This window comes from Microbispora sp. H10830, assembly GCF_014161375.1.
Classification (GTDB): domain Bacteria; phylum Actinomycetota; class Actinomycetes; order Streptosporangiales; family Streptosporangiaceae; genus Microbispora; species Microbispora catharanthi.
In genome coordinates, this window is sequence record NZ_JABBWX010000007.1 from 1 (window position 1) to 57149 (window position 57149).

The window sequence follows — 57149 nt, forward strand, 5'->3', positions numbered from 1 at the left end:
AGAAGGTCCCACGCTCCGGGGCGTTTCACCGTTTGTTTTTCTTTTGTCTTGCTGTTCTTAATTCTTCCCGACCGGCTCTTCCGTGTCAAATCCGCCCCACCGGGACTTATTTGACCCGAAACCCGCCAACCGACAGGAATTCGACCACCCCGTTTCCGGGGCAACCCCTCTAACTTACCTGATTCCCGAAAGCCCGTCGAATCGTGACGAGACATCCCGAGATCGGGTCCGATGTAAGGGAGTCACTGAGAGCCTAACAGCCGATCCCCCGAGGGGGGTTCAGGCTCGCCGGTCCTCAGCGCGTGCAGAAAGACTAGCACCCGTCGAGAGGTGCTGCGCACAACTTGGGCAACTTTAGAGTCCTGCCCTGTCTCCGTGCACTTCAAACCTCTGCCGCCACAAAGCTGGGAGAGCCTGTGCGCCCTCGCGGCGGCGAGGGCGCACAGGACGACGGCCTAAGCCGGCAGGGCGGCGAGCTGGGCCTCGAGGCGGGAGATGTCCTCGGCGGCCTGCTCGGCCCGCCGGCGCACCTTCGCCACGACATCCTCTGGCGCCTTGGCCATGAACTGCTCGTTGCCGAGCTTCGCCGTGACCTGCGCCTGCTCCTTGCGTGCCACGGCCAGGTCCTTCTCCAGCCGCTTCCGCTCGGCGACGACGTCGATGGCTCCGGCCGTGTCGATCTCCACGAGCACCGTGCCGACGGTGAGCCGGGCTGTCGGGTTGAAGGTGTCCGCAGGTTCGTCCAGACGCAGCAGGACGCGGATCGCACCCTCATGGGCGGCGAGAGCCGTACCGGACAGGGACAGTCGCGCGGCCACCCGCTGGCCGGGCTTCAGGCCCTGGTCCGAGCGGAACCTGCGCACCTCCGTCACGAGGTTCTGCAGTGAGGAGATCTCCTGCTCGGCCGTGGGGTCGAGCAGCCCGGGCGAGGCCGAGGGCCAGGGAGCGACCACGATCGACTCTCCGCCGGTCAAAGCCCGCCACAGCTCCTCCGTCACGAACGGCACGAGCGGGTGGAGCAACCGGAGCAGCGCGTCGAGGACATGCCCCAGCACCCGCTTGGTGTTCTCGGCGACCGCGCCGCCCTCGGCGAACTGGACCTTGGCCAGCTCGACGTACCAGTCGAAGACCTCGTCCCAGGCGAAGTGGTAGAGGGCGTCGGAGGCCTTGGCGAACTCGAACTCCTCGAAGGCCGCGTCGACACTCGTGACGACCTCCTGCAGGCGCGACAGGATCCACCGGTCGGCCGCCGTGAGGTCTTCGGGCAGACCGTCGGAGACAGCGCCGTTCATCAAGGCGAAGCGGGTGGCGTTCCAGATCTTGTTGCAGAAGTTGCGGGATCCGGCCGCCCAGTCCTCGCTGATCGCCACGTCGGAGCCGGGGTTGGCACCGCGCAGGAGCGTGAAGCGCGTGGCGTCCGCGCCGTACCGCTCGATCCAGTCGAGCGGGTCGACGACGTTGCCGAACGACTTCGACATCTTCTTGCCGAACTGGTCGCGCACCATGCCGTGCAGCGCCACGGTGCGGAACGGCGGCTGGCCGTCCATCGCGTACAACCCGAACATCATCATCCGGGCGACCCAGAAGAACAGGATGTCGTAACCGGTGACGAGCACGGTCGTCGGATAGAAGCGGGCCAGATCGGGCGTGGCGTCGGGCCAGCCCAGCGTGGAGAACGGCCACAGCCCGGAGGAGAACCACGTGTCGAGGACGTCCTGGTCCTGCTCGTAACCGGCCGGCGGCTCCTCATCGGGCCCCACACAGACCATGTCGCCGTCCGGGCCATACCAGACGGGGATCCGGTGTCCCCACCACAGCTGGCGCGAGATGCACCAGTCGTGCATGTCGTCGACCCAGTCGAAGTAGCGCTTGGCCAGCTCCGGCGGGTGGATGCGGGTGCGGCCGTCACGCACGGCGTCACCGGCGGCCTTGGCCAGCGGTGTGACGTTGACGAACCACTGCAGCGACAATCGCGGCTCGACCACGGTCTTGCAGCGGGAGCAGTGGCCGACGGAGTGCACGTACGGCCGCTTCTCGGCGACGATGCGGCCCTGCTCGCGCAGCGCCGCGACCACGGCGGGCCGCGCCTCGAACCGGTCGAGGCCCTGGAAGGGCCCGTGGGCGGTGATGACGCCGCGCTCGTCCATGATGACGAGCGACTCCAGCGAGTGGCGGCGCCCGATCTCGAAGTCGTTCGGGTCGTGCGCGGGGGTGACCTTGACCGCGCCGGTGCCGAAGGAGGGGTCCACGTGCTCGTCCGCGACGATCGGGATGCGCCGCCCGGTGAGCGGCACCTCGACGTACTTGCCGACCAGGTGCGCGTAGCGCTCGTCGGCGGGGTGGACGGCGACCGCGGTGTCGCCCAGCATGGTCTCGGCGCGGGTGGTGGCGACGACGATCTCCTCGTCGCCCGAGCCGTACCGGATCGAGACGAGCTCGCCGTCGTCGTCGCTGTGCTCGACCTCGATGTCGGACAGGGCGGTCAGGCAGCGGGGGCACCAGTTGATGATCCGCTCGGCGCGGTAGATGAGGCCGTCGTCGAACAGCTTCTTGAAGATCGTCTGGACGGCCCGGGAGAGCCCCTCGTCCATCGTGAAGCGCTCACGCGACCAGTCCACGCCGTCGCCGAGCTTCTTCATCTGGCCGAGGATCCGGCCGCCGGACTCCTCCTTCCACTGCCAGACGCGCTCGACGAACGCCTCACGGCCGAAGTCGTGGCGAGACAGGCCCTCCTTGGCGATCTCGCGCTCCACGACGTTCTGCGTGGCGATGCCGGCGTGGTCCATGCCGGGGAGCCACAGCGTCTCCATACCCCGCATCCGGGCTCGCCGGGTGAGCGCGTCCTGGATCGAGTGGTCGAGGGCGTGGCCCACGTGGAGCGACCCGGTCACGTTCGGCGGGGGAAGCACGATGCTGTACGGCTCGCGCCCGCTGCCCGGGTCCGCGGTGAAGTAGCCCGCCGATACCCAGCGCTCGTAGCTCCGGATCTCGACATCGGCGGGGGCGTACTGGGTGGGCAGCTCAGACGTAGTCACGGTGCCCAATTCTAGGGACGTCCGGACGCCGCCCGAGCCGTCGCCGCACGCCCTGTGGACAACGCGCCGGCGAAGGCCCGCGTCAGGCCGACTTCTCCCTCGGGGTCCGCTGCTGCTTGGCCTGCAGCTGGTCGCGTGGCACCAGGGTCGGATTCACGTGCTCCAGCACGGCCTCGCGGGTGATGACGACGCGGGCCACGTCCTGGCGGGAAGGCACCTCGTACATCACGGACTGGAGGACTTCCTCCATGATGGCGCGCAGCCCGCGGGCGCCGGTGCCGCGCAGGATCGCCTGGTCGGCGATGGCCTCCAGCGCGTCGTCGGAGAACTCCAGCTCGACGTTGTCGAGTTCGAGCAGGCGCCGGTACTGCTTCACGAGCGCGTTGCGCGGCTCGGTGAGGATCTGGATCAGCGCGTCCCTGTCAAGGTTGTGCACCGACGTGATCACCGGGAGCCGGCCGACGAACTCGGGGATCATGCCGAACTTCAGGAGATCTTCCGGCATGACGTCCGAGAAGATGTCGGAGGAGTCCATCTCCTCCTTCGAGTGGATGATCGCGTTGAAGCCGATGCCCTTCCTGCCGACCCTCGACTCGATGATCTTCTCGAGACCGGCGAAGGCGCCACCGCAGATGAACAGCACGTTCGTGGTGTCGATCTGGATGAACTCCTGGTGGGGGTGCTTGCGCCCGCCCTGCGGGGGCACGCTCGCCGTGGTCCCCTCAAGGATCTTCAGCAGGGCCTGCTGCACGCCCTCGCCCGACACGTCCCGCGTGATCGACGGGTTCTCGCTCTTACGGGCGATCTTGTCGACCTCGTCGATGTAGATGATGCCGGTCTCGGCCTTCTTGACGTCGTAGTCGGCGGCCTGGATCAGCTTGAGGAGGATGTTCTCCACGTCCTCGCCGACGTAGCCGGCCTCGGTCAGCGCGGTCGCGTCCGCGATGGCGAACGGCACGTTGAGCATCTTGGCGAGGGTCTGCGCGAGCAGGGTCTTGCCCGATCCGGTCGGGCCGAGCAGCAGGATGTTGGACTTGGCCAGCTCCAGGCCGTCGTCACGGCCCCGCTCCCCGGACTGGACGCGCTTGTAGTGGTTGTAGACCGCTACCGACAGGGCCTTCTTCGCCTTGTCCTGCCCGATGACGTACGCGTCGAGAAACTCGTAGATCTCGCGCGGCTTGGGGAGGTTGTCCCACTTGAGCTCGGAGGACTCGGACAGCTCCTCCTCGATGATCTCGTTGCAGAGATCGATGCACTCATCGCAGATGTAGACGCCTGGTCCGGCGATGAGCTTCTTGACCTGCTTCTGGCTCTTGCCGCAGAACGAGCACTTCAGCAGGTCTCCCCCGTCGCCGATGCGTGCCACCCCAGATACTCCTTTGCGTGGGACCGCCCCTGCCGCCGCGGTCGCTTCCGTCCGCACCTGCTCACGATCCGGGCTCATGATCCTGGATCATGAGCCAGCGATCGCGATCCGGTGCGAAAACGTCATCCCGCTCAGGTTTCGACGTTACCGTCTCTCGGGCCCTCAGTGAGCCCCCTAGCGGTGAGTCGCACCGGAACGTGCCCAAATGGGCACCGTTCCGGTGCGGCAACTCCCTCAGGAAGCGGCGACCGCCGCCGCGCGCTTCTTCCGCGACGGGATGATGTCGTCCACCAGCCCGTACGCCTTCGCCTCCTCGGCGCTGAGGATCTTGTCACGCTCGATGTCCTTGCGGACCTCGTCGGGCGCCTTGCCCGAGTGCTTCGCCACGATCTCCTCGAGCAGCGACCTCATCCGCAGGATCTCACGAGCCTGGATCTCGATGTCACTGCCCTGGCCGCCGCCCTCGGTGTAGGGCTGGTGGATCAGCACGCGGGCGTTGGGCAGCGCGAACCGCTTGCCCGGCGTGCCGCCGGCCAGCAGGACCGCTGCGGCCGAGGCCGCCTGCCCAAGGCAGACCGTCTGGATCTCGGGCCGGACGAACTGCATGGTGTCGTAGATCGCGGTCATCGCGGTGAACGAGCCGCCCGGCGAGTTGATGTACATGCTGATGTCGCGGTCCGGGTCCAGCGACTCCAGCGTCAGCAGCTGCGCCATCACGTCGTTCGCCGAAGCGTCGTCGATCTGGACGCCGAGGAAGATGATGCGGTCCTCGAACAGCTTGTTGTAGGGGTTCATCTCCTTGACGCCGTACGACGTGCGCTCGACGAAGGAGGGAAGAACATAGCGGCCGTTGATGTCACCCGGCCGGATCAGCTCACTCATCTGGGAAGCTCCAGTCACGAGACGGCGCCCTCGGAGGGCACCTGGCGGGCGCTGCGCACCACGTGGTCGATGAAGCCGTAGTCCTTGGCCTCCTCGGCCGTGAACCAGCGGTCCCGGTCGGAGTCGCGCTCGATCTGATCGAGCGGCTGGCCGGTGTGGAAAGCGATCCGCTCCGCGAGCGTCTTCTTCACGTAGAGCATCTGCTCGGCCTGGATCGCGATGTCGGCCGCGGTGCCGCCGATGCCGCCCGACGGCTGGTGCATCATGATCCGGGCGTGCGGAAGCGCGTACCGCTTGCCGCGGGCGCCGGCACAGAGCAGGAACTGCCCCATGGAGGCGGCCAGGCCCATGGCGACCGTGCAGACGTCGTTCGGCACGTACTCCATCATGTCGTAAATCGCCATGCCGGCGGTCACCGAGCCACCGGGGGAGTTGATGTACATCCAGATGTCGCGGTCCGGGTCATCGGCGGCGAGGAGCAGGAGCTCAGCGGCCAGCCGGTTGGCCACCTCGTCGTTGACCTGGGTGCCGAGCACCACGATCCGCTCGCGCAGCAGGCGCTGGTAGAGCTGGTCCTCGAGGCGGGAGGGGCCACCCTCCGGGCTCCGGGCCTCGAAGCCGGAACCACCGGTCGGGAAGAAGGTCGGCGGGCTGGTCACAGCGTCACCTTCCGATGCGTCGTAATCGATTGGCTTTGCTTGTGACCTTAACGCGCGACGCAGACAGGTCATGCCCGTGCGCCGTACTGTTCGCTGACGGCGCATGCCCGGCCCGCCACGGGGCCCCCGCGCCGCATCGCCCGTGTTTCCCGCCGTGGCCGCACGGCAGGGGGCGCAGGGATCTCAGCCCTACGATTACTCCCCGACACGCGGTAAGAAACAAATTTGCAGGGATTTGCCCGAACATAACCGGAAACCCCCGGCGCACCCGAGTGCGACGGGGGTTTCACCGTTACCGCCACACCGACCGGCCTCCCGGCCGGTCGGTGGCAGAAGTCAGGCGAGAGCCTGGGAAATCAGCTTTCCTCGGCCTCGTCGGCGGGCTCCCCGGCACCCGCCTCCTCCACGCCCACGGCCTCCTGCTCGGGGTTGAGCTCGGCGTAGATGGCCTTGACGTCCACCTCGTTGCCGGCCGTGTCGGTCACCTTGGCCGCGTCGCCGATGAGGGTCTTGGCCTTCTCGCGCACGATCTCCATCATCGCCAGCGGAAGCTGGTTGTTGTCGGCGAGGTGCTGGGCCAGCGTGTTCGGCGCGACACCCATCTGCATGGCGCGGCGCACCACGAAGTCGGTCAGCTCCTGCTCGCTGACGCCGATCTCCTCCGCCTTGACGATCTTGTCGAGCACGAAGCCCGACTTGAGCGCCTTGGCCGAGGTCGACTCGTACTCCGCGAACAGCTCCTCCTCGGAGGTCTGCTGGAGGCGGAGGTACGCCTCGCGGCTCAGGCCGCTCTCGGCGACCTGGTGCTCGAGGTTGTGCTTGCGCGCGTCGATTTCCGCCTGGAGCGCGCTCTCGGGCAGCGGGATGTCGATCTTGTCGAGCAGCGCGTCGAGCGCCTTCTCGCGGCTCTGCACGACCTGGTCCACCAGCTTGTTGCGGCGAACCTGCTGACGGATGCTGTCCTTGAGCTCGTCGAGCGTGTCGAACTCGCTGGCGAGCTGCGCGAACTCGTCGTCGAGCTCGGGCAGCACCTTCTCCTTGACCGACTTGACGTTGATGATCACGTCGGCCTCCTCGCCGGCGTTCTCACCGCCGACGAGCGTGGTGCGGAAGGTCTTCTCGTCACCGGCGGCCATGCCCTCCAGCGCGTCGTCCAGGCCCTGCAGGACCGAGCCCGCACCGACCTCGTACGACACGTCGGCGGCCTGCTGCTCGTCGAGGTTGCGGCCGTCGATCTCGGCACGCAGGTCCATCACGACGTAGTCGCCGTTCTGGGCCGGCCGCTCGACGCCGGTCAGCGTCGCGAAGCGCTGGCGCAGGGCCTCGAGCTGGGAGGTGATGTCCTCGTCGGTCACCTCGGCGGGGTCGACCACGACCTCGGCGCCCTGGTAGTCCGGAATGTCGAAGGCGGGGCGGATGTCCACCTCGGCGGTGAACTCGACCTGCTCACCGTCCTCGATCTTGGTGACCTCGATCTCCGGCTGGCTGACCGGGAAGACCTCGGTCTCGTCAACGGCCTGGCCGTACAGCTTGGGCAGGGCGTCGTTCAGGGTCTCCTCGAGAACCACCGCGCGGCCGAAGCGCTGCTCGATGATCCGGGCCGGCACCTTGCCAGGACGGAAGCCGGGCACGCGCACCTGCTGCGCGACCTTCTTGTACGCGGCCTGCAGGCTCGGCTCGAGCTCCTTGAACGGCACCTCGACGGTGAGCTTTACCCGGGTAGGGCTGAGCTCCTCGACAGCGGTCTTCACGGGGTGGTCTCCTTGATCCAGCATCTGGTGATCGCGGGCACGTCGTGCACGGCAACCGCGGCACAGTAACGCGCGCCGCGCCCACGTGAAAGGCGCAAGATCACCGTCTCGCCTGCACGCGACCTGTCCGGGCATGCTCGACTGTGGCGGGTGTCCAACGCCAAGGGCAGTCTAGAACAGATGAGGCCCGGTAGCGACTGATCAGAGGTCGGCCATGATCTGCCGCAGCAGGTCCACCGTCTCCGTCGGGGTGGTGCTGACCGCGCAGAGGCGTTCCATGACCTCGCTGTAGCGATCGACTTCTTCCCGTTTGTCCAGGTAGAGCGCGCTGGCGAGCTGCTCGACGTACACGATGTCGGGCAGGTCGGGATCGGAGAACCGCAGGATGCTGAAAGCACCGCCCTCGGCGGCGTGTCCGCCATAGCTGAACGGGATGACCTGGATGGTCACGTTGGGCTGGTTCATCAGGTCGATGAGGTGCTGGATCTGACCCCGCATCACCTCGACGCCGCCGATCGGGCGGCGCAGCGCGGCCTCGTCGATCACCGCCCAGAACTTCGGGCTGTTCTCGCCGTCGAGGATGCGCTGGCGTTCCAGCCGCAGGTCCACCCGCCTGGCGATCTCCTCCGGCGCCGCGCCGACCGCGCCGGCCATGATGACCGCCCGCGCGTACTCCTTCGTCTGCAGCAGGCCGGGAACGAACTGCACCTCGTAGGTGCGGATGCGCTCGGCGGCCTCCTCCAGGCCGACGTAGGCCTGGAACCACGAGGGCAGCAGGTCGTTGAACCGGTGCCACCAGCCGGGCTCGTTGGCCTGCTCGACCAGGTTCATCACGACATCGCGCGTCTCCTCGTCCTCCACCCCGTAGAGGGCGAGAAGGTCGGCCACGTCGCGTTCCTTGAATCCGACCCGGCCCAGCTCCATCCGGCTGATCTTCGATTCGGACGCCCGGATGCACTGGCCGGCCTGGTCACGGCTGATGCCCTTGCTCTCACGGAGCTTGCGGAGCTGGGAACCGAGAAGGATGCGCAGAGCCGTCGGACCCGATCCAGCCTGGATCTGTATCACGGCGCCTCCCTCTCACCTCGGCCTTGTGTGCCGCCAAGGGACGACCCGCACGACACCCCCAGCCCACACAGTGTCACCACTTCGGGCTCCGATGACAAGGTCTGATCTACGTGTCCCTGACGGTTAGCACTACCGCATTGTGCGTATGCACGTGACAATTGCACGTGCATTTGGGTCTTGCAGCGGCAGGAGGCGCTGATCCATCATGTCTAGGTGCATATTGGGCCAAATGTGCACCAGTCCTCGATTCAGGCCAGCGGGAGGTACGGGCAACCATGTCGGACGAGCCCAAACCCGGCGGCCAGCTGACCCGCGACGTGGGATTCGGCTGGTTCCGGAGGGCGGCAGGGGCGTCCGATACGACGATGTGCCCCCTGGCCCCGCAGGCCGACTCCGTCAAGACCGCGCGTGACGTCACGCGGACGACCTTGCAACAGTGGGGTCTGTCGGAACTGAGTGACGACGCGGCACTGGTCGTGAGCGAACTGGTGACGAACGCGGTTCGTTACGCGCTGTATCCGGCGAACCGCTCCGGCGACCGGCCGATAACACTGACGCTCCTGCGCATCGCCCCGCACGTGCTGCTCGCCGTCTCGGATCCGAGCGACCAGGCGCCGTCGCCCGTGCAGCCCGACTTCGTCTCCGAGCACGGACGCGGCCTCTACATCGTCGAGACCTACAGCCAGGCGTGGGGCTGGGACGCGCTGGACGAGGGCGGCAAGGCCGTCTGGGCCCTCTTCCGCACCGGCGACTGACCGTTTCTCCGCGTCCGCCCGTTCCCCCGTCACCTCGCCCCAGGTTTGCGAGATCCGGGTCAGGGACAGGGCATCCGAGGAGGCTCGTCCGCCGCTTCGGTGGTCGGCCCCTCTTACTCCGCCGTTCTCCTCGGTCGCGAGGACCCGCCCGTCGGGGGTCCGTGTCTTCCATGCCCGGGAGGACGGCGCGCGGTTTGAGTACGACGACGCCACGAGATGCTCTACGAGCACATGACTCGGGACCGCGACAGGGTCGTTGCGGAGGCGCCTGGCGAGCGTTCGCGAGCACTCGAACGGCCGGCCTCCCGGCCGGGAACGGGCACGACGGAAAGCAATCGGGCGCGTGACGGGCACGGCGGAAATTCGGAGGCCGGAAAAGATTGCGGCCCAGGGTCGGGATAACTTCTCCGACCTGGGCCTTCGTCATCAGAGCGGACGACGGGAATCGAACCCGCGTAGCCAGTTTGGAAGAGTTCGGATCGCCACGGCTCAGCCTGCTCCAGCGCTGGTCAGGGGCAACTTCCGGGTGTCCGCTCGTACCTGCGACTGCCCCTGATTCCCCGCTATGACTGGCACGCTTGTGGCACGGTATGGATCATGCAGGAGACTCGTTCGTACCTGATCGGGCCGGAGGGCGGGCCGGAATGGATCCCCATACACACGCGAGATCTTGCGCGCGTCCTTACCCCTGAAGGGTGGGAGGCTTCCCTCGTGGACGGCTGGGGCGATCACCGGATTCGGGTGCGGGATGTTGACGTCTCCTTCTCGGCCGAGGATGTCGGCTGGCAGGTGTCCATCGAAGGGGATCTCCCTGCAAACGTCGCCGATGACCTTGTGGACGTCGTAACGCGGCAGATAACGGCACACGCCGGCCTGTCAGCCGTTTGGGTGCTGCTCAGCGAGTAGGCGCGGCCCCGCAGGCTTCTCCCCTGCCTGCTCTTCCCGTCTGCCTCGACCCATCGCGAAGCGACGGCGGGCCGGCGAGGAGGGTCAAGCCCGTCCTCGCGAGTACCTCAGCCAACCGCCGTTCCTCTCCCTCAGCTTCGCGAGCATGTCGAGCGCTACTCGGACAAGGCGGCGGACGGCTGGGGCTTCATCGGCCCCAGGGGCGCTCGCCTCCGGCGCTCCAGCTTCCGCCGGACCTGGAACAAGGTCCGTACGGCGGCCGGCCTTCCCGATCTCCACTTTCACGACCTGCGGCACGTGGGGAACTCGCGGGCGGCTGCCAACGGGGCCAGCCTCAAGGAGCTGATGGCGCGGACGGGTCACTCGTCCACTCGGGCGGCCCTGATCTACCTGCACGCCACGCAGGACCGTGATGAGGCGAACGCCAAAGCGCTCGGGGAGGCGTTCGAGACGGCGGCCGGAACGAAAATCGAAAACTGAAGTGGCACGTGTGTGGCACGGAAGATCGTAAACAGTGTCGTGAGATCACAAAGGCCAGGCACGCCGTATGGGGTGACCTGGCCTTTTGCAGTGAGAGCGGACGACGGGAATCGAACCCGCGTAGCCAGTTTGGAAGACTGGGGCTCTACCATTGAGCTACGTCCGCGCGCGCCCGGTGTCCATCTGGTCTAGACTTCATCCGGTCGTCAGGGCGTAAGCGTACCGGAGTCTCGGAGCGCTCGCGTACCCGACGGGACGGGGCGTGGCGCAGCTTGGTAGCGCGCTTGCTTTGGGAGCAAGAAGTCGCAGGTTCAAATCCTGTCGCCCCGACCAGCACTCTGCACGTCAAAGGCCGCCTCCGGTGATCGGAAGCGGCCTTGTCCGTTCCCTGGGCGACCGAGGCGACCGACTGTGTGACCAGGGCTCCGTCGGTCACCAGTCGAGGAGCAGCCCGTAGCCGTCCTGGGTGGCTCGATCCATCCAGTCGAGGCAGTCGGTGAGAGCCGCATCGTCCAAAGCGGTTTCCACGAAATCGTCGAAGTCCGGAGGCTGTTGGATTCGGACCTTCTGCCTGGTGGGCACCAGGGAGTTCCACGACCGTGCGAGTTCCACCATGAGATCGCTGTGAACGGGAAGCCTCGCCTCGGTTGGGGCGTCTGCGCCCCATCGAGGGGCCGGTGGTACGGCTGGGAGTGGAAGAGCCAGGATCCGTTCTCGGACGGGGATGAGTGCCGGGCGCGTGGCCCAGGTGTTCGTGCGGTCCCGGGCGGTCGCAGCGTGGTCGCGGAGCACCTGCCATTGCAGCGCGACCTGCCGCGTGATCGCGTAGCAGTACCACGCGTGCAGGTAGTCGCGATGGGCCCCGCGACGGATCTGGTCGAGGTGAGACCGCCAACGGTGCAGACGGCCCGGAAGCTCCGCGGGCAGATAGCTGCGATAGGCCGCCAGCCGCCACTCCGCGGGGAAGACGGGGCTGAGGACGAAAGCGCTCACCCGCCGGTAACAGTCAGGGCCGGAGTCCACGTCGACGTGATGTACGAGCTCGCATGATCCCGGGCCGGCGTCGACCTGGAGATGATCGAACTCCCCTTCGAACCAGTCGCCCGTGGCCGCGAACGCCGCGGCCTGCTGCTGGACGAGCACGGCCAGGACCTCTGGGGAGGCACCCGGCACGGGCCGCATCCGGATCCAGTCAACGCCCACGACGTCCTCGGCCTTCGGTCGTGTTCCGCCGGGCCTGGAGATCATGGTGGGCCGGCTCATACGGGTGTGCGGTCGCTGTGGTGGGGCTGGGCACGGGCATGTCTTTACGCGTGACATAGAACACGATCGGCATGGTGCTCTTGAGAAGGGTTCCCGGAGCCGGTTCTTGGCCGACAACGATCCAATCCGTCGGGACCTTCATCTCCTCGCCGTCCACGGTGTGAATCTCCGCGACGAATCCGAGAGCGGTGACCACTCTTCTCGCGGTCTCCGCGTCCTGATACCAGAGCTCGGGCATCGTGGGCGCGTCGAGGGCCGATTCCGTCGGCCGTCCCGGCGCGGTGGGCGCGCGGTACGGCGTGGTGGAACCAGGGGCGGGGAGAATCAGCGCGAAGGTGGCGATGACGGCGCCGGAGGCGGCGACGATCGCAGTGATCAGAGGTATCGCCACGGAGCGCCGCATGGACGATGCGTACCACGATCTTGGCGAGAGTTCGAGCCGGATGGCCCAGGTGACCACTGGACCGTCGGGCGGGCTGCCCGCGCACCGGCGTGACCGACGTCAGGGGCCCGGCACCTTTCTATAACCTGTTCTCGCTACCCCCGGAACCCTGAGGAGCATCATGGGTGACCTGGTCCTCGTCGGCCGGCCCTCCGAGGCCGTCGCGGTCGTGACGCTGAACCGTCCGCGCAAGTACAACGCGATCTCCAAGGCGCTGCTCGAAGAGTTCCATGACACGCTCAAGCGGCTCGCGGAGGAGCCCGGCCTGCGCGCGATGGTCCTCACCGGGGCCGACCCCGCCTTCTGCGCGGGCCTGGACCTCGGCGAACTCGAAGCGGCAGTGAAGATCGGCCACCCCGACTCCATCCTCCCGCTGCGGAACTTCCCTGTGCCCGTCATCGGGGCGGTCAACGGCGTGGCGGTGACCGGTGGCCTGGAGTTCGCTCTCGCCTGCGACTTCAGGATCGCCAGCGAACGGGCGAGGTTCGCCGACACCCACACCCGCGTCGGCATCGTGCCCTCCTGGGGCATGACGGCCCGGCTCAGCCAGGCCGTCGGGCAGGCATGGGCCCGGCAGATGACGTTCACCGGGGACTTCGTCGACGCTCCCCTGGCACTGCGCATCGGCCTGGTGAACGAGGTCGTCGCGCACGACCGGCTGCTGCCCCGGGCAGTTGAGCTCGCGCAGAGCATCGCGACGACGACGCCGGAGACGCTGGGCAGGATCCGGGAGATCTACGACCTCCTGCGCGACGGCACCGGCGCCGACGGCCTCCGAGCCGAACTGGAGACCGGCCGGGACGGGCTCGCCGTCACCAGCCCCGAGGATTTCGCCGCCCGCAGGCGCGCCGTGTTCGACCGGGGCCGGACGCAGACCCGTTGAAAGTCACTCCTCCTCCACGTACGGATGGGTGAGGAACTCGATGGCGTGGCCGTCGGGGTCGTCCACGTACACCCCGCGGCCGTGGTGGCGGTGGTTGATCTGCTGCGGCTCCTGGTGATGGGGGCCGCCCCAGTAGGGCAGGCCCCGCTCGGCGATGCGGGCGCAGATGTCGTCGAACTCGTCCTCAGAGACGAGGAACGCCAGGTGCTGCATGACGATCCGGTCCCGGTCGACGATCGAGTCGGCGTAGTCGATCGTCACGCCGTTGCCGACCCGGACCGTGGCGAACGGCCCGAACGCGCCGGGCTCGGGCTCGCCGAGCAGCCCGGTCAGGAACCGGGCGGACTCGAAGCGGTCGCTGCTGTGCACGATCGTGTGATCCAGTTGAGCGGTCACGTCGCCCTCCAGGTTTCCTACGGTCTTCATCGACGCAATACCGTGGACAGGTGATCGACAAGCACATCTCCCGCGTGCTCGGGCTACTCGGGCAGGACGACACGCTCCGGGTCCTCTCCGGACTGGTCCTGCGTCCCGGTGAGCCGCTCGACAAGGTCACCGGGCTCGACCGGGAAGTGGTGTCCAAGGCCCTGGACCGGCTGGAGCGGGGCGGCCTCGCCGTACAGGACGGGGACGGCTGGCGGGCGCGGCCCGAGACCTTCCGCGAACTGCTGCGCACGATCCCCTCCACGCCGGCGGACCCGATGGACGCGTTCCTGGTCGGCGGGCGGCTCGTCTCCATCCCCGTGAAGAGGACCAAACGGCTGATGGTGCTCGACTACATCGCGCAGGTGTTCGAGGTGGGCGTGCGCTATCCGGAGAAGGAGGTCGACGTGGCGCTGCGGGCGTTCCACGACGACTACGCCGCGCTGCGCCGTTATCTGGTGGACGAGGGGTTCCTCACCCGGGAGGCCAACGTCTACTGGCGCTCGGGCGGAACCACCTGACGCAGCCGTCTGACCGGGTCCGGCCACATCGGCAAACGCCCTTTCCCGACGGGCCCCCGGCGCGGACACTGGGAGTTATGGGCGAGCCGACCAGGGTCCTTCTCGACGAGTCCCGGATTCCCCGGAACTGGTACAACGTCGTCCCCGATCTGCCCACGCCTCCCCCGCCGGTGCTCCACCCGGCGACGCTGCAGCCGGTCGGCCCCGACGACCTCGCCCCGCTCTTCCCGGCGGCGCTGATCGAGCAGGAGGTGTCGGGTGAGCGGTTCGTCCCGATCCCTGACGGCGTCCTCGACGTCTACCGCCTCTGGCGGCCCACGCCCCTCATCCGCGCCCGGCGGCTTGAGCGCGTCCTCGGCACGCCCGCGCGGATCTACTACAAGTACGAGGGCGGCAGCCCGTCGGGCTCGCACAAGCCCAACACGGCGGTCCCCCAGGCGTACTACAACGCGCGGGAGGGCGTGCGGAGGCTGACCACCGAGACCGGCGCGGGCCAGTGGGGCTCCGCCCTGGCGTTCGCCTGCGCGCAATACGGCCTGGCCTGCGAGGTCTGGATGGTCAGGGCGTCGTACGAGCAGAAGCCGTACCGCCGCACACTGATGAAGATCTACGGCGCGACCCTGCACGCCAGCCCGTCGGCCGTGACCACGGCGGGCAGCAGGATCCTGGCGGAGGACCCCCACTGCACGGGGTCGCTGGGCATCGCGATCAGCGAGGCGGTCGAGGTCGCCGGGCAGCACGACGACACGCGATACGCCCTCGGCTCGGTGCTCAACCACGTTCTGCTGCACCAGACCGTGATCGGCGAGGAGGCGCTGGAGCAGTTGGCCGTCCTCGGCGAGACCCCGGACGTGGTGATCGGCTGCACCGGCGGCGGCTCCAACTTCGCCGGGCTGGCCTTCCCGTTCCTGCGCGAGAAGCTGGCGGGGCGCATGAACCCCGTGCTGCGGAGCGTCGAGCCCGCCGCCTGCCCGTCCCTGACCCGGGGCACCTACGCGTACGACTTCGGCGACACGGCGGGGTTCACGCCGCTGATGAAGATGCACACGCTGGGGCACACGTTCGTGCCCGACCCGATCCACGCCGGCGGGCTGCGCTATCACGGCATGTCGCCGCTGCTCTCGCACATCTACGCGCTGGGCCTGGTGGAGGCCGTGGCCGTCACGCAGACCGAGTGCTTCGACGCGGGGATCCGCTTCGCCAGGGCCGAGGGGATCGTGCCGGCTCCCGAACCCTCCCATGCGGTGGCCGCGACGATCGCGGAGGCGTTGCGGTGCGCCGAGTCGGGCGAGGAGAAGGTCATCGTGATGTCCCTGTGCGGGCACGGCCACTTCGACCTGCCCGCCTACGAGAGCCGTCTCGCCGGCCGCCTTGAGGATTTCACGCTTCCGCAGGAGCGGATCGACGCGGCCCTCGCGCACCTGCCCGCCGTCTGATGTAACGCATGCCCGCCGATATCCGTTTCGTCCCTTGACCGGCGGGTACGGCTGCGCCATCGCGCCGTCATACCGACCGGAGCACTCATGTCAAACGGCTGAAATGCGCGGTATCAGCTCCATACGATTCTGGAACACCATCCGCTCTCTCCGGAGAAATCGTTGAACCGGAACTGCGTCATCAAGGACCCCGCCCCGGGCAACCGGGCGCAGTGGCGCCGCAGCAGCGCCGCGTCCGCGCACGAGCGGCTGGCTTTCCTGAACGAGGCGAGCCGGCGGATCGGCAGCACGCTCGACTTATCCGAGACGAGCCGGGAGCTCGTCGACGTGGCGGTCCCCCGCTTCGCCGACGCGGCGGCCGTGATGGTGCAGGACCGCCTCATGGCGGACGGCGAGTTGTCGTCCAGGCCGGTGGACGGGACCACCCTCGTACGCCGGGTCGCCCTGGGCGTGGCCGGTGCCGATCCGGACGCCTGGATGACGGCCTTCCCCGTCGGCGAGGCGACGGTCTACCCGGCGATCCTTCCGCAGGCCCAGTGCATGGCCGGCGGCAAACCGCTGATGTACCCGGCACTCGACAAGGAGAGCGCCCGGCTGATCGGCGCCAGCCTGGACCGGGAGGAGGCGGTCGCCTCGCTCCTGACCGACTCCTCGTTCCTCGCGGTGCCCCTGCGAGCGCGGGGAAGGGTCCTCGGGTGCCTGATCTTCACCAGGCACCCGGGCAGCCTGCCGTTCGAGGAGCAGGACGTGGTGGTGGCCGAGGACCTGGCCGCCCGCACCGCCGTGTGCATCGACAACGCGCGGCTGTACACCAGGGAGCGCAGGACCGCGCTGACCCTGCAGAGCAGCCTGCTGCCCGTCGAACTGCCGCAGGCGCTCGGCATGGACATCGCCTCGCGCTACCTGCCCGCCAGCGACCTGATGGGCGTCGGGGGCGACTGGTACGACGTGATCGCCCTGCCCGGGTGCCGTACCGCCCTGGTGGTGGGCGACGTCATGGGCCACGGGACCAGGGCCGCCGCGACCATGGGCCAGCTCCGCACGGCCGCGCGGACGCTCGCGAGCCTCGACCTGCCGCCCGACGAGGTGCTGTTCCGGCTCAACCTGATGAGTCAGGACCTCGACCCGAGCCAGATCGCCACGTGCATCTACGCCGTCTACGACCCGGTGACGCGCAACTGCGCGCTCGCCCGTGCCGGGCACGTGCCGCCGATCCTGCTGCACCCCGACCGGTCGACCGAGATCATCGAGCTGCCCTCGGGCCTGCCTCTCGGCATCGGCAGCGACCCGCTGGAGTCACGCGAGCTGGTCCTGCCGGCCGGAAGCGTGCTCGCCCTCTACACCGACGGCCTCGTGGAGAGCCGGGAGCGGGACCTGGACGCCGGGATCATGGGGCTGCGCCGCCTGCTCGCCGGTCCGATCGAGGACCTGGAGGACATGTGCGACGTGATCATCAGCAGCCAGCGGTCCGGCCACGAGCGTGACGACATCGCCCTGATGGTGGCCCGGGTGCGCGATCTCGACCCGGACGAGGTGGCGACCTGCCCGTTGCCGTCCGACCCGCGGTTCGTCTCGCACGCCCGCCGCTTCGTCCGCAGCACCCTGCAGAGGTGGGGACTGAGCGGCCTGGTGGACAGCACCCAGCTCATCGTGAGCGAACTGGTCACCAACGCGCTCAAACACGGCTGGCCGCCGATCGAGCTGCGCATGCTGCGCGGCCGCACGCTGGTGGTCGAGGTCGTCGACGGCTCCCCCGCCGCTCCCGCCCCGCGCACGGCCGCCCCCGACGAGGACACCGGCCGCGGTCTCCAGCTGATCAAGCGGTTCGCCTACCGCTGGGGCACCCGGCCCACCCCGTACGGAAAGATCGTGTGGGTCGAGCAGCATCTCCCTTGACCCGGACGTTCCCTCCCCTGCGAGCGTGTATGACTGATCGTTGAGAAGAGTTACGGTCGAATGGGGAGTTCGTGGCGAGGAGGGGACATGATCGACATCCGTGACGCGTACCGCAGGGCGCTGGACGGTTTCGGGGACCGCCTCCATCTCGTCCGCCGCGGACAGTGGGAGCTGCCGACTCCTTGTGTCGACTGGGACGTCCGGGGGCTCGTCAACCACGTCGTGGCCGAGAACCTGTGGGCCCCCGAGCTGCTGTCCGGCCGTACGGTCGCCGAGGTGGGGGACGCCTTCGAGGGCGACGTGCTCGGCGACGACCCGCTCAAGGCGTTCGAGGCCTCCGCGCAAGGCGCCGTCCAGGCGGTGTACGCCGAGGGCGCCCTGACCAGCGTGACCCACCTGTCCTTCGGCGACGTGCCGGGCGAGGAGTACATCACCGAGCTGTTCGCGGACGCGCTGATCCACACCTGGGACCTGGCACGTGCCATCGGCGGGCCGGAACGGCTCGACCCCGAACTCGTCGCCTCCTGCTCGGAATGGTTCGAGAAGGCGCGGGAGGACTACCGTGAGGCGGGGGTGATCGGGGACGAGCGAGGCGTTCCGGCCGGCGCCGACCAGCAGACTCATCTGCTCGCCGCCTGGGGCAGAAACCCGTAGGTCCTGTCGCAGGGCTACCGCACGGTCCTGTCGGAGGGCTACCGCACGGTCCTCTCGCAGGGCTACCGCCCTGTGGGCCGCCTGCCGTGGTTGGCCTTCTTCTTCTTGCGTGCCTTGGACTTGCGTGCGCGCCTGCCCATCACGACCGCCTTCCGTCGAGTACGGCTTTCGCTCACTGTCCTCCCCCGAACCGCCGGCGGCAAGTACCCGGACCCCAACTCAACATGTCTCCACGTTCGTGAGGCATAATTTGTTTGAATCTGTTGACAGGAGTGGTGGATGCTGGCCCAGCAACGGCAGCAGGCGATCCTGGAGAGGGTACGCAGAACCGGCGGGGTGCGCGTCGCGCAGCTCGTGCGCGACCTCGGGGTCTCGGACATGACGATCCGCCGCGACCTGGAGGTCCTCGCGGAACGCGGCCTGATCGTCAAGGTGCACGGCGGGGCGACCGCCACCGGCACCGGCTCGACGGAGGAGCCGGGCTTCGCGGCCAAGTCGGTGCGGCAGCAGGCCGAGAAGGAGGCCATCGCCCGCCGGGCCGCCATGCTCGTACGGCCGGGCAGCTCCGTCGCCCTCTCGGCCGGGACCACGACCTGGACACTGGCCCACCACCTGGTGGACGTGCCCGAACTGACCGTGATCACCAACTCCGTCCAGGTGGCCGACGTCTTCCACCGGGCGGGACGGCCCGACCAGACCGTGGTGCTGGTGGGAGGCGTGCGCACGCCCTCCGACGCGCTGGTCGGCCCGGTGGCCGTGGCGGCCGTCCGCTCCCTGAACGTCGACACGCTCATGCTCGGCGTGCACGGCATGAGCGTCCGGGCCGGTTACACCACACCGAACCTGCTGGAGGCGGAGACCGACCGCGCCCTCATCGCGGCCGCCCAGCAGCTCGTGGTCCTGGCCGACCACACCAAGTGGGGGACGATCGGTATCAGCACGATCGCCGCCCTCGACGAGGCCGGCGTGGTCGTGAGCGACGTCGGCCTTCCGGAGGAGGCGCGCGCCGCGCTGTCGGAGCACGCAGGCGAGCTCCTCCTCGCCGATCCGTCCGGGGAGACCGAGCTGGAGACCGCACTGTGACGCCGGACCTCTGCAGGAAGCCCGCTGTGCCCCCGGACATCTGGAAGCCCGCTGTGACCCGGGACACCGCACCGTGAAGCTGGAGACCGCTCTGTGAAGCGCACCATCACCCATCTCGCCGACGGCCGTGAGCTGATCTATTTCGACCGGCGCGACGACGCCGACCACAGCGCCATCGACGCCAGGGACCTGCCGCCGCGTCCGCTCGCCTCCGAGTTGCGCTACGACCCCCTGATGGACGAGTGGGTGGCCGTGGCCCGGCACCGCCAGACGCGCACCCACCTGCCGTCCGCCGATGAGTGCCCGCTCTGCCCGGGTCATCCCGGCTCGGAGATCCCCTCGCCGTACGAGGTGGCGGTGTTCGAGAACCGCTTCCCGTCGTTCAGCTTCAACACAGGTGCGTACGAGCAGGTGGGCGGGCTGAGCGAGGTGCGGCCGGGGATCGGGCGCTGTGAGGTCGTCTGCTTCACCTCCGACCACGACGCGTCGTTCGGTTCACTGAGCGACGAGCAGGCCGAGCTGGTCGTCGAGGCGTGGGCCGACCGTACGGCCGAGCTGTCCTCGCTGCCCGGCGTGGAGCAGGTCTTCTGCTTCGAGAACCGCGGCGCCGAGATCGGCATCACGCTGCCGCACCCCCACGGCCAGATCTACGCCTATCCGTACGTCACGCCGCGTACGCGGCAGATGCTGGACGCCGCCGCCCGCCATCAGGGCGGCAACCTGTTCGCGGACGTCCTGGCCGCGGAGCGGAGGGGCCCCCGGGTGGTGGCCGCCAACGAGCACTGGACGGCCTTCGTCCCGGCCGCCGCGCGCTACCCGTTCGAGGTGCACGTCTACCCGCACCGTCAGGTGCCCGACATCCCCGCGCTGTCGCCCGAGGAACGGGCCGCATTCGCGCCGCTCTACATCGAGGTGCTGCGCCGCCTGGACGGGCTGTTCGGCGTCGTCATGCCGTACGTCGCGGCCTGGCACCAGGCCCCGGTCGCCTACCGGCGCGACCTCGCCTACCTCCACCTGCAGCTCTTCACGATCCGGCGCGCGCCGAACAAGCTGAAGTACCTGGCCGGGTCGGAGTCGGCCATGGGCGCGTTCGTCAACGACGTGCTGCCTGAGGAGGCCGCCCGGATGCTTCGCGAAGCGATAACGGCTTGATCTCCGGTTGGTTGCGACTTTGGTGGCAGCCACGGTTTCTTTACCACTAGTATCCCTGACACCGGCCGTCACAACCGGTACGCCTAATCCCGGGCGCCCCGCCCGGGAGCCGGGGACCCAATCACGCACCTGGGGTCAAGGCAGTGGCCTGCCCGGGCTCCTCCAGCCCGAACCCGTCAGCTAACCCGGTCGGCAGATGGAGAGGAGTGGGCTCTGCCCCGCGCGTTCCCCCTGGCTGTCGGCGTGCTCGCCTCCGCCGTCCTCGTGTTCGGCACGGCCGCGCCCGGTGCCGCCGACCCCAAACCGACGGAGAAGCAGCTCAAGAAGGAGCTGTCGGACCTGCGGAAGAAGGTCGACCGGTTGATCGGCGACTACAACGCCAAACGCGTCGCCCTCGCCAAGGCCCGCGTGGAGGAGAAGGCGGCCCGAGGCCGGCTGGCCAAGGCGGAGGCCGACTACGAGGCCGCCAGCGACGCCGTACGGCAGCTGGCCGGGCTGCGCTACCAGACCGAGAGCGCGATGGCGCTGCCCGACATGAACACCGCCGCGCTGAACTACCAGCTCAAGGAGGAGCAGGCCGCCAGGCTCGCACACTTCGACCAGGTCCGCGCCGAACGGCAGCGGGCCGCGGACGCCGCCAAGACGCTGACCGGACAGCTGAAGACGCAGGCCGTCGAGGTCGCCGGACAGCGCGAGGACGCCGAGGATCTCATCGACGAGATCAAGGACAAACTCGACGCGCTGATCCCGATCGCGCCGGGAAAGCGCGCGGGCGGGTCGTGGGCGCCGGAGCTGCCCAGCGGCTCCGACAACATCACGCCCCGGATGCGGCTCACCCGCGGCGAGGTCGAAAAGAACTTCGACCTGCGGTTTCCGGTCGGCTGCTACCGCGCGGAGAACAGCGGCGAGCACCCCCTCGGGCGCGCCTGCGACTTCATGATGAGCTCGGGCGGCGCCATGCCCTCGCCCGAGATGAAGGCGCTCGGCGACAGCCTGGCCGCCTGGGCCATCAAGAACGGGCCGAAGCTGGGCGTGATGTACGTGATCTGGCAGCAGCGCATCTACAACCTCGGCCATCCGGGCTGGCGGACCATGTCCGACCGCGGCGGAATCACCGCCAATCACTACGACCACGTGCACATCTCGATGTACTAGACCCGCAAGCCGCCTGCCTGCATGTTTGGTCTCGACATCTTCGAACGCGGCGTCCTTGCCGAACGTGAGCGAGGTCGGGGCAGCATGACCGATCACGCTGAACGCCCACTGCTCTTCCTCGACGTCGACGGGCCGCTTCTCCCCTTCGGCGAGGGCCCGCAACGCGCACCTCGGGGCACTACACCGGACTCGCGCTTGGCGCGGCTCACCTCCGAGGTGGGGAGTCGGCTGGCAGCGCTGCCCTGCGAACTCGTCTGGGCGACAACCTGGGAAGAGGAGGCGAATGCCGAGATAGCACCCCGGATCGGGCTGCCGCGACTGCCTGTCGTGAGCTGGCCGGAGCCAATCGACCAGCACAAACGTGAGGACCAATGGTTCGGGCTCTGCTGGAAGACCCGCACCCTCGTGAACTGGGCGGGCGGACGCCCGTTCGCCTGGGTCGACGATGAGATCACCAACGCCGATAGGGAGTGGGTCTCCGTACACCACAGCGGTCGGGCTCTCCTTCACCACGTGGAGTCATACAGGGGACTCGCCGACGAAGACTTCGCCGTCCTCGATCAATGGCTTCGAGCCTTTTGAATCACCCGCGATCCACAGAATTCGACAATCACTCCAGATCAAGCAACTGTTGCCGTTGCCTATAAGCGAGATGCCCGTTTGTGTAGCGTGCAGCCCATGACTGCCGGACAACATCCCCGCCTGGCGGATGTGTTTCCCGACCTCACCGCTGAGATCATCTCTCTGCTGCGGGAGGACGAGAACGACCCTCTTGCCGACACGGTCGAGGACCTGCTGTTCTACGGCGTGTGCACCTGCAGGTCCACGTGCACCAACCTCTTGACGGCCCCGCGAGGTTCCTCAGGTTGCTGGGTGGTGCAGTTGGAACGCAACGGCGAAGACGTCATCTGGCTGAGCTTGGACCCCACCGCGACGACGATCACGGACATCGAGGTTTGTGACGGACGTGACCTCGGTCCGGCAAGCCGCCGGCGGAGCGTCTCTCCGTGGCGAACTGCCTGACAACGCTCGCGGACGATGGTGGACACCCCGTGGGCGACGGTGGACGGCCCGGAAAGGTCAGGCACCCACGATGTCGCCGATACTGCCGGTGATGACCGCCGGCTTCTAGCCCGACGGCGGCGGGCTGGTCCGCCACGCCAGGACCATCCGCGCCCGCGAGGAGTGGTTCGTAGACGGCGGGTGGCGGGGCGGCCCGGCCGGAGCCGACGTCAAGACGGCAGAGTTCCTCTGGCACCGGCGATGATCAATTCGAGGCCGTCGTGGAAGGCACGGTCCCTGCGCTCTCTGGGCCAGCTGTCGACTCCGGTCTTGCGGGCCTGTTCCTCGATCGTGTAGCCGTTGACGTAGGCCAGGGCCGTGTCCACGGCGACGGTGGCCGTGCCGGCCGGGACACCCGCGGCGATCAGGGCGGCGATGAGACGCCTGAAGGTGGTGACGGCCTCGTCGCCCGGGTGGTGGAAGCCGGATATGAGGCGGGCGCCGTCGCGGTGGGCCAGCATGACCTCGCGCACGCCGGACGCCACGCCGCGCAACAGCTCGTCCCAGGGGGCGTCGGAGGGCGGAACGACGTCGTCCGCTGGACTGACCAGGTGCGTGACTATGGCGTCCAGCAGGGCCTGCTTGCTGGGGTAGTGCCGGTACAGGGCGCTCGCTCGCACGCCGAGCCGGCTCGCCAGCAGCCGCATGGTGAGAGCGTCCAGGCCTACCTCGTCGAGCAGTTCGATCGCCGCCTGCAGCACCTCGGTGCGCCGCTGCCCCATCGCGTCCTCCTGAATCGGGGTTGACAGTCCTTCCCCGCCTACGTGAACAATGTACACGTGAACGTTGTTCACCTTGCAATGGAGGATCATGATGACACGTGTCCTGGTGATCGGGGCGGGGCTCGGCGGGCTGACGCTCGCGTACGCCCTCATCCGTGCGGGTCTCGACGTACGCGTGTACGAGGCCGACGACGGCACCGGCGAGCGGGCTCAGGGCTACCGGATCGGACTCGCGCCGCCGGCGATGGAGGCATTACGCGTCAGCCTGCCGCCACGGCTGTACGAACTGGCCGATGCCACCAGCGGCAGCCTGACCGGGCCGGGGCTGCTGTTCGACCAGCGGCTCACGCTGCTCGGCGACGACCTGCCCGGACCGGAGGAGTCCAGGGCGTTCGACCGGCAGGTGCTGCGGCAGATCCTGCTCGGCGACCTGGACGGCCGGGCCGCCTTCGGCAAACGGCTGAAGAGCGTCGTGGAAGGGGCGGACGGGACCGTCACCGCGCTCTTCGCCGACGGCACGCGGGCCACGGGTGACCTGCTGGTCGGCGCCGACGGCGGGAACTCTGTGGTGCGGCGCCAGTTGGTGCCCGAGGTCAAGCTCATCGACGCCGGCCTGTGCGGGGTGATGGGCCGCACCCCCGCCGCCGACCGCTTCCTGGCACTCGTGCCGGGGCGCGGCACGATGGTCAAGGGACCGGGGATCACACTGATGCTGGGAAGGATGCAGTTCGGCAGGGAACCCTGCGAAGCCGCCGCCGAACTCGTTCCCGGCCTGCCCATGCCCCGCAGAGAGAGCTACGTGAGGTGGGTGCTGCTCGTACCGCCGGACCACCCGGCGGCCACCACGCCGGACCGGGAGGACGCCCGCGAACTGGTGCTGGAGTTGATCGACGACTGGCACCCCGACCTGCGGGACCTGGTACGCAGCGCCGACATGAGCGGTGTGGGCCGCTCCAAGGTCCACGACCGCCCGATGCCGCCGTGGCCGGTGGGCCGCGTCACGCTGCTGGGCGACGCGGCCCACCTGACGCCGGCCAGCGGCGGGAACGGCGCCGGCACCGCGATGCTGGACGCCGTACGGCTGAGCGCGCGGCTGGCCGAGGTCGATCAGGGCCGGCGGGACCTGATCTCGGCTCTGGACGAATACCAGCACGACCTGCTGGAACGCGGGAACGCGGCGGTGGAGACCGGCAAGCGGGCGATGCACATGTTCGTCCCGGCTGTAGGCGCGCGATGAAGGATTCGCCGCGCACCGCGCGCGAACAGGTTCGTTCGGCCGACGGGACCGTGATCGGCTACCGCCGCAGTGGCCACGGCCCCGGACTGATCCTCGTACACGGCGCGATGCTGGCGTCGCAGCACTTCACGAAGCTCGCCGCCGCTCTGTCGACCTCGTTCACCGTGTATGTGCCCGACCGGCGCGGACGTGGGCTGAGCGGCCCTCACGGCGCGGACTTCAGCGTCGAGCGGGAGGTCGAAGACCTGCAGGCGCTCGTCACGGCGGCCGGCGCGTCGCAGATCTTCGGCCTGAGCGCGGGCGCGCTCGTCACCCTGCGTACGGCCCTGGTCACGCCCGCCCTTGACCGGATCGCCCTGTATGAGCCTCCATTGTCGATCGGCGGCTCGGTGCCGACGGACTGGGTGGCGCGCTTCGACCGCGAGATCGCCGCGGGAAGATCCGCGTCCGCTCTGGTCACGGGGATGAAAGGCTTGGACGCCGAGCCGTCGTTGTTCACCAGGGTCCCCCGCTTCGCCCTCGTGCCGCTCCTGGCGATCGGCGCGCGCCTGCAGGGCGACGGATCCCCCGATGAGGTGCCGGTCGAGGCGCTCATCCCGACGCTGCGATTCGACGTACAGGTGATCAGGGAGACGGCCGACACGGTCATGGACTACGCGGCGCTCGATGCGCGGGTGCTGCTCCTCGGCGGCACGAAGAGCGCGGCATACTTGCGTCTCGCGCTCCGGAAACTCGCCGAAGTGCTCCCGCACGCGCGAAGCATAGACCTGCCGGGGGTCGGGCATTCGGGGCCGGAGGACGACGGAGCCCCGCTCGTCGTGGCCCAGGCTCTGCGTGAGTTCTTCGGCGCGCGATGACGGGCGGAGGCCGTCAGCGGCACCCGCGCACCGGCGGCACCACCCGTAGGGCAGTGGCGGCTGATCACCGGCCCAGGTGACGACCCCGGCATAGTACGCGGACCCGCCCGGCGGCCACGGGCGGATTCGCCGGTGGCCGCCGGCGGCGGGTGGCGGGGTCAGAGCCCGTAGCTGGGGAAGAGGTTCGTCGTCGGCCAGGAGCCGACGGCGTTCGCCGCCTGGTGGAGCAGCGGGTCGATGTCGCCGTAGCCGAGGCCCGAGGGGTCGTCGCGCTGGTCGAAGAGCACCACCCAGCTCAGCCGGTCCCACCGCCGGACCATGAGTGTGGAGGTGCCCGGGAGCGAGCCGTCGTGCCAGGTGTTGAGGCCGCCGGTGACCGGGCGGACGAACCAGCCGAGGCCGTAGTACCAGCCGTCGGGGTCGACGATGGCGGGCTGGGCGAACATCTGCGCGATGCTCGACGAGGTGAGCAGGCCGGGGGCGTCGAAGATCGTGGTGAACTTCGCCATGTCGACGGCCGAGGAGAGCCAGCCCCCGTGCGCCGCCATGTTCTCCAGGTTGAAGGCGCCGTACTGGAAGGGCACAAGGGCTCCGGAGGCGTCGAGCACGGTCGTCCCACTGTACTGCGAGGAGTAGGTCACCTCCGTCGACTGCCGCAGGCTCTGCGCGGTGCGGCCGAGGACCATGCGCTGGATCCCGACCGGGGAGAGCACGTTCTGGCGGACGTACGTGTCATAGGGGAGGCCGGTGACCTTCTCGATGACCTTCCCGAGCAGCATGTAGCCGTAGTTCGAGTAGGCGAAGTGGGTGCCGGGAGGGGCGTAGAGCTCGAACCTCGACGTGTAGTCCATGATGTTCGCCTGCGTCACCGGCAGCGGTACGTGGAGCTGGTCCCTGATCGCGAAGTCCTGGAACATCGGATCGAATGACTTGTCGCGGTCCCAGCCGCCGACGTGCTGCAGCAGGTGGAGCACGGTGACGTCGCCGAGGTCGGAGTCGGCGGCGGTGCTGAGCCCCAGCATGGGCGCCACCTTGGCGGACAGGCTCAGCCTGCCGTCCTGCACGAGCTTCATGATCGCGGTGGCGGTGACCGGCTTGCTCATGCTCGCCACACGGAACAGCGAGGTCGGCCCGGCCTGCAGGCCGGTGTTCTCCGTCCAGTTGTAGCCGCGTGCCAGCACCAGCCTGCCCTGGCACACTACCGCCAGCGACGCGTACGGGATGGCACGGGCCTGCATGAAGCTCTTGAGCGTGTCGTCGAACGGCTGCAGCGCCGGGGCGCTCTGCCCAGTGACGATCCATGTGCGGGTCGCCGCGGCCGCGGGACGGGCCTGTACGGCGGCCACCCCCGCCGCGACGCCGGCGAGCAGCCGGAGCGAGTCCCTACGAGTTAGCATGACAATTTCCCCCGATCTTGGTCAAAAGCTGCCAGGGGATGATCATAAAGTCACAAATTGATCTCTGTCAGGCAGAACGCGATCCTGGCTCTGCCCGAATCGACGTGGACACCCGCCTACGACGCCGACAGGCAGGTACGCCCCGGAGCACGAGTCGCCGAGCTCACCGCCATGGTCGACCTGACCGGCCGGCCGACCGAACCGCGCAGCCCACCATCGGATGGGCACGAAAGATCGAGGCCAAGCCCGCGAGCTGTCCGCCCACGTGTTCGGCTCCGGGCCGAACGGCTCAGAGCCGCACGTCCGTGCTGTCACCTAGTCGGTCATGCGGCATGCCATGCTTGCCCAAGCCGTGCCCGGTCCGGATATCTGAAGGGGGCGTCATGAGTTATGACGTGCAGGCGGTAATCGCAAGCACCCAGCTGCTGCGCACCGTCACCGCCGCACTCACCCATACACGGCTCGGCTCACTGCGACAGGGCTTTTCGCTTCTGCCCATCACCGACGAACTTTTCGACTCCGTGGTCGACTATACGGCTGATCGTGTGCAGGAGTTTCGGCGCCTGCCCAATGGGTTCGATCGCACCATTGCCAGCTGGTCACAGGCCGGGCCCGTAGCGTACGTGGAGGCAGAATATTTCGGCGGAACAGGCGAACAGCGCGCAGCAGTCTGGCATGACGAGCGTCTGGTTCTCGGGCCGCTCAAGGTGGGCGAGAAGGAACCCTTCCCGGTAGAAGGTAGCCCCATCTCGCAAGCACTCCGATACCTCGGCGCCCGGAACGACGGCTTGTTCGACGAATTCAGTTCCGTCGGCCTCGGAGAACATCGCAGTAATGAGGGCTGGGTTTCCTGACCGGCCTGCTGAATGGAGACCATACTCATGTGCGCCGTCGGCAGACCATGGGATTCCTCACCTCCACACCGGTTCTGGAGGCATGACCCAAGGATGCCGCGATATCGCGTGCTGTCTCAGACAATGCTGAGCAGAACCGGATGCGCTGAAGGGGTCACGCCGTGGCTGAACTCATAGCGGACTTGTTCGTGTCGATTGACGGCTTCGCCGCCGGTGTGGACGTGGGGCCCTTCTTCGGCTACTCGGGTCCCGGCCTCGACGCCTGGATACGCGAGGCGACCGAGCAGCCGCAGCTGATGCTCATGGGGCGCGTCACCTATGAGGCGCTGGCGGCCATCTCGTCCACGGCCGCCGACGAGGCGAGCACCCGGATGAACGACCTGCCGAAGGCCGTCTTCTCCAACACCCTGCGCGAGCCGCTCGCCTGGAAGAACACCCGGCTCGTACGCGGCGACCTCGCCGAGCGGATCACGGCGCTCAAGCGGGAGTCGGACGTGCCGCTACGCTCGATCGGCAGCCTCACGCTGGTGAGAAGCCTGATGGAGCTCGGGTTGGTCGACCGGCTCCGGGCGATGGTCTTCCCCCTGACGTTGGGCGGCGACGGCCGGGAGCCCGCGTACGCCGGCTACCCCCGCACCGGGCTTGAACTGGCCGGCACCAGGGTCCTCGACTCGCGCGTCGTCCTGCTCGAATACCGGCCGGCGAGCTTCAATTGACATGACTCCGCGCCCCGGCTCGGGGCAGGATGCCAGGATGACCGACACACGTATCGATCCCCCTGTCGTCGCGGGAGAGCGCGCGATGCTGCGCGCCTGGCTGGACTGGCACCGTGAGACCCTCGCGGTGAAGTGTGAGGGCCTCACGGAGGAGCAACTGCGGCTGCGCTCCGTGCCGCCCTCCAGCATGTCGCTGCTCGGCCTCGTACGGCACATGGCCGACGTGGAGCGCTCCTGGTTCCGGCGGCGGCTGAACGGCGAGGACCTCGGCGGCATCTACTACAGCGACGACGACCCGGACGGCGAGTTCGACAACGTGGACACCGCGTCCGCCGAGGACGCCTTCGCGACCTGGCACGCGGAGATCGAGCACGCGCGGGCGGCCGAGGAGGCCTGCGCCGACCTGGACGCGATGACGAAGACGGACCGCCAGGGCGTCCACTACTCGCTGCGCTGGATCATGTGCCACATGATCGAGGAATACGCCCGCCACAACGGCCACGCCGATCTGCTGCGCGAGCGCATCGACGGGGCGACGGGCGAGTAGCCCCCCTGCCCGGCGGGGCTCAGCCGGACAGGCGGACCGGGTTGACGAGGTCGGCGTAGATGAGAAGGCCGCCCATGACGACCAGCAGGGCCGCCATGACGTACGTCAGCGGGAGCGCCTTGGCCACGTCCACGTAACCGGGGACGGGCCGGCGGCGCACCCGCGCGAAGGCCCGCTTGACGCCCTCCCACAGCCCGCCGGCGATGTGACCGCCGTCCAGCGGCAGCAGCGGGATCAGGTTGAACATGCCCACGGCGAGATTCAGCCCGGCCAGCAGGTTGATGAAGATTTCGATCTTGTTTTCGACCGAGAGGTCCGAGGCGGCGATCTCACCGCCGATGCGGCCGGCCCCGACGATGCCGATCGGCCCGTTCGGGTCGCGCTTCTCGCCCGAGAACGCGGCGTTCCACACGCCGACCATCTTCTTGGGGATGTTGACCATCGCGACGGCGGTGCGCTCGGTCAGGTCCCACATCTGCCCGACGACGTAGCCGGGGCCCTTCTTCTCGACGACGGCGGTCGGGCTCACGCCCAGGAAGCCGACGTTCTTCTCGACCTTGTCGGGATCGGTCAGCGAGGGCATGTCCTGCGCGATCAGGTCGACGCTCACGTCGACCCGCTGCCCGCCCCGCTCGATGCCGAGCGTCGTCACCCCCGAGCCGTGCTCGCGGATCAGCCGCTGCGCGGCCTCCCAGTCGGCGACCGGCGCGCCGCCGACGGCGACGATGTGGTCGCCGGGCCGCAGACCGGCCTTGGCGGCGGGCGTCAGGGGATCGCTCGGCCGGCAGTCGCGGTGCTCCGCCTCGGCTGCGGGGATGGCGCACTTGGACACCGAGGACACGACAGGCGTCAGCTCACGGACGCCGAAGCCCATCATCACGACCGCGAACAGCACGAACGCGAGCACGAAGTTCATCGCCGGGCCGCCGGCCATGATGATGACCTTCTGCCACCAGGGCTTGCGGTAGAAGACCCGGTCCTCGTCGCCCGGCCGGATCTCCTCGGACGCGACCGCCCGCGCGTTCTCGATCAGGCCCTGCCAGGGACCGGTGGAGACGCTGCGCAGCTTGCCGGGCGCGTCGGAGGGACGCGGCGGGAGCATGCCGATCATGCGGATGTAACCGCCGAGCGGAACCCACTTCACGCCGTACTCGGTCTCGCCCCGCCTGCGCGACCACATCGTGGGCCCGAAGCCGACCATGTATTGGGTCACGCGGACGCCGAAGAGCTTTGCGGGCACGAGGTGCCCGATCTCGTGAAGCGCGATCGAGACCAGCAGACCGACGAAGAGGATCCCGAATCCGGCCACGAAGAGCCAGCTCATCAGCGCGTACCCCCGAATCGGAGAAGGTGCCCTGGCGGACGAAGCACCCTTCGAGCGTAGCCCACCCGCACGAGGGTGAAGACTTTTCCGGGACGGGTGCGGCTTGCCCATGTGTGACCGATTGGGGACACTTCGTTGACAGTACGCAATTGGTCGATCACCCTTTGAGAGACGTCCAGAGGGGAGAACCTTGATCCGGATCCTGGTGGCCGAACACCTTCCGTTGGTACGGCGAGGCCTGGTCGCGTCCCTTGACGGGGAGGACGACCTGCGGGTGGTCGCGGACGTCGGGTCGGGCGAGGACATCGTGCCCGCGGCCCTGGACGTGCGGCCGGACGCCGCCGTCATCGACGCGGACCTGCCCGGAGTGGACGGGCTCACCGCGGCCGCGCGGCTGGGAGAGAAGGCGCCACGCTGCCGCGTGATGCTGCTGTCGGCGCAGCCCAGCCCGGGTCACTTCAAGCGGGCCTTCGCGGCGGGCGTCCTCGGCTACCTGAGCATCGAGGTGGCCCCCGAGCATCTCGCCGACGGCATCCGCCGGATGGCCGCCGGGCGCCGGGTCGTCGACTCCGAGCTGGCGGTCGCCGCGCTGGAGGCCGCCGACTGCCCGCTGACGCCGAGGGAGCACGAGGTGCTGCGGCTCGCGGCGGGGGGCGGGCACTCGAAGGACATCGCCGCCGAGCTGGGCCTGTCCGTCGGCACCGTGCGCAACCACCTGTCGCGCGTCCTCGTCAAGACGGGAGCGCGCAACCGCGTCGACGCCGTGAGAATCGCCACCGACTCCGGCTGGTTGTAGGAATTCAGGGCCGCCAGATCAGGACGAGCGCGCAGTCGTCGTTGTGGCCGGAGGACATCGACTGGACGAGCTGCCGGGCCTTGTCGCGGAATCCCGACGGCAGCAGCCGCTCGGCCTCGCCCAGCAACCGGTCGAGCCCGGCGTCGATGTCCCGGCCGGGCTGCTCGATCAGCCCGTCGGTGAACAGCATGAGCGCGTCGCCCTTGCGCAGCACCCCGCTGTCGGTCTCGCAGGCCAGGTCGGGCACCACGCCGAGCACGACGCCCTTCGCCGTGGAGACCCGCCACGTGCCCGACCCGGAGTCGAACCGGACCACGGGCGGGTGCCCGGCCGAGGTGATCGTGTACTCCCCCGTGGACAGGTCGAGCTCCAGGTGGACGGCGGTGACGAACCCCTCGTCGCCGAGCTGGCGGTGCAGGTAGGAGTTGCACGCGACGAGGAAGTCGTCCACCGAGCCGAGCAGGCCGCCGAAGGTGCCCGACAGCATGAGCGCGCGGGTTCCCGCGTCCACGCCCTTGCCGGACACGTCGACGACCGCCACCCGGACCCGGTCGCCCTCCCGCATCGAGACGACGAAGTCGCCGCCGAACGACGATCCCCCGGCCTGCTTCAGCACCACCTTGCCGCCCCAGTCCTTGGGCAGCGGCGGCAGCTCGCTCTGCCGCTTGAGCCGGTCGCGCAGCTCCAGCAGCATCGCGTCGCCGCGCAGGCCCTGGACGCCGAGCTTGCCCCGCGTCCGCGCCATCATCCAGGCCAGCGCGGCGGTGAAGGCCATCGTGATCAGCAGGCCGGGGCCGACGCTGAGCACTCCCCTGATCGGTCCCATGTAAGCCAGGGACGCCACGACCACGCACAGCAGGATCGCGAGGCTGCGCAGCCGGAGCTGGAGGCCGCCGATCAGCGTGAAGAGGATCAGCAGCGAGGGCGAGAACCAGTACGGCGACACCTCCGCGTCGAGCACGCCGATCACGACGGTGAGCACGACGAGAGCGATGAGGAGGTACCGGTCCTTCGACCAAACCTTCCTGACAAAGCGGACCAACGGCACCAGGAGTGGCACGCGCGCCAGGAGCGCGCGCAGCCGAGGAGGGATCAGCGGCGCCGGACGGGAAGTCATGATGGCCTCGACTGTATCCGGCCATCCCAGGTGGCGGCACCTGCTTGACCAACGTCTAGATCATCCGGCACGGATATTGGGTCGCCTCACCCGGCGGCCCGCTTCTACGGTGATTCGATGAGCATCACCGTTCGTCCCATCGGGGAATTCGAGTGGCCGGCCTTCGTCGCCGTCGACTACGAGGCGTTCAGCGCCACCTATCCCATGGAGATGGCCGACCGCTGGCGCGAGGTCCTGGAGCTCGACCGCCTGCTGTCCGCCTTCGACGGCGATCTGATGGTCGGCTGCGCCGGCGCGCTGTCCTTCGAGATGACGGTCCCCGGCGGGCCGATCCCCGTGGCCGGCGTCACGTCGGTGGGCGTGCTCCCCTCGCATCGCCGCCGCGGCGTGCTGACCGCGCTGATGACCCGTCAGCTGCACGGCCTGCACGAGGACGGGCGTGAGGCCGTCGCCGCGCTCTACGCCAGCCAGGCGGGCATCTACGGGCGTTTCGGGTATGGCAGGGCCGCCGACACCTTGTCCTTCCGCATCCCCACCCACGGCTCGGCCTTCACGCGCTCGGCCCCCGCCGATCCCGCGCTGCGCCTGCGCGTGGCCGACCCCGCCGACGCGCTGCCCGGCCTTCGGCGGGTCTACGACGCCGTACGGCCCGGCCGTCCCGGCATGTACGCGAGGTCCGACGGGTTCTGGCGGACTGAGATCATCCCGGACACCGAGCACGACCGGGGCGGGATGGGCCCGTTGCGCTGCCTGCTCGCGGAGGACGCGACGGGGGCGCGCGGCTACGCCCTGTTCCGGGCGAAGGCCGACTGGAACGAGCACGCCGTGCCGGACGGGGAGGTCCGGCTCCTGGAGCTGATGGCCTCCGATCCCGCGGCGTACGCGCTGGTCTGGCGCGGCGTCCTCGACCGGGACCTGTGCTCGGTCGTCCACGCCGGGCGGCGGCCGGTGGACGACCCGATCACGCACCTGCTGGCCGAACCCCGGCAGCTGAACGCGGTCTGGTTCGACGATCTGTGGATCCGCCTGGTGGACGTGGACCGGGCCCTGGCCGCCCGCGCGTACGCGGCCCCGGCCGACCTGGTGCTGGAAGTCGAGGACGAGATCTGCCCGTGGAACGCCGGCCGCCGGCGCCTCGTCACCGACAAGGCGTCCTGCGAACCGACCGGCGCGCCCGCCGACCTCACGCTGCCGGTCGACGTGCTGGGGGCGGCGTACCTGGGCGGGCGGCCCCTGCGGGCGGCGGCGGACGCCGGGCTGGTGCGGGAGCACCGGCCGGGGGCCCTGCGCGAGCTGTCGGCCGCGATGGCGTGGGACCCGGCCCCCTGGGGCTGCCGGGTGTTCTGAGACGCACCGCCGACAGCCGGGGCGCGGGCGTCGAAACCGCGTAGGCTTCGAGGCATGGCGCTGCAGAGTTTGCAGATCACCGCGATCACGGCCATGCGTGCCCGTGACGTGTCCCGGCCCACGTCCGAGCAGCAGGAGGCCGCCGACCAGCGGCCGCTGCGCGACGAGACGCCCCGGCGGGAGCCCCGCCGGGGCCGGGACAGGGACAGGGACACCCACTAGCCAGAGGTACGGCCAGAGGTGCTCAGGCGGGCAGCGGCGGCAGTTCGCCGGTGGTCTCGTAGTCGGCGAGCTGGCGGATCCGCCGGGCGTGCCGCTCGGCCCCGGAGAACGGCGTGGCCAGGAAGAGGCCGACGAACCTGGCGGCCTCCTCCGGCGTGTGCTGGCGGGCGCCCAGGCTGATCACGTTGGCGTCGTTGTGCTCGCGGGCCAGCTTCGCCGTGTCCTCGTTCCAGGCGAGGGCCGCGCGCACCCCCCGCACCTTGTTGGCGGCGATCTGCTCGCCGTTCCCCGAGCCGCCGATCACGACCCCGAGGCTGCCCGCGTCGCCGGCCACGCCCTGCGCGGCCCGCAGCACGAACGGCGGGTAGTCGTCCTCCGCGTCGTAGACGTGGGGACCGCAGTCCTCCACCTCGTGGCCCTGCTCCTTCAGCCAGGAGACCAGGTGATTCTTCAGCTCGTAGCCGGCATGGTCGGCACCGATGTAGACACGCACGGCACAAGTTTCCCAGAAAGCCTCTGGCGAAGACGACCCCGGGCTCCACTAAAGTAATAGCCAAGACGGGCCTCCGTCCCTTACACCTCCGGCCTGACAGGAGTGTCATGCGCGAGCTTCGTTATGTCGGCGACCCGGTCCTGCGCACCCCCGCGGAACCGGTGACGGACTTCGACCGCGAACTGCGCCGGCTGATCGACGAGATGTTCGCGGTCATGTACCAGGCCGACGGCGTCGGGCTCGCAGGGCCGCAGATCGGCGTGGGCCGGCGGCTGTTCGTCTACGACATCAGCAACCGCAAGGGCCACGTCATCAACCCGGAGCTGACGATCGACGACCCCGAGCAGGTCGTCGAGGAGGAGGGCTGCCTGTCGGTGCCCGGCAAGGAGACCGGCAAGCCGCTGTACGCCCCGACCGCCCGCGCCGCCGGAGTGACCGTGCGCGGGGTCGACAAGCTCGGCCGGCCCGTCATCGTCAAGGCCCGGGGCATGCTCGCCCGGTGCTTCCAGCACGAGTTCGACCACCTCGAGGGCACGCTGTACGTCGACCGGCTGGGCAAGGACGAGCGCCGCAAGATCCTCCTGCAGACGCCCTGACGTCCTACAGCTGGATGGCCTTGACCTCCAGGAACTCGTCCAGGCCGAACTCGCCGAGCTCGCGGCCGATCCCGGAGTGCTTGTAGCCGCCGAACGGCGCCATCGTGTTGAACCGGCCGCCGTTGATCGCCACCTGCCCGGTGCGCAGGCGGCGCGCGACCGCGAGCGCCTTGTCCTCGGTGCCCGCCCACACCGCCCCCGACAGCCCGTACGGCGTGCCGTTGGCGATCTCGACGGCCTCGTTCTCCGACGCGAACGGGATGATCGACAGCACCGGGCCGAAGATCTCCTCCTGCTCGATCGACATGCCGGGCGAGACGCCTGCGAAGACCGCGGGCTCGACGTAGTAGCCCCGTTCCATGGGGTTGTCGGTCCCGCCGAGCACGAGGCGGGCACCCTCCTCCTGGCCGCGGTTGATGTACCTGACGACCCGGTCGCGCTGGGCGGCGGACACCAGGGGCCCGAGGCGGGTGCCCTCGGCGAACGGGTCACCGGGGACGTAGGCACCGGCCGCCTCCACGGCGAGCCGCACGGCGTCGTCGTACTGGTCCCAGTGGACGAGCATCCGGGTCAGCGCCGAGCAGGTCTGGCCCGAGTTGAGGTAGGCGCCCGCGACCCCGTTCTTCACCGCCTTCTCCAGGTCGGCGTCCGGCAGGATGATGTTCGCCGACTTGCCGCCCAACTCCAGGGCCACCCGCTTGACCGTCTCGGCCGCGAGGGCCGCGACCCTGCGGCCGGCCCTGGTGGACCCGGTGAACGAGACCATGTCGACGTCCGGGTGGGCGGCGATGGCCTCGCCGACGACCGGCCCGTGGCCGCTGACCATGTTGAACACGCCGGGCGGCAGCCCGATCTCGTGGAAGATGTCGGCCAGCGCGTACGCCGCGAGCGGCGCGACCTCGCTCGGCTTGAGCACGACGGTGCAGCCCGCCGCGAGGGCCGGGGCCACCTTGCACACCACCTGGTGGAGCGGGTAGTTCCACGGCGTGATCGCGCCGACCACGCCCACGGGCTCCCGCACGATGAGCGAGTTGCCCACGCGGCCGCCGTCGAACTCGTACCGCTTGGCGAGGTCGGCGTAGGAGGCCAGCACCTCGGCGGGCATCAGCGTCTGCACCTTCAGCGCGAGCGTGAGCGGGGCGCCCATGTCGGTGGCGATCGTCGCCGCGATCTCCTTGGCACGCTCCTGCAGCAGCCCGGCCGCCGCCCCCAGGAACGCGGCGCGTTCCGCCGGTTCCAGGGCCGACCATGCGGGGAAGGCGGCGCGGGCGGCGGCGACGGCGGACTCGACGTCGGCGGGCGCCCCTGCGGGCACCCGGTCCACGACCTCCTCGGTCGCGGGGTTGACGACGTCGACGGCCTCGCGGGAGGAGGACGGGACCCAGGCTCCGTTCACGTAGAGGTGACGCATGTCACTCATCCTTGCGCCTCCGCTGTCAGATGGCGAGCCTTCCAGCGGAAACCTTTCCGGTCGGTTCGCGCGAGGGTGAAGGAGCCTGTGAAGTCTCAGGAGAAGATCGGGTCGCGGGTCCTCGACCTCTTCAGCTCGAAGAAGCCGTCGGTGCCGGCGACGAGCAGGACGCCGTCCCACAGGCGCGCGGCGGCCTCGCCCCTGGGGATGGGCGACACGACGGGGCCGAAGAACGCCGCGCCCTCGACGGCGATGACGGGCGTGCCGACCTCTTGGCCGACCAGGTCGATGCCCTCGCCGTGCGAGCGCCGGATCGCCTCGTCGTACTCGTCCGAGTCGTGGGCGGCCACCAGCGCGGGGTCGAGCCCGGCGGCGGTGAGGGCCTCGGCGATCGTGTCCCGGTCGCGCTCGCGCCCCTCGTCGTGGAAGCGCCTGCCGATCTCGGTGTAGAGGTCGCCGAGGACCTCCTCTCCGTACTTGTCCGCGGCGGCGGCCAGCACCCGTACGGCGCCGAGCGTCTGCTTGACCCGCTCGCGGTAGTCGGCGGGGATGTCCTTGTCCTCGTTCAGCACCGCCAGGCTCATGATGTGCCAGCGCACGTCGACGGGACGGAGCGCGGCCACCTCGTGGATCCAGCGCGAAGTGATCCACGCCCAGGGGCAGGCGGGGTCGAACCAGAAATCGACAAGCTTTCGGTCGGACACTGTGGCACCCTCTCGAACGGACTATGGTTCCCTCGGTCGTCAACCCGGGCAGGAAATCTCCTATTCCAGGTAGGAGCGATCTCGAATCCGCCGTGTCGCCGCGACGTGGCAGGATTCATGCAATCCCTGACGCGACGGGGCGGCGGGGATCGGGGGCGTTGATCATGCGATGAGGAGCGGGTGTGGCAGGGAATCTGACACGGGACGAGGCTCGGGAGCGTGCTCGGTTGCTCTCCGTCCAGTCCTACCAGGTCGAACTCGACCTGACGGAGGGCGAGGAGCGGTTCGAGAGCGTCACGACGGTCCACTTCACGTCGGACCGCGAGGGGGCGGACACGTTCATCGACCTCCACGGCGCGCACGTGCGGAAGGTCGTACTCAACGGCAGGGAGCTGGACGTCAGCACCTACGACGCCGAGAAGGGCCGCATCCCGCTGCCGGGGCTGGCCGGGCACAACGAGCTGCGCGTGGACGCCGACTGCTCCTACATGCGCACCGGTGAGGGCCTGCACCGCTTCGTCGACCCCGTGGACCAGCAGGTCTACCTGCACAGCCAGTTCGAGACGGCCGACGCGCACCGGATGTACGCCTGCTTCGACCAGCCGGACCTCAAGGCGACCTTCGAGCTGACCGTCCTCGCCCCCGCCGACTGGGAGGTGGTGTCCAACGCCGCCCCCGACGCGGCCGAGGCGCTCGAGGAGCACCGCGGGCGGCACGGCACGCTGCAGGCCGCCAAGCGCTGGCACTTCCCGCCGACCCCCGTCATGTCGACGTACATCACGGCCCTCATCGCCGGGCCGTACGCGGTCGTGCGGGACGAGCACGACGGGATCCCGCTCGGGATCTACGTGCGGCGCTCGCTCGCGCAGTACCTCGACCCCGACAACATCTTCGAGGTCACCAAGCAGGGCTTCGACTTCTTCCACCGCGTCTTCGGCCTGCGCTACCCCTTCGGCAAGTACGACCAGCTGTTCGTGCCGGAGTTCAACGCGGGCGCCATGGAGAACGCGGGCGCGGTGACGTTCCTGGAGGACTACGTCTTCCGCTCGCGCGTGACCGACGCGCTCATCGAGCGCCGCGCGGAGACGATCCTGCACGAGATGGCGCACATGTGGTTCGGCGACCTCGTCACCATGCGCTGGTGGGACGACCTGTGGCTGAACGAGTCGTTCGCCACCTACATGTCCGTGCTGTGCCAGGCCGAGGCCACCCGGTGGGGCCAGGGCGCGTGGACGACGTTCGCCAACGTCGAGAAGGCCTGGGCCTACCGGCAGGACCAGCTGCCCTCCACCCATCCCATCGCCGCCGACATCCCGGACATGCAGGCCGTCGAGGTCAACTTCGACGGCATCACGTACGCCAAGGGCGCCTCGGTGCTCAAGCAGCTCGTCGCGTACGTGGGGCTCGACAACTTCCTCGCCGGGGTGCGCGACTACTTCAACGAGCACGCCTGGAAGAACACCACCCTGCAGGACCTGCTGTCGGCGCTGGAGCGCACCTCCGGGCGCGACCTGTCGTCCTGGTCGAAGGAGTGGCTGGAGACTTCGGGCGTCAACACGCTGCGGCCGTCGTTCACCACCGACGACGAGGGCCGGTTCCTGAGCTTCGACGTGCTGCAGGAGGCCACGCAGGAGCACCCGACGCTGCGCTCGCACCGGGTGGCCATCGGCCTGTATTCCCTGCGCGACGGCGTGCTGACCAGGACCAAGCGGGTCGAGCTCGACATCGTCGGCGCGCGCACGGCCGTGCCCGAGCTGGTCGGCGAGGGCCGGCCCGACCTGGTGCTGGTGAACGACGACGACCTCACCTACGCCAAGATCCGGCTCGACGAGCGGTCGCTGCGCACCCTCGTCGGCGGCGGGATCACCGCGTTCACCGAGTCGCTGCCCCGCGCGCTGTGCTGGTCGGCCGCCTGGGACATGACGCGGGACGCCGAGATGGCCACCCGCGACTACGTCAAGCTGGTCGTCTCCGGCATCGACTCGGTGCGCGACATGACCGTCCTGCAGACCGTGCTGCGCCAGGCCCGCCAGGCCGTCCAGCAGTACGCCGACCCGGCGTGGCGGGCCACCGGCCTGACCGAGCTGGCCGGCGCGCTGCGCCGCCTCGTCGCGGCGGCCGAGCCGGGCTCCGACCACCAGCTCGCCTACGTCAACGCCCTCGCCGCGACCGCCACCTCGTCCGAGGACCTGGCGTTCCTCAAGGGCGTGCTCGACGGCACCGAGGCGCCCGAGGGCCTGGCCGTCGACGCCGACCTGCGCTGGACGCTCATCCAGGCGCTCGTGTCCGGCGGCGTCCTCGGCGCCGGGGACATCGACGCCGAGCTGGCCAGGGACGCCACGGCGACCGGCGAGCGCTCGGCCGCCACCAGCCGGGCCTCGATCCCGACCCCGGAGGCCAAGGCCGAGACCTGGGCGACGATCGTGGGAGGGAAGCTGAGCGGCGCGCTGCTGCGCGCCACGATCCTCGGCTTCGTGGACCCGCACCACCCCGAGCTGCTGGAACCGTACGCCGACCGGTACTTCGAGGAGGTCGGCCGGGTCTGGAGCGAGTGGACCTCCGACATGGCGCAGAACTTCGCCATCGGCTGCTACCCCGCGCTGCTGATCCGTCCGGAGACCGTGGCCCGCACGCAGGACCACATCAGCGCCGAGCAGCCGCCGCACGCGCTGCGCCGTCTGCTGCTTGAGGGCGCGGACGGCGTCAGCCGGGCGCTGCGCGCCCGGGCCCGGGACGCCTCCGCCTGATCCGCGTCCGGCCGCACGATCACTACCCCGAGGGCCCCGGCACACCGCCGGGGCCCTCGGGCGTGCCAGGGGACAGGTGGCGCGGCGGGCGGGAACGTGAGCGGGAGCGTGAAAGCGGGGCGCAAGCCCGGTGCAAGGCATCAGGGGTGCCATGGGCGCGCCGGGCCGTTCACAGGGTGAACGGGCCGGGACCACCGTCCGTGCAGAAGGCCCGTGATCGCCATGATCCCCATGATCGTCGTCCTCGCCGTCGTGGCCGTCCTCGTCGCGACGCTCGTCTCCGCCTACAACCGCCTCGTACGCGCCCGCAACAACGTCGACAACGCCTGGGCGCAGATCGACGTGCAGCTCAAGCGCCGCTACGACCTGATCCCCAACCTCGTGGAGACGGTCAAGGGCTACGCCGCCCACGAGCGGGCCACACTGGAGGCCGTCGTCGCGGCGCGTTCCCAGGCCATCGGCGCCCGGGGCCCCGAGGAGCGGGCGGCGGCCGAGAACATGCTGTCCGGCGCGCTGAAGAGCCTGTTCGCGGTGGCCGAGGCCTACCCCGACCTCAAGGCGAGCGCCGTCTTCGCCGAGCTCCAGGAGGAGCTGGCCGCCACGGAGAACCGGATCGCCTACTCCCGGCAGTACTACAACGACGCCGTCCTGACCTACAACAACGCCATCCAGACGGTTCCCGCCAACATCGTGGCCGGCATGACCGGCTTCACGCCCCGCGAGTACTTCCGGGCGCCCGGCGAGGAGCGCGGCCCCGTGCAGGTCAGGTTCTGATCATGGCCTTCTGGATGGCCGCGGCGGCGGCGACCGGCCTGTGGCTGCTGCTCCTGCTCGCGCTCGCCGTGGCGACGGGGAACCCGGACGTCGAGCCGGGGCCGGCCACCGGGGAGCTCGCCGGGCAGTCCCCCGCGGTGGTCGACCTGATCACCGGCGGCTGGCGGTTGTGCGACGAGGCGGCCTCCGCCACCCTGCTCGACCTGGCCGCCAGGGGCGTCGTGGCCGTCGAGGAGATCGGCCCCGAGCTGTCCCTCGTACGGCTGCGCGGAGAGCCGGGCGGCCTGAGGCCGTACGAGCGGCTCGTCTACGACCACGTGCGCGCGCTGGCCGTCGACGGCGTGGTGGCGACCGGGGCTCTGGCCGAGGGCTCGCGCGACCTGCGCCGGTGGTGGAAGAGCTTCCGCAGGAAGGTGATCGTCGAGGCGCGGGAGCAGGGTCTGTCCCGGCCGCGCTGGAGCCGGGCCCACGCGCTGCTCCTCGGCGCGGCGGCGGTCGTCCCCGCCGTGGCGATCGGCATCGCGGTCTCCGCCGACGACGCCCGCGCGAACCACGACGGCGGGCCTGGCGCCGCGATCGTGTCCTTCGCCCTGCTCGTGGCGTTGATGGGCAGACTGAACGGGGAGCGCGGCACGGCCGAGGGGGCCAGGGCCGCCGCGCACTGGCTCGGCGTCCGCGAGCACCTGCGGGCGACCGGGCGGTTCGCCGAGCAGCCCGCCGCCTCGGTCGTGATCTGGGGCCGCCACCTCGCGTACGCCGCCGCGCTCGGGCTCGCGCCGCGGGCCGTCGGAAGCCTTCCGGTCAGCACCCCCGCGGACGACAACCGGGCCTGGTCCGACTACGGCGGGATGTGGCATGTCGTGAACGTCCGCTACCCCTCACGCCTGTTGTGGGGCCGGCCGCCGGGTGCGACGATCCTGCGGGGCCTCGCGGCCGGCTGGTTCGCCGGGTTCTTCACCTGGATCCTCCTGGTGGTCGCCACCGCCTTCGGCGTGTGGCCGGACGGGCTGGTCCTGCCCACCGCCCTCGCCGCGGGCCTGGCGGTCGCCGGTCTGCCGGTCGTCTACGCGATCGTCGACCTCGGCGGCGCGGCGACCGTCGAGGGCCGGATCGTCCGGCTGCGCCGCTTCCGGGACGGCGGCAAGGCGAACGACACCGCCAAGTGGACGTACTGGTGCGCGATCGACGAAGGGGGCTCCCGCGAGGTCAGGGCCATGGGCCTGAGCGAGGAGATGTGGCGCCCCCTGCGGGAGGGCGACAAGGTGCGGGCCGCGGCGGGGCGCAGACTCGGCTGGATCAGGCGGATCGACGTCGTCGAGGGCTCCCGGCTGCGGGCCTCTTACGACGACACGGGCGAGCATCTGGTGGACGCACCGGAGAACCTCGGCGAGGTGCGCGTCCTGCCCGACCACCCCGCGCGTGCGTCCCGAGCCGAGGACGGCAGGGCGGATGACCGCCGGCGCCCTGAGTAAGGTCGTCGGGTGCACTCAGCCCACGACCTGTTGATCGCCCTGGCCGGGAGGTACTCGTTCGGCGACGTCGGCGCGCTCGCGCCGGCCGTGCTCGGGGAGGGCGGGCGGGCGGCCCTGGTGGCGTCGGTCTGCGAGTTCGGCCAGCGGCTGCTCACTCTCGACGCGGAGGACTTCCACACCGAGATCGACGCCCAGACGGTGCCGGCCGACCTGCGCAGGCGCGCCCGCGCGTGCCACATGCCGCAGACACCGAGAGAGCAGCCGCGCGGCGCGCTCGACTCGCTGCGGCCGGCGTACGCGCTGCTCCTCGAGGTCGTCGAGGCGCGCTGGCGGCGGCGCGAGCTCAGCTCGATGATCGCGGCCGTGCACATCTGCAGCGAGTATCTCCCGCTGCTCGCCTTCGAGCCCGCGCTCGGCCACGCGGGCGACCCGGTTCGCTGGCCGGAGGGCCTGCGCGCCCCCGGCAGCCGGTTCGGGGTCATGCCCGACCGGGAGTGCGACCATACGAGGGCGGAGCGGTCGGCGGCGGAGCGGACGCTGCGGGTGGCCGTGGAGCCGCCCGCGGGCTGGCGGGCCTACTTCGACCGGCAGCACAGCCAGGTGGCCGGGGCCCTCGCCACCTGCGCGGGCCGGTGCCGCACCCCCTGCCCCGCCCTCGACTGGGTGCCGGACCTCGACGGCCTGTCCGCCCGCTGCCGGATCGCGCTGGCGTTCGCCGAGACCCCGCTCGTACGGCTGCGCCACGCCGCCCCCGTCGGCCACGGCTTCGGCGTGCCGTCGCCGGAGGAGGTGCTGGAGGCGTGGGAGCGCAGCCGCGCCGCGCTGGCCAAGCACGAGGCGGCCGCCGCGGTCACCGCCGACGACGGCTTCCCGCTGCCGGGGCTTCCCGCCCTGTTCTCCGCCGTCGCGGCGGCGCCGGTGCGGCCGGCCACGCTGCTCGCCGACGTCTCGGCGTACGTCGTCGAACTGCTGCGGGGATAGCCTGCGGGGATAGCCGTCACCAGACCGGCGGCCTGCGATCCCCCCAGAAGCCGCCGACCGACGCCTCCACCTGGGACGACAGCGAGATGAGCGTCCCCTCGTCGCCATACCTGCCCGCCAGCATGACGCCGATGGGGAGGCCGTCGGGCGTCCAGTAGAGCGGGAGGTTCACCGCGGGCTGGCCGCTTACGTTGTAGATGGCCGCGAAGGGGGCGAAGCGCATCATCCGCTCGAACGTCTCCTCGGGCGACTCGACGTCCTCGAACCAGCCCACGGGCACGGGCGGCTGGGTGACGGTCGGCGAGAGCACCGCGTCGTAGGCGTCGGTCACGAGCAGCGCGAACCGGGTGGCGAGCTGGAGCGTCGACTGCGCCTGGAGGAACTCGGGGGCCGAGATCGCGTGGCCGCGCTCGCGCAGCCACGCGGTGAGCGGGCGCAGCTTCGGCTCCAGTTCCTCCGCCACGGGGTGCATGCAGGAGAAGCTGAACCACATCTTGACGAACTCGGGCACCACGTCCGGGCCGAACGGCGGCGCGATCTCCTCGACCTCGTGCCCGAGCGACTCCAGCACCGCCGAGGCGCTCTCGTACGCCGCCAGCACGTCGGGGTGGACCTCCGCGCCGGGCACGGCGGGTGTGGCGAACCTGGCGATCCGCAGGCGGCCCGGGTCCCGCCCGGCGTAGGCCGAGAACGACCCGAGCGCCGGCGCCGGGGCGTGGTAGAGGTCCCCGGGATTGTTGTGGGCCATGACGTCCAGCAGCGCCGCGGCGTCGGCGACGTTCCTGGCCAGCGGCCCGTTGGTCGACAGCCCCGCGAGGTCGGGCATGATCGGGGCCGCGGAGATGCGGCCACGGCTGGGCTTGATGCCGTACAGGCCGCAGACGGAGGCGGGGATGCGGATCGAGCCCGCGCCGTCGCTGCCCTGCGCGGCGGGCGCGAGACCGGCCGCGACGGCGGCCCCCGCTCCTCCGCTCGATCCCCCGGCCGACCGCGTGGTGTCCCACGGCGTGCGGGTGGGCTCGTGCAGGTAGGTCTCCGTGTAGCAGGGCATGCCGAACTCGGGGGTGCTGGTCTTGCCCAGCATGATCGTGCCGGCGTCCCGAAGGCGCTCGACCATGCTGTCGTCCGCGGGCGCGACGAACCCCTCGTACGCGGCCGAGCCGAAGTAGACCGGCACGTCCTTGACGAAGTTGAGGTCCTTGATGGGGATCGGCACGCCCAGCAGCGGGGGCAGGTCCTCCGCGTCTCCGGCGGCGAGCCGGGCCTCCTGCTCGCGGGCCTGGGCCAGAGCCCGGTCGGCGGTCACCGTGACGAACGCCCCCAGGCCGGGGTTGAGCCGCTCGATGCGCTCCAGGTAGTGCTCGGTGATCTGGACAGGAGAAAGTTCACCCGTACGTACGGCTGCCGCCTGCTCAAGGGCGGTAAGATCGTGAATGTGCGCCACGCTACCGAACGGTAGGTCCTCGGGCGACGGATATCTAGAGAAGATACCCGCACTTCCGCGCAACGAATCGGCTCAAGCAGGCCACAAAAGTATGAACCATCCAACACTAGGCAAGCCGCTGACGGCTCAACTACCGTGAGTGATGTGGATACCGGTCTAGCGCCAGAAGACGGTCACGATACGTCACCTATATGGGTGAGTGACCAATCGTCAGAGCAGGCGGAACGCCCTTCGGCGCCACCTGAGGCGCCGGCGTCTCCCACGTACGCTCCGGTCGAGCGCACGTCGCTCAGCAGCCTGTGGCAGGACACGCGATACCGCCACCTGCGCCGCCGGGCCGTGATCGCGGTCGCGGCGGGCGTGGTGTTCGGCGTGCTCTTCGGCAGCTGGCGGCTCGGGCTCACCGCGGCCATCCTCGCGTGCGTCTCTGACGCCGTCTACCGGGCGAGGACGGTCTCCTCCATCCCTGCGTGGCGGCGCGCCTCCGCGGCGGAGCGTCAGACGGAGGCCCAGCTCAAGAAGCTGGAGCGCAACGGGTACAAGACGCTGCACGCCCGAGCCATCCCCGGCAGCGAGGCTCAGATCGACCACCTGGTGGTCGGGCCCACCGGCGTGTACGCGGTGGACTCGGAGAAGTGGGACAAGCGGCTGCCCGTACGGGTCCAGTCGCACCGCAAGCTCTTCCACGGCCCGTTCAACCAGAAGCCGCGGCTCGACGAGGCCCGGTGGGAGGCGGCGCAGGCCAGCGACCTGATCAGCAAGGCGCTCGGCAGGGAGATCACCGTGGTGCCGTCCCTGGCCATCTACGGGCCGCCGATCCCGTGGCGCATCCTCAACATCCGTGAGGTGGACGTCTTCTCCGGCGGGCTGGTGCGCAAGTGGATCACCAAGCGGGAGAGGTCGCTCACCACCGCGGAGATCGACGCGATCTACCGGGCCGCCGAACGCGTGCTGCCCTCGCGGTATCCCGAGTAGACACGTCCCGACTCGTGGACAGCGGGTCTCGGCAGCCGGGCACTGGCCGTACCATTTGAAGACTCAGTAGTCTCCGGATGGGGGTCCATCGATGCCCGCTCTCAGGTCCCGCACTGTCACTCACGGCAGGAACATGGCCGGCGCCCGCGCGCTGCTCAGGGCCACGGGCGTAGCGGGCAGCGACCTCGGCAAGCCGATCGTCGCGGTGGCCAACAGCTTCACGCAGTTCGTGCCCGGCCACGTGCACCTGCGCGAGGTCGCAGAGGTGGTGGCCGGCGCGGTCCGCGAGGCGGGGGCCATCCCGCGCGAGTTCAACACGATCGCCGTGGACGACGGCATCGCGATGGGCCACGGTGGCATGCTCTACTCGCTGCCGTCCCGCGAGCTGATCGCCGACGCGGTCGAGTACATGGTCAACGCCCACTGCGCCGACGCGCTGGTCTGCGTCTCCAACTGCGACAAGATCACGCCCGGGATGCTGCTCGCCGCCTTCCGGCTCAACATTCCCACGATCTTCGTGTCCGGCGGCCCGATGGAGGCCGGCAAGATCCCCGGCCGCAAGCTCGACCTGATCGACCCGATGATCGCCTCCGCCGACGCGAGCGTGTCGGACGCCGACCTCCTGGAGATGGAGGAGAACGCCTGCCCGACCTGCGGGTCCTGCAGCGGCATGTTCACCGCCAACTCCATGAACTGCCTCGCCGAGGCGATCGGCCTGGCCCTGCCCGGCAACGGCACCACGCTGGCCACCCACAAGGCCCGCAAGACCCTGTTCGAGAACGCGGGACGGCAGATCGTCGACCTCGCCCGGCGCTACTACGAGGACGACGACGAGTCGGTCCTGCCGAGGAGCATCGCCACCCGCGAGGCGTTCGAGAACGCGATGGCCCTCGACGTCGCCATGGGCGGATCGACCAACACGATCCTCCACATCCTGGCCGCCGCCCGTGAGGCGGGCGTCGACTTCGGGCTCAAGGAGATCAACGAGCTGTCGCTGCGGGTGCCGTGCCTGTGCAAGGTCGCCCCCGCGACGCTGAAGTACCACGTCGAGGACGTGCACCGGGCGGGCGGCATCCCCGGCATCCTCGGCGAGCTGGACCGGGCCGGCCTGCTCCACCGCGACCTGCCGACCGTCCACTCCGCCTCCATCGCGGAGTACATCGCCAAGTGGGACCCCAAGTCCCCCGAGGTCACCGACCAGGCCGTGGAACTGTGGCACGCGGCGCCCGGCAACGTGCGCACGGTGAAGGCGTACTCGCAGGACGCCCGCTGGGAGTCGCTCGACCTCGACCGCGCCGAGGGCTGCATCCGCGACCTCGACCACGCGTACACGAAGGACGGCGGCCTCGCCGTACTGTACGGGAACATCGCGCAGGACGGTTGCGTGGTCAAGACCGCCGGCGTGGACGAGTCGATCTGGCGCTTCTCCGGTCCCGCCGTCGTGTTCGAGTCCCAGGAGGACGCCGTCGAGGGCATCCTCGGCAACCGGGTCAAGCCCGGTGACGTGGTCGTCATCCGCTACGAGGGCCCCAAGGGCGGCCCGGGCATGCAGGAGATGCTCTACCCGACGAGCTTCCTCAAGGGCAAGGGCCTGGGCAAGGCGTGCGCGCTGATCACCGACGGCCGCTTCTCGGGCGGCACGTCGGGCCTGTCCATCGGCCACGCCTCCCCGGAGGCCGCCGAGGGCGGCACGATGGCCCTGATCGAGGACGGCGACATCATCGAGATCGACATCCCGGGCCGCTCCATCGAGCTCAAGGTGGCCGAGGACGTGCTGGCCGCCCGCCGCGAGCGGCTGCTGGCCGACCTCGGCGGCTACCGGCCGCGCGACCGGCAGCGCCCGGTGTCGGCCGCCCTGCAGGCGTACGCCGCGCTGACCACCTCGGCCTCGACCGGCGCGTCCCGCGACCTGTCCCAGCTCTCCCGATAGTCGTGTGGGGCCGCCTCGCCTGAGGCGGCCCCACGTGTTCATACCGGTCAGCTGTAGGAAACCGACTGCACGCTGCAGTTCGTCATCCACGGACCGGGATAGACGGGGGCCGTCGTGCAGCCCCAGGTGGCGGTCACGGTGGTGGTTCCGGCGGGGATGCTGACGCCGCCCGCGGAGCCGGCGAAGTCGTACGTATGGCCCTCGCTGCACATGGCGGAGACGCTGACGGACGTCGTCCCACTGGGCAGCGTCTGCGTGAACTGCCACGCGTGCGTGGCCGGGACGGCGACCATGCTGGTGTAGGGCACCGTCCCCCCTCCGCCGTACGGTGAGGCGCCGACGGACGGGGAGATGGGGTACCAGTCCCTGGTGTCCCCGAAACTGTTGTAGTTGAGGCAGTCCACCGTGGCCTGCAGCGTGACGGTGCCGGCCATGGCAGGGCTGGGAGCGAGCGCCAGGCTCAGCACGCCGGTCGTGACGAGCGCCGCACCGAGCGCGAGCACCCTCCGAGCTGGATTCACAGCGAACATTGGTGTCCCTTCTCCCGCATTTGCAATCAGCCACAGCGAATGCACCACCTCCCCCAGGAACGGTCAATCGTCTGCGTTTTCGGCAGGCCGGAACATCGTGCCGACTGAAAGTGCGCTCCGCCGAGGGCCCGAAACGCGTTTGTGGCTGATCACGCAGCCGAAATCCGATACGCAGCGGCGATCGCGGAAATTTTACGAGCGATTCGGCGAAATGTTTCGAATACCCGGCTCACCGTGATTTCCGGGCGGAGCCCCGCTGGTGAAAGTTTCAGCGCGTCATCCGTCCGCGGCGCTCGCGAAGCCGTCCGGTGCCGCCCCGACCTCGCGGCGCACGGCGTCGCCGCCGGTGTGGCCCGCGTCGTCCACTCCCGTGGTCGTACGCTGGATGGGGATACATGCCGGAGAAACCACAGTGGCCGGCGGTGGGTGGAAAAAGCGGTTTCCCACATCGGCGGCCAAGCGTCCCGGACAGGAAACGATGACCGGGAGGACAGACCAACCTATCGCTCTTCCCGAGCACGCGTTCGGAAAAATGTCAGTCCTCGTCGCTATTGTCGAGGTATGGCCAACGTCATTCGGCACTCGCTGACCGCCGAGGAACTCGCCGCCCTCGCCCTGTCGCTCGCTCATCTCGGTGCCGGCCCGCAGTCGGTCACCGCCCGGCGCGGTCTGCGCCACGCTTTCGAGCACCTCGATCTGGACGACGACGTCATCGCCACGACCCTGACCACCCTGACCACTCCGCTGCCCACCGACGTCGCCCGGCGGGCGCGGGCGGTGGCCAACGCGATCACCGCGCGCCTGGTGATCCGCATCCAGTATCACGACGCCGCGGGCCGGATGACGGTCCGCGACGTCGAGCCGGTGACCTGCCTGGTCCACGGCGAGTTCTGGTACCTGGTGGGCTGGTGCCGCATGCGCCGGTCGATCAGGGCCTTCCGCTTCGACCGCATCCTGGCGGTCGAGCCGACCGACCTGCCGGCCCGCGCCCACCTGCCGCAGCGCTACCTGCCGTTCCAACGGCGCTCGCGGGCCAGTCGCCCGTCCGCGGCCTGACGCCGCTGTCCGCGGGCGTGGCGCCTGGCGCCCACGCCCGCGGGCCGCAGGCGGCCGGACGCGGACGCACGGCCGAACACCGCACGCACGGCCGGACACCGCACGCACGGCCGGACGCGGACGCACGGCCGGACACCGCACGCACGGCCGGAAACCGCTCGGATCAGCCGCCGCAGCAGCCACCTCCGCAGCAACCGCCGCCCGCGCCGCCCGACGGACGGGCGGCGGGAGCCCCGGACGCCCTGCCCGTGACGGCCACGGTGGACAGCAGCTTCACGGTGTCGTCGTGGCCGGAGGGGCACACCGCCCGGTCGCCGGCCTCCGCCATGGGACGGTTGAGCTCGAACGTCGATCCGCACGCGCGGCAACGATAGTCATAGCGAGGCATGCGTCCAGATTACGGCCAGGCGCGGCGACCGCCAGCGCCCCCGGGGAAGCACCGGGAAACACCTCAGGTGAAGTGGATGGTGGCGTAGTCGGCGATGGGCCGGTAGCCGAGCCGCTGATAGATGGAGTTCGAGGTGGGGTTGCCGAGATCGGTGAACAGCAGCACCTCGGTGGCACCGTCGTCGAGCGCCTTCCTGCTGGCCGCGTGGCTGACGGCGCTGCCGTACCCGCGTCCGCGCAGATCGGGCGGGGTGTAGACGGGCCCGATTCGCGACATGCCGGCGATCGGCGCGGAGACTCCGGCGATGGACACGGGCCGGTCGTCGTCCTCCCACCAGATCAGTTCCTCGCGATTGACACGCGCGGCGACGACGGGAGTGGGGTCGGCCGTGCGCTCGACGTGTGCCTCGTGCTGGAACTCCTGGAAGAAGCGCACGGCCGTGGGCAGGTCGTCGGGGCTTGCCACGCGAGGCTTCCCCGGCGCGGAGGGAGCCCGCAGCGAACCGAGGCGGTAGAGCCGCTCGGCCCGGCGGCGTGTCTCCGGCCGCCACCAGGCTCGTGCGAACGCCTCGGCGACGGCCACAGGACCGCCGACCGCGGGCACGTCGTGGTCCATCTCGATCAGGTCGCGCGCCAGCAGGGGAAGCGCCGCGAGCGGAACGTCGCCCAGCGCGAGCGGATAGGGCGGCGTCTGGCAGGCCGCCCCCGCCACCGTGTCGCCGTCCTCCAGCCAGGCCAGCAGGGGATCGACCGCGAACTGGCCGCTGCGGATCCCGCGCAACACGGTCAGCATGACCGTGTTGCGGACGGGATCGCGCAACAGCCAGGGCTCGGCCGCCGCGGCGTACTCCTCCACGTCGGCGGTGATCGTCCACTTCATGACGCCATCCGTCAGGCCGCCGTCTCCGACAGGTAGGGCGCCCACTGCGGATCGCCGTCGAGCTGCGCGCCGATGAGCCGCCAGTGCGCGCCGTGCGGCACCACGGGGGGCACGCTCAGCGCCCACCCGAGCTCCTCCAGCAGCCTGTCGGCCTTGCGGTGGTTGCACGGCATGCACGAGGCGACGCAGTTCTCCCAGGTGTGGGGGCCTCCCCTGGATCGCGGGATGACGTGGTCGATGGTCTCGGCCCGCTGACCGCAGTAGGCGCAGCGGAAGTTGTCCCGGCGCATCAGCGCCGCCCGGGTGAGCGGGATGCGCGTCCGGTAGGGAATGCGGACGTAACGCCGCAGCCTGATCACCGACGGGACGTCGAGCGTGCGGGTGGCCGAGCGCAGGACCGCGCCCCGGCCGTCGCGGTGGACGACGTCCGCCTTCTCTCTCAACACCAGGATGACGGCCCGGTGCAGGGAAAGCGTGGTCAGCGGTTCGTATGTGGCGTTGAGTAGCAGGACTTGGCGCATCAGCCGGCCTCCACAGCGGTCTCGGCTGTGCGCCTGGGTTGTGGCCCCGTCGGTTGGGACCCGGGTGCTTCCGTCACAGGGACCTCCGCCGGACGGCCCAGCGGATCGTCACCACGGCACCGCCCTTCACCAAAGTGTGGCCTTTTCGGCGGCCCCTTCGCCACCCCATAAAACGGGTCCGTGAGGTGAACGACTGGAACGCCTGCTGCTTCTATGCCCAGCAGTTCACCCCTTTATTCCCGTCTTGGCCGGGTACGGACGATGTACCGTCGCAGTCGCCCGGCTGATTTAAAGTGCCAGCATGAGCCGAGTGCCGTACCCGCCAGCCCGCCGTGACGACATCGTCGACGATCTCCATGGAACGCCCGTCCCCGACCCGTACCGGTGGCTGGAGGATCCGGACGATCCGGCGACGAAGGAGTGGCTGGACGCGCAGGAAACCCTGTTCCGGTCCGCCCAACTCGAAGGGCGCGACCACTTCCGCGAGCGCATCGCCGAACTGCTGCGGTCCGGGTCGGTGGGGACACCGTCCTGGCGCGGCGAACGCCGCTTCTTCACCCGCCGGGCCCCCGACCAGGAGCACCCGGTCCTGTACGTCGCGGACGGTGGCGGCGAGCGCGTGCTGCTCGATCCCACCGCCCTCGACCCCTCGGGCCTGACCACGCTCGACTCCTACCAGCCGGACAAGGAGGGCAACCGGCTGGCGTACCAGATCTCGATCGGCGGCGACGAGGAGTCGCGCCTGTACGTGGTCGACGTGACGACCGGAGAGGTCGTCGAGGGGCCGATCGACCGCTGCCGCTACTCCCCCGTGGCCTGGCTGCCCGGCGGCGAGGCGTTCTACTACGTGCGAAGGCTGGCGCCCTCGCTGGTCCCGGCCGGCGAGGAGCAGTTCCACCGCCGCGTCTACCTGCACCGCGTCGGCACCTCCCCCGACGAGGACGTGCTGATCTTCGGCGATGGCCTGGAGAAGACCAACTACTACGGGGTGTCGGTCTCGCTCGACGGCAGATGGCTGTCGATCTCCGCCTCACGGGGGACGGCCCCGCGCAACGACCTGTGGGTGGCCGACCTGGTCGCCTCGTCGCCGCGGGCGCCGGAACTGGTCACCGTGCAGCAGGACGTCGACGCCCAGACCGGACTCCACTTCGGCCGAGACGGGCGGCTCTACGTCTTCACCGACCTCGACGCCTCGCGCGGGCGGGTCTGCGTCACCTCTCCGGAGACGCCCGGCCCCGAGCACTGGCGCGACCTCATTCCCGAGGACGCCGAGGCGGTGCTGTCCGACTTCGCGATCCTCGACGGCATGGCAGAGCCGGTCCTGCTCGTCGGCCGGACCCGGCACGCGATCGGCGAGATCTCCGTCCACGCCCTGGAGACCGGCGAGCGGATCGGCGAGGTCCCGCTGCCGGGGCTCGGCTCGATCGGGGGGATCTTCGAGCGTCCGGAGGGCGGGCACGAGGCCTGGTTCAGCTACACGGACGGCATCACCCCGACCGCGGTGTACCACTACGACGCGCTGACCCGCGAGACCTCGCTCTGGGAGGCGCCTCCCGGCGCGGTGGAGGTGCCCGAGGCGACGACCGAGCAGGTGGTCTACCGGTCCAAGGACGGCACCGAGGTGCACATGCTGGTCACCTCACGCCCCGGCTCCGGGCCCCGTCCCACCATCCTGTACGGCTACGGCGGCTTCGGGGTCCCGATGAACCCCGGGTTCTCCGCCACGACGCTGGCGTGGGTCGAGGCGGGCGGCGTCTACGCGGTCGCCCAGCTTCGCGGCGGCGGCGAGGAGGGCGAGCAGTGGCACCGGGCCGGCATGCTCGGCAACAAGCAGAACGTCTTCGACGACCTGCACGCCGCGGCCGAGCACCTCATCGCCACCGGTGTCACCAGCCCGGACCGGCTCGCCATCTCCGGCGGCTCCAACGGCGGCCTGCTCGTCGGCGCGGGGCTCACCCAGCGCCCCGACCTGTATGCGGCCGTCGTCTGCATGGCCCCGCTGCTCGACATGGTCCGGTATGAGAAGTTCGGCCTCGGGGCGACCTGGAACGTCGAGTTCGGCTCGGCCGACGTGCCGGAGGAGTTCGCCTGGCTGTGGGGCTACTCGCCCTACCACCACGTGCGTGAGGGGGTGTCGTACCCGGCCACGCTGTTCGCCGTGTTCGCCTCCGACACCCGCGTCCATCCGCTGCACGCGTGGAAGATGGCGGCGGCCCTGCAGCACGCGCAGGCGGGCGACCGGCCGATCCTGCTGCGCAACGAGACCGAGGTGGGGCACGGCGCCCGGGCGGTGAGCCGGTCGGTCGAGCTCTCGGCCGACCAGCTCGCGTTCCTGGCCCGGCACACCGGCCTGCGGGTCGGCTGAGGCCTGCAGGTCAGCGCGGGAAGATGATGGTCTTGTGGCCGTCCAGCAGCACGCGGTGCTCGGCGTGCCAGCGGACGGCCCGGGCCAGCGCCTGGCATTCGAGGTCGCGGCCGATCGCGGCGAGGTCCTCGGGCGAGTGGGTGTGGTTCACCCGCGCGACCTCCTGCTCGATGATCGGCCCCTCGTCGAGGTCGGGCGTCACGTAGTGCGCCGTGGCGCCGATCAGCTTCACGCCCCGGGAGTACGCCTGGTGGTACGGCTTGGCGCCCTTGAACGACGGCAGGAACGAGTGGTGGATGTTGATCATGCGCCCGGCGAGCTTGGCGCACATCTCCTGCGAGAGCACCTGCATGTAGCGGGCGAGCACGACCAGATCGGCCTGGTAGTGGTCGACCAGCGTGAGGATCTCCGCCTCCTGCCGCGGCTTGGTGTCCGCGGTGACCGGCAGGTGGTGGTAGTCGACGCCGTATGACTGGGTGAGGGGACGCAGGTCGGGGTGGTTGGACGCGACGCCCACGATCTCGATGGGCAGCAGGCCCGAGCGCACCCGGTAGAGCAGGTCGTTGAGGCAGTGGTCGAACCGGCTGACGAGCACCAGCGCCCGCGTCCGCACCGCGAGGTCGAAGAGCTGGAACTCCATGGCGAACTCCGACGCGAGCGAGGCGAACGCTGCTCGCAACTCGTCGACGGCGCTCCCGCCGGAGAACTGCACGCGCATGAAGAACCGCTCCTCGACCGGGTCGCCGAACTGCTGGCTCTCGATGATGTTGCAGCCCTTCCCGGCCAGCAACCCGGAGACGGCCGCGACCACTCCGGGCCGGTCCGGACAGGACAGGGTCAGCACATATTCAGCGCTCATGCTCAGATCCTCGACAGGTGACGGTGTCGGCTTCAAGGGTAGGGCCAGCCGATCGCAGGGTGCGGGCAGGTGCGGGCAGGTGCGGGCAGGTGCGGGCAGGTGGAGGCGGGGCGGCGGACGACCGGCCGGCCGCCCGCCGTGAGCGTCCCCCGCGTCAGCCCTCCTTCTCGTGCCGCTGCAGCGCCGCGCGTACGTCGGGGTCACCGGGGGCCAGGGACAGCGCCCGGCGCAGGTCGAACAGCGCCTCCCGCCCCCGGCCGAGAGCGTCGAGCGCGGTCGCCCGGTTGAAGTACAGGGCCGCGTCCTCGCCCAGCTCGATCGCCCGGGTCAGGTCGTCGACGGCACCCCGTGCGTCGCCTGTCTCGAACCGCAGGGTCGCGCGGTTCGCCCAGGCCGAGGCCAGGCGGGCGTCGGCGGCCAGCGCCGCGTCGAAGGCCAGGGCGGCCTCCGCGTAGCGGCCCGCCTCGGTCTCCAGCTGCCCGAGCACGCCGTGGAGGTGCGCGTTGCCGGGGTCGAGGGCGAGCCCCGCCTCGACGTCGCGCCTGGCGGCCTCGTGCTCGCCGAGCATCTCCAGCACACCGGCCCGGTTGACGTACGCGTCGAGGTAACCGGGGTCGAGGTCGAGCACGTGGTCGAGGTCGGCCCGGGCGCCGTCCAGGTCCCCGGCTGCCAGGCGCAGCTCCGCCCGGTTGTAGTACGCCTCGGGCAGCGGCGGGCTCACCCGCATCGCCGTCTCGTAGTCGGCCAGCGCCTCGTCCGTACGTCCCATCTCGAACAGCAGGTTGCCCCGGTCGAGATAGTGGTCGGGGAAGCCCGGGTCGATTCCGACGGCGCGGTCGAAGTCGGCCAGCGCCTCCTCCCGGCGGCCCAGGCGCGCGAGGAGCTGCGCGCGGTTGGCGAACAACACCATCCGGTGCACGGGGTGGGCGTCCGGTGGAAGATCACGCTCGGCCAGGTCGATGGCCGAGCGCACCAGGCCGAGCGCCTCGTCGATACGCCCCTCCCGCAGCTCGATCAGCGCGCGGCCGTTCTGGTCGAACCCGAGTTTGAAGGCTCGCGTCCGCCGGTCGGGCAGCAGCGTGGAGATCGCTATCGCCTCGTTGATCCAGGCTCTGGCCCTGGTCAGGTCGCGCCGCGCCGGATCGCGGTCGCGCGCGTCGAGCATCGCCGTGCCGTACGCGGCGGCGGCGTGCACGGCCGGATCGACGCTGACCCTCCGGGCCTGGTCGTACAGCTCCTGCGCGTGCGCCCGCCGGCCCAGCCCCGCCAGGGCGGTCGCGGTGCGGTGGGTGAAGCGCCACCACAGGTCGGAACCCGGCTCCACCAGTCGCAGGCCGCGCGAGCCCAGCTCCACGACCGCGTGCAGGAAACCCTCGGTGACGCAGTGGTCCACCGCCGCCCACAGGGCCTGCGCCGCCGCGTCCATATCGCCGCCGTGCTCCAGGTGGTACGGCACCGCGCCCAGCGCGTGCTCCGACGCCGCGGCGTCGGCCCTCAGCTCGGCGACACGCCGGTCGTGCCGGCGCGCCCGTTCCTCCGGCGGCAGCGACAGGTACGCCCGGTAGGCCCGGGGGTCGTCGGAGGTGCAGTCCGAGACGACGTAGTCGTCGGGCGGGCCGCCCTGGACCCGGGCCTCCACCAGCCGCGTGCCCTCCCATTGGGGCTCCGCGGAGGCCAGGACCAGCGTCAGATCCGGCACCCGGCGCGCCAGGACGCGCAGCAGCTCGCGGTCGGCCGGATCCGCCTCGTGCAGGTTGTCCACCAGCAGCGTCCGCGGCTCTTCGAGGCAGTCACGGACGAACTCGGCGATCCCGTTGGCGATCCGCAGCGTGCGGCGCGGCGCGGGCACGAGGATCCGCTCGTCCTCCGTCAGACGGGCCTCGATGGTCTGCCGCCGCGCGGGCACCAGAGGGCGCAGGCTGGGAGCGACGGCGCGGATCTCGATGTCGTGTTCCGCCATCAGGCCCGGGGAACGCTCCAAGGCGACCGGGACGAGGGCGCGCAGGATCGCGCCACCGATCGTGTACGGACCGCGTAGCCGGCGGTGCCCGTTGACGACGGGCGCCATGGGAGGCGGCACCTCCAGGGCAAGCGCGCGGAGGGCCGCCACGCGGTCCCGGGAGAGGTCTCCCCGGACCCAGATGTGGCTCGGGTGGTCCCTCACCCCTTGTGGATGACGCTCGAGGTACCGCTGAGCTTGGTCGTTCCCGGCTTGCGGATAATGATCTTCTTCATCATGCCTCTTTCCCCACTCTTGCGGACAAGGCACAAGTATTCGCAGGGATCAGCTATCCGCCAAGGGATGGAAGCATTATCTATCGGGAGAAAAGCGGAGAGACTACGGCATTCAGCTGCTTCTCGATATAAATCACCACGTTGTCACCGCGTACCTCGCGCCGCAGCTCCCGCCACCCGGATTTGCGATAGAGCTCCAGCGCGGCGACCTGACGCAGGGTGGTGTCACCGCGCAACGTCCTGTAGCCGAGTCCGCGCGCCCGATCCTCGAGCTCCTGCGTGATCTGGGCGCCGTAGCCGCGCCGCTGGTGATCGGGGTGGACCCGGAGCCGGCACATCTCCGCCGTGTCGGCGTCGATGCGCCGCAGGCCGCCCATCGCGACGAGCCCCGCCCCGGACACCTCGCCCACCAGGAAGTCACCCCCGGCGGCCAGGTAGACCTCGGTGATCCGGGGGAAGTCGTCGTCGTAGTAGACGCCGTCACCCGGCACCACGCCCACCTGGGCCAGGCCGATCTGGTGGAGGGACCACACCGCGTCGAGGTCGGACCAGCGGTATCGCCGGATCCTCAGCGGCGCGGCCCCGCTCTCCCCGCCTCTCACGGGATCTCCCGGCTCGAGATCTCCCGCCAGCGCGTCTCCTGCCACACGTCCTCCTCGGTACCCACGTCACCCGGCGTCCCGGAGCAGCTCCGGCGGGATCTCGACCCGGCTCTGCTTGATCACCTCACAGAAGGCCTGAAGCCGGGGCGAGTCGCCGTGCTTGGCCTTGACCTCCTTCG

55 protein-coding genes, 2 tRNA genes and 1 riboswitch (1 of these 58 running past the window's edge) are annotated in these 57149 nt (G+C 69.9%); of the genes, 31 read left to right on the plus strand and 26 right to left on the minus strand.

Annotated features, from left to right (window positions below; all coding sequences use genetic code 11):
* Positions 1–455: 455 nt before the first annotated feature.
* The 6 genes from HHX35_RS18810 to HHX35_RS18835 all read right to left on the minus strand — a co-directional run bounded on the left by HHX35_RS18810 (position 456) and on the right by HHX35_RS18835 (position 8761).
* Complete coding sequence (locus HHX35_RS18810; protein ID WP_139576456.1) at positions 456–3044, minus strand: valine--tRNA ligase; 2589 nt, start codon at positions 3042–3044, stop codon at positions 456–458.
* Positions 3045–3117: 73 nt separating this feature from the next.
* Complete coding sequence (gene clpX / locus HHX35_RS18815) at positions 3118–4401, minus strand: ATP-dependent Clp protease ATP-binding subunit ClpX (protein ID WP_079317756.1); 1284 nt, start codon at positions 4399–4401, stop codon at positions 3118–3120.
* 234 nt (positions 4402–4635) lie between these two features.
* Positions 4636–5283, minus strand: coding sequence for an ATP-dependent Clp protease proteolytic subunit (locus HHX35_RS18820; RefSeq protein WP_139576457.1), 648 nt, complete (start codon positions 5281–5283; stop codon positions 4636–4638).
* Positions 5284–5297: 14 nt separating this feature from the next.
* Positions 5298–5942 carry a ClpP family protease gene (locus HHX35_RS18825; protein ID WP_030509565.1) on the minus strand — a complete coding sequence of 215 codons (645 nt, stop codon included), beginning with the start codon at positions 5940–5942 and terminating at the stop codon, positions 5298–5300.
* Between the two features lie 356 nt (positions 5943–6298).
* Positions 6299–7693, minus strand: coding sequence for a trigger factor (tig, locus tag HHX35_RS18830; RefSeq protein ID WP_182900100.1), 1395 nt, complete (start codon positions 7691–7693; stop codon positions 6299–6301).
* Positions 7694–7894: 201 nt separating this feature from the next.
* The gene (locus HHX35_RS18835) at positions 7895–8761 is read right to left on the minus strand and encodes a helix-turn-helix transcriptional regulator (protein ID WP_182900101.1); all 867 of its coding nucleotides are present in this window, start codon (positions 8759–8761) and stop codon (positions 7895–7897) included.
* Between the two features lie 275 nt (positions 8762–9036).
* Here HHX35_RS18835 and HHX35_RS18840 point away from each other — a divergent pair, with 275 nt between their 5' ends.
* The 3 genes from HHX35_RS18840 to HHX35_RS18850 all read left to right on the plus strand — a co-directional run bounded on the left by HHX35_RS18840 (position 9037) and on the right by HHX35_RS18850 (position 10902).
* Positions 9037–9516, plus strand: coding sequence for an ATP-binding protein (locus HHX35_RS18840; RefSeq protein WP_139576460.1), 480 nt, complete (start codon positions 9037–9039; stop codon positions 9514–9516).
* 597 nt (positions 9517–10113) lie between these two features.
* Entirely contained in the window at positions 10114–10422 is a 309-nt protein-coding gene (locus tag HHX35_RS18845) for a hypothetical protein (RefSeq protein WP_182900102.1), read from the plus strand.
* Between the two features lie 27 nt (positions 10423–10449).
* Positions 10450–10902 carry a tyrosine-type recombinase/integrase gene (locus HHX35_RS18850; RefSeq protein ID WP_182900376.1) on the plus strand — a complete coding sequence of 151 codons (453 nt, stop codon included), beginning with the start codon at positions 10450–10452 and terminating at the stop codon, positions 10900–10902.
* Positions 10903–10997: 95 nt separating this feature from the next.
* Here HHX35_RS18850 and HHX35_RS18855 read toward each other — a convergent pair.
* Positions 10998–11068 (minus strand) — tRNA-Gly (locus HHX35_RS18855).
* A gap of 90 nt (positions 11069–11158) precedes the next feature.
* On the opposite strand from HHX35_RS18855, the gene HHX35_RS18860 reads away from it, so the two are divergent.
* A tRNA-Pro gene (locus HHX35_RS18860) sits at positions 11159–11235 on the plus strand.
* A gap of 99 nt (positions 11236–11334) precedes the next feature.
* On the opposite strand, the gene HHX35_RS18865 is transcribed toward HHX35_RS18860, so the two are convergent.
* Entirely contained in the window at positions 11335–12105 is a 771-nt protein-coding gene (locus HHX35_RS18865) for a hypothetical protein (protein ID WP_182900103.1), read from the minus strand.
* A complete protein-coding gene (locus tag HHX35_RS18870) occupies positions 12095–12568 on the minus strand; it encodes a PASTA domain-containing protein (protein WP_182900104.1) in 474 nt (157 codons plus the stop codon). The genes HHX35_RS18865 and HHX35_RS18870 overlap by 11 nt, the downstream gene beginning before the upstream one ends.
* Positions 12569–12728: 160 nt before the next feature.
* Between HHX35_RS18870 and HHX35_RS18875 the strand changes: the two genes are divergently transcribed.
* Positions 12729–13490 (plus strand): enoyl-CoA hydratase, encoded by a 762-nt coding sequence (locus HHX35_RS18875; protein WP_182900105.1) that lies wholly within the window; start codon positions 12729–12731, stop codon positions 13488–13490.
* 3 nt (positions 13491–13493) lie between these two features.
* Here HHX35_RS18875 and HHX35_RS18880 read toward each other — a convergent pair whose 3' ends face one another.
* Complete coding sequence (locus HHX35_RS18880) at positions 13494–13916, minus strand: VOC family protein (RefSeq protein WP_220505617.1); 423 nt, start codon at positions 13914–13916, stop codon at positions 13494–13496.
* 20 nt (positions 13917–13936) lie between these two features.
* Here HHX35_RS18880 and HHX35_RS44640 point away from each other — a divergent pair, with 20 nt between their 5' ends.
* The 9 genes from HHX35_RS44640 to HHX35_RS18925 all read left to right on the plus strand — a co-directional run bounded on the left by HHX35_RS44640 (position 13937) and on the right by HHX35_RS18925 (position 22833).
* Entirely contained in the window at positions 13937–14434 is a 498-nt protein-coding gene (locus tag HHX35_RS44640; RefSeq protein WP_182900106.1) for a DUF2087 domain-containing protein, read from the plus strand.
* Between the two features lie 77 nt (positions 14435–14511).
* Complete coding sequence (locus HHX35_RS18890; protein WP_139576465.1) at positions 14512–15870, plus strand: TrpB-like pyridoxal phosphate-dependent enzyme; 1359 nt, start codon at positions 14512–14514, stop codon at positions 15868–15870.
* Positions 15871–16032: 162 nt separating this feature from the next.
* Complete coding sequence (locus tag HHX35_RS18895) at positions 16033–17766, plus strand: SpoIIE family protein phosphatase (RefSeq protein WP_182900107.1); 1734 nt, start codon at positions 16033–16035, stop codon at positions 17764–17766.
* 87 nt (positions 17767–17853) lie between these two features.
* The gene (locus HHX35_RS18900; protein ID WP_182900108.1) at positions 17854–18420 is read left to right on the plus strand and encodes a TIGR03086 family metal-binding protein; all 567 of its coding nucleotides are present in this window, start codon (positions 17854–17856) and stop codon (positions 18418–18420) included.
* Positions 18421–18699: 279 nt separating this feature from the next.
* On the plus strand, positions 18700–19503 hold the full coding sequence (locus HHX35_RS18905) for a DeoR/GlpR family DNA-binding transcription regulator (RefSeq protein ID WP_182900109.1): 804 nt from the start codon (positions 18700–18702) through the stop codon (positions 19501–19503).
* 93 nt (positions 19504–19596) lie between these two features.
* Positions 19597–20655, plus strand: a complete 1059-nt coding sequence (gene galT, locus HHX35_RS18910; protein ID WP_182900110.1) for a galactose-1-phosphate uridylyltransferase — start codon at positions 19597–19599, stop codon at positions 20653–20655.
* Positions 20656–20725: 70 nt separating this feature from the next.
* A riboswitch (cyclic di-AMP (ydaO/yuaA leader) is annotated at positions 20726–20864 on the plus strand.
* 34 nt (positions 20865–20898) lie between these two features.
* On the plus strand, positions 20899–21810 hold the full coding sequence (locus HHX35_RS18915; RefSeq protein ID WP_310739169.1) for a hypothetical protein: 912 nt from the start codon (positions 20899–20901) through the stop codon (positions 21808–21810).
* A gap of 21 nt (positions 21811–21831) precedes the next feature.
* Positions 21832–22392, plus strand: coding sequence for an HAD domain-containing protein (locus HHX35_RS18920; RefSeq protein ID WP_259405188.1), 561 nt, complete (start codon positions 21832–21834; stop codon positions 22390–22392).
* 96 nt (positions 22393–22488) lie between these two features.
* Positions 22489–22833 carry a hypothetical protein gene (locus HHX35_RS18925; RefSeq protein ID WP_182900111.1) on the plus strand — a complete coding sequence of 115 codons (345 nt, stop codon included), beginning with the start codon at positions 22489–22491 and terminating at the stop codon, positions 22831–22833.
* Positions 22834–23042: 209 nt separating this feature from the next.
* Here HHX35_RS18925 and HHX35_RS18930 read toward each other — a convergent pair whose 3' ends face one another.
* Entirely contained in the window at positions 23043–23594 is a 552-nt protein-coding gene (locus HHX35_RS18930; RefSeq protein WP_182900112.1) for a TetR/AcrR family transcriptional regulator C-terminal domain-containing protein, read from the minus strand.
* Positions 23595–23682: 88 nt separating this feature from the next.
* Here HHX35_RS18930 and HHX35_RS18935 point away from each other — a divergent pair, with 88 nt between their 5' ends.
* Both HHX35_RS18935 and HHX35_RS18940 read left to right on the plus strand, forming a co-directional pair.
* Positions 23683–24831 (plus strand): NAD(P)/FAD-dependent oxidoreductase, encoded by a 1149-nt coding sequence (locus tag HHX35_RS18935; protein ID WP_182900113.1) that lies wholly within the window; start codon positions 23683–23685, stop codon positions 24829–24831.
* Positions 24828–25688 carry an alpha/beta fold hydrolase gene (locus HHX35_RS18940; RefSeq protein WP_182900114.1) on the plus strand — a complete coding sequence of 287 codons (861 nt, stop codon included), beginning with the start codon at positions 24828–24830 and terminating at the stop codon, positions 25686–25688. Before HHX35_RS18935 ends, HHX35_RS18940 begins: the two co-directional genes overlap by 4 nt.
* A 158-nt stretch (positions 25689–25846) precedes the next feature.
* Here HHX35_RS18940 and HHX35_RS18945 read toward each other — a convergent pair whose 3' ends face one another.
* Positions 25847–27085, minus strand: a complete 1239-nt coding sequence (locus HHX35_RS18945; RefSeq protein WP_182900115.1) for a serine hydrolase — start codon at positions 27083–27085, stop codon at positions 25847–25849.
* A 383-nt stretch (positions 27086–27468) separates the two neighbouring features.
* On the opposite strand from HHX35_RS18945, the gene HHX35_RS18950 reads away from it, so the two are divergent.
* The 3 genes from HHX35_RS18950 (at position 27469) to HHX35_RS18960 (ending at position 29202) form a co-directional block, all read left to right on the plus strand.
* Positions 27469–27939, plus strand: coding sequence for a hypothetical protein (locus HHX35_RS18950; RefSeq protein WP_182900116.1), 471 nt, complete (start codon positions 27469–27471; stop codon positions 27937–27939).
* 161 nt (positions 27940–28100) lie between these two features.
* Positions 28101–28655, plus strand: a complete 555-nt coding sequence (locus tag HHX35_RS18955) for a dihydrofolate reductase family protein (protein ID WP_182900117.1) — start codon at positions 28101–28103, stop codon at positions 28653–28655.
* Positions 28656–28692: 37 nt separating this feature from the next.
* On the plus strand, positions 28693–29202 hold the full coding sequence (locus tag HHX35_RS18960; protein ID WP_182900118.1) for a DinB family protein: 510 nt from the start codon (positions 28693–28695) through the stop codon (positions 29200–29202).
* Positions 29203–29221: 19 nt separating this feature from the next.
* Here HHX35_RS18960 and HHX35_RS18965 read toward each other — a convergent pair whose 3' ends face one another.
* Positions 29222–30526, minus strand: coding sequence for an RIP metalloprotease (locus tag HHX35_RS18965; protein WP_182900119.1), 1305 nt, complete (start codon positions 30524–30526; stop codon positions 29222–29224).
* A 190-nt stretch (positions 30527–30716) separates the two neighbouring features.
* On the opposite strand from HHX35_RS18965, the gene HHX35_RS18970 reads away from it, so the two are divergent.
* On the plus strand, positions 30717–31322 hold the full coding sequence (locus tag HHX35_RS18970) for a response regulator transcription factor (RefSeq protein WP_182900120.1): 606 nt from the start codon (positions 30717–30719) through the stop codon (positions 31320–31322).
* 4 nt (positions 31323–31326) lie between these two features.
* Here HHX35_RS18970 and HHX35_RS18975 read toward each other — a convergent pair whose 3' ends face one another.
* A complete protein-coding gene (locus HHX35_RS18975) occupies positions 31327–32439 on the minus strand; it encodes a PP2C family protein-serine/threonine phosphatase (protein WP_139576478.1) in 1113 nt (370 codons plus the stop codon).
* 117 nt (positions 32440–32556) lie between these two features.
* Between HHX35_RS18975 and HHX35_RS18980 the strand changes: the two genes are divergently transcribed.
* Together HHX35_RS18980 and HHX35_RS18985 are read left to right on the plus strand one after the other, a co-directional pair.
* Positions 32557–33786 carry a GNAT family N-acetyltransferase gene (locus HHX35_RS18980; protein WP_182900121.1) on the plus strand — a complete coding sequence of 410 codons (1230 nt, stop codon included), beginning with the start codon at positions 32557–32559 and terminating at the stop codon, positions 33784–33786.
* A gap of 54 nt (positions 33787–33840) precedes the next feature.
* Positions 33841–34008, plus strand: coding sequence for a hypothetical protein (locus HHX35_RS18985; RefSeq protein ID WP_182900122.1), 168 nt, complete (start codon positions 33841–33843; stop codon positions 34006–34008).
* 22 nt (positions 34009–34030) lie between these two features.
* On the opposite strand, the gene HHX35_RS18990 is transcribed toward HHX35_RS18985, so the two are convergent.
* On the minus strand, positions 34031–34501 hold the full coding sequence (locus HHX35_RS18990; protein ID WP_139576480.1) for a ribose-5-phosphate isomerase: 471 nt from the start codon (positions 34499–34501) through the stop codon (positions 34031–34033).
* A gap of 107 nt (positions 34502–34608) precedes the next feature.
* Here HHX35_RS18990 and def point away from each other — a divergent pair, with 107 nt between their 5' ends.
* Positions 34609–35097 (plus strand): peptide deformylase, encoded by a 489-nt coding sequence (def, locus tag HHX35_RS18995; RefSeq protein ID WP_139576481.1) that lies wholly within the window; start codon positions 34609–34611, stop codon positions 35095–35097.
* Positions 35098–35101: 4 nt separating this feature from the next.
* Here def and HHX35_RS19000 read toward each other — a convergent pair whose 3' ends face one another.
* Entirely contained in the window at positions 35102–36508 is a 1407-nt protein-coding gene (locus tag HHX35_RS19000; protein WP_182900123.1) for an aldehyde dehydrogenase family protein, read from the minus strand.
* Between the two features lie 95 nt (positions 36509–36603).
* Positions 36604–37212, minus strand: a complete 609-nt coding sequence (locus HHX35_RS19005) for a DsbA family protein (protein ID WP_139576483.1) — start codon at positions 37210–37212, stop codon at positions 36604–36606.
* 182 nt (positions 37213–37394) lie between these two features.
* Between HHX35_RS19005 and pepN the strand changes: the two genes are divergently transcribed.
* The 4 genes from pepN (at position 37395) to HHX35_RS19025 (ending at position 43186) form a co-directional block, all read left to right on the plus strand.
* A complete protein-coding gene (gene pepN / locus HHX35_RS19010; protein ID WP_182900124.1) occupies positions 37395–39959 on the plus strand; it encodes an aminopeptidase N in 2565 nt (854 codons plus the stop codon).
* 222 nt (positions 39960–40181) lie between these two features.
* On the plus strand, positions 40182–40733 hold the full coding sequence (locus tag HHX35_RS19015; RefSeq protein ID WP_182900379.1) for a LemA family protein: 552 nt from the start codon (positions 40182–40184) through the stop codon (positions 40731–40733).
* A gap of 2 nt (positions 40734–40735) precedes the next feature.
* On the plus strand, positions 40736–42205 hold the full coding sequence (locus tag HHX35_RS19020) for a DUF2207 family protein (protein ID WP_182900125.1): 1470 nt from the start codon (positions 40736–40738) through the stop codon (positions 42203–42205).
* 9 nt (positions 42206–42214) lie between these two features.
* Positions 42215–43186, plus strand: a complete 972-nt coding sequence (locus tag HHX35_RS19025) for a hypothetical protein (RefSeq protein ID WP_182900126.1) — start codon at positions 42215–42217, stop codon at positions 43184–43186.
* Positions 43187–43202: 16 nt separating this feature from the next.
* Here HHX35_RS19025 and HHX35_RS19030 read toward each other — a convergent pair whose 3' ends face one another.
* Entirely contained in the window at positions 43203–44630 is a 1428-nt protein-coding gene (locus HHX35_RS19030; RefSeq protein WP_182900127.1) for an amidase, read from the minus strand.
* Between the two features lie 195 nt (positions 44631–44825).
* Here HHX35_RS19030 and HHX35_RS19035 point away from each other — a divergent pair, with 195 nt between their 5' ends.
* On the plus strand, positions 44826–45605 hold the full coding sequence (locus HHX35_RS19035) for a nuclease-related domain-containing protein (protein ID WP_310739170.1): 780 nt from the start codon (positions 44826–44828) through the stop codon (positions 45603–45605).
* Between the two features lie 91 nt (positions 45606–45696).
* Positions 45697–47535 (plus strand): dihydroxy-acid dehydratase, encoded by a 1839-nt coding sequence (gene ilvD, locus HHX35_RS19040; RefSeq protein WP_182900129.1) that lies wholly within the window; start codon positions 45697–45699, stop codon positions 47533–47535.
* A 47-nt stretch (positions 47536–47582) separates the two neighbouring features.
* Here ilvD and HHX35_RS19045 read toward each other — a convergent pair whose 3' ends face one another.
* Complete coding sequence (locus HHX35_RS19045) at positions 47583–48056, minus strand: hypothetical protein (protein ID WP_139576490.1); 474 nt, start codon at positions 48054–48056, stop codon at positions 47583–47585.
* 570 nt (positions 48057–48626) lie between these two features.
* Here HHX35_RS19045 and HHX35_RS19050 point away from each other — a divergent pair.
* Entirely contained in the window at positions 48627–49121 is a 495-nt protein-coding gene (locus tag HHX35_RS19050) for a YafY family protein (RefSeq protein WP_030509607.1), read from the plus strand.
* 163 nt (positions 49122–49284) lie between these two features.
* Here the strand turns inward: HHX35_RS19050 and HHX35_RS19055 are convergent, their stop codons facing one another.
* The 3 genes from HHX35_RS19055 to HHX35_RS19065 form a co-directional block, all read right to left on the minus strand.
* Positions 49285–49509 carry a zinc ribbon domain-containing protein gene (locus tag HHX35_RS19055; protein ID WP_030509608.1) on the minus strand — a complete coding sequence of 75 codons (225 nt, stop codon included), beginning with the start codon at positions 49507–49509 and terminating at the stop codon, positions 49285–49287.
* A gap of 63 nt (positions 49510–49572) precedes the next feature.
* A complete protein-coding gene (locus tag HHX35_RS19060; protein ID WP_182900130.1) occupies positions 49573–50388 on the minus strand; it encodes a GNAT family N-acetyltransferase in 816 nt (271 codons plus the stop codon).
* 11 nt (positions 50389–50399) lie between these two features.
* Positions 50400–50909, minus strand: coding sequence for an HNH endonuclease (locus HHX35_RS19065; protein WP_182900131.1), 510 nt, complete (start codon positions 50907–50909; stop codon positions 50400–50402).
* Positions 50910–51210: 301 nt separating this feature from the next.
* Here HHX35_RS19065 and HHX35_RS19070 point away from each other — a divergent pair, with 301 nt between their 5' ends.
* Positions 51211–53274 carry a prolyl oligopeptidase family protein gene (locus HHX35_RS19070; RefSeq protein WP_182900132.1) on the plus strand — a complete coding sequence of 688 codons (2064 nt, stop codon included), beginning with the start codon at positions 51211–51213 and terminating at the stop codon, positions 53272–53274.
* 10 nt (positions 53275–53284) lie between these two features.
* Here HHX35_RS19070 and purU read toward each other — a convergent pair whose 3' ends face one another.
* The 4 genes from purU to HHX35_RS19090 form a co-directional block, all read right to left on the minus strand.
* The gene (gene purU / locus HHX35_RS19075) at positions 53285–54133 is read right to left on the minus strand and encodes a formyltetrahydrofolate deformylase (protein WP_182900133.1); all 849 of its coding nucleotides are present in this window, start codon (positions 54131–54133) and stop codon (positions 53285–53287) included.
* Between the two features lie 154 nt (positions 54134–54287).
* On the minus strand, positions 54288–56201 hold the full coding sequence (locus HHX35_RS19080; protein ID WP_182900134.1) for a tetratricopeptide repeat protein: 1914 nt from the start codon (positions 56199–56201) through the stop codon (positions 54288–54290).
* A gap of 247 nt (positions 56202–56448) precedes the next feature.
* Complete coding sequence (locus tag HHX35_RS19085; RefSeq protein ID WP_310739171.1) at positions 56449–57015, minus strand: GNAT family N-acetyltransferase; 567 nt, start codon at positions 57013–57015, stop codon at positions 56449–56451.
* A gap of 21 nt (positions 57016–57036) precedes the next feature.
* Positions 57037–57149, minus strand: the 3' portion of a protein-coding gene (locus tag HHX35_RS19090) for a M48 family metallopeptidase (RefSeq protein WP_182900135.1). It continues 1477 nt past the right edge of the window; 113 of the gene's 1590 nt are visible here — the last part of the coding sequence; its start codon lies off the right edge, out of view — the gene reads right to left on this strand; it ends in the stop codon at positions 57037–57039.

Coding starts and splice junctions, on each gene's coding strand:
- HHX35_RS18820 (WP_139576457.1), bottom strand. CDS start 5,283: ATGAGTGAGCTGATCCGGCCGGGTGACATCAACGGCCGCTATGTTCTT.
- HHX35_RS18840 (WP_139576460.1), top strand. CDS start 9,037: ATGTCGGACGAGCCCAAACCCGGCGGCCAGCTGACCCGCGACGTGGGA.
- HHX35_RS18845 (WP_182900102.1), top strand. CDS start 10,114: ATGCAGGAGACTCGTTCGTACCTGATCGGGCCGGAGGGCGGGCCGGAA.
- HHX35_RS18870 (WP_182900104.1), bottom strand. CDS start 12,568: ATGCGGCGCTCCGTGGCGATACCTCTGATCACTGCGATCGTCGCCGCC.
- HHX35_RS18875 (WP_182900105.1), top strand. CDS start 12,729: ATGGGTGACCTGGTCCTCGTCGGCCGGCCCTCCGAGGCCGTCGCGGTC.
- HHX35_RS18880 (WP_220505617.1), bottom strand. CDS start 13,916: ATGAAGACCGTAGGAAACCTGGAGGGCGACGTGACCGCTCAACTGGAT.
- HHX35_RS18890 (WP_139576465.1), top strand. CDS start 14,512: ATGGGCGAGCCGACCAGGGTCCTTCTCGACGAGTCCCGGATTCCCCGG.
- HHX35_RS18900 (WP_182900108.1), top strand. CDS start 17,854: ATGATCGACATCCGTGACGCGTACCGCAGGGCGCTGGACGGTTTCGGG.
- HHX35_RS18905 (WP_182900109.1), top strand. CDS start 18,700: ATGCTGGCCCAGCAACGGCAGCAGGCGATCCTGGAGAGGGTACGCAGA.
- HHX35_RS18920 (WP_259405188.1), top strand. CDS start 21,832: ATGTTTGGTCTCGACATCTTCGAACGCGGCGTCCTTGCCGAACGTGAG.
- HHX35_RS18925 (WP_182900111.1), top strand. CDS start 22,489: ATGACTGCCGGACAACATCCCCGCCTGGCGGATGTGTTTCCCGACCTC.
- HHX35_RS18930 (WP_182900112.1), bottom strand. CDS start 23,594: ATGGGGCAGCGGCGCACCGAGGTGCTGCAGGCGGCGATCGAACTGCTC.
- HHX35_RS18935 (WP_182900113.1), top strand. CDS start 23,683: ATGATGACACGTGTCCTGGTGATCGGGGCGGGGCTCGGCGGGCTGACG.
- HHX35_RS18940 (WP_182900114.1), top strand. CDS start 24,828: ATGAAGGATTCGCCGCGCACCGCGCGCGAACAGGTTCGTTCGGCCGAC.
- HHX35_RS18945 (WP_182900115.1), bottom strand. CDS start 27,085: ATGCTAACTCGTAGGGACTCGCTCCGGCTGCTCGCCGGCGTCGCGGCG.
- HHX35_RS18950 (WP_182900116.1), top strand. CDS start 27,469: ATGAGTTATGACGTGCAGGCGGTAATCGCAAGCACCCAGCTGCTGCGC.
- HHX35_RS18960 (WP_182900118.1), top strand. CDS start 28,693: ATGACCGACACACGTATCGATCCCCCTGTCGTCGCGGGAGAGCGCGCG.
- HHX35_RS18965 (WP_182900119.1), bottom strand. CDS start 30,526: ATGAGCTGGCTCTTCGTGGCCGGATTCGGGATCCTCTTCGTCGGTCTG.
- HHX35_RS18975 (WP_139576478.1), bottom strand. CDS start 32,439: ATGACTTCCCGTCCGGCGCCGCTGATCCCTCCTCGGCTGCGCGCGCTC.
- HHX35_RS18980 (WP_182900121.1), top strand. CDS start 32,557: ATGAGCATCACCGTTCGTCCCATCGGGGAATTCGAGTGGCCGGCCTTC.
- HHX35_RS18985 (WP_182900122.1), top strand. CDS start 33,841: ATGGCGCTGCAGAGTTTGCAGATCACCGCGATCACGGCCATGCGTGCC.
- def (WP_139576481.1), top strand. CDS start 34,609: ATGCGCGAGCTTCGTTATGTCGGCGACCCGGTCCTGCGCACCCCCGCG.
- HHX35_RS19000 (WP_182900123.1), bottom strand. CDS start 36,508: ATGCGTCACCTCTACGTGAACGGAGCCTGGGTCCCGTCCTCCTCCCGC.
- HHX35_RS19015 (WP_182900379.1), top strand. CDS start 40,182: ATGATCCCCATGATCGTCGTCCTCGCCGTCGTGGCCGTCCTCGTCGCG.
- HHX35_RS19020 (WP_182900125.1), top strand. CDS start 40,736: ATGGCCTTCTGGATGGCCGCGGCGGCGGCGACCGGCCTGTGGCTGCTG.
- ilvD (WP_182900129.1), top strand. CDS start 45,697: ATGCCCGCTCTCAGGTCCCGCACTGTCACTCACGGCAGGAACATGGCC.
- HHX35_RS19050 (WP_030509607.1), top strand. CDS start 48,627: ATGGCCAACGTCATTCGGCACTCGCTGACCGCCGAGGAACTCGCCGCC.
- HHX35_RS19055 (WP_030509608.1), bottom strand. CDS start 49,509: ATGCCTCGCTATGACTATCGTTGCCGCGCGTGCGGATCGACGTTCGAG.
- HHX35_RS19060 (WP_182900130.1), bottom strand. CDS start 50,388: ATGAAGTGGACGATCACCGCCGACGTGGAGGAGTACGCCGCGGCGGCC.
- HHX35_RS19065 (WP_182900131.1), bottom strand. CDS start 50,909: ATGCGCCAAGTCCTGCTACTCAACGCCACATACGAACCGCTGACCACG.
- HHX35_RS19070 (WP_182900132.1), top strand. CDS start 51,211: ATGAGCCGAGTGCCGTACCCGCCAGCCCGCCGTGACGACATCGTCGAC.
- purU (WP_182900133.1), bottom strand. CDS start 54,133: ATGAGCGCTGAATATGTGCTGACCCTGTCCTGTCCGGACCGGCCCGGA.
- HHX35_RS19080 (WP_182900134.1), bottom strand. CDS start 56,201: ATGGCGCCCGTCGTCAACGGGCACCGCCGGCTACGCGGTCCGTACACG.